59 protein-coding genes, 4 tRNA genes, 1 other RNA gene and 3 pseudogenes (2 of these 67 cut by a window edge) are annotated in these 55,152 nt (G+C 67.1%); 35 read left to right on the top strand and 32 right to left on the bottom strand.

From position 1 onward, the window contains the following. Positions 1–425: pseudogene (locus G6N44_RS19580) on the top strand (DUF559 domain-containing protein); it begins 471 nt to the left of the window's first position. 51 nt (positions 426–476) lie between these two features. Here G6N44_RS19580 and G6N44_RS19575 read toward each other — a convergent pair. Both G6N44_RS19575 and ffs read right to left on the bottom strand, forming a co-directional pair. Beyond that, the gene (locus tag G6N44_RS19575; RefSeq protein ID WP_163666734.1) at positions 477–1,757 is read right to left on the bottom strand and encodes an aspartate aminotransferase type Ic; all 1,281 of its coding nucleotides are present in this window, start codon (positions 1,755–1,757) and stop codon (positions 477–479) included. Between the two features lie 34 nt (positions 1,758–1,791). Beyond that, an RNA gene (gene ffs, locus G6N44_RS19570) (signal recognition particle sRNA small type) lies at positions 1,792–1,886 on the bottom strand. Between the two features lie 70 nt (positions 1,887–1,956). On the opposite strand from ffs, the gene G6N44_RS19565 reads away from it, so the two are divergent. The 7 genes from G6N44_RS19565 (at position 1,957) to G6N44_RS19535 (ending at position 7,959) form a co-directional block, all read left to right on the top strand. Further along, a tRNA-Ser gene (locus tag G6N44_RS19565) sits at positions 1,957–2,042 on the top strand. 84 nt (positions 2,043–2,126) lie between these two features. Further along, entirely contained in the window at positions 2,127–2,852 is a 726-nt protein-coding gene (locus G6N44_RS19560) for a lipid uptake coordinator LucA (RefSeq protein ID WP_163666732.1), read from the top strand. 50 nt (positions 2,853–2,902) lie between these two features. Beyond that, complete coding sequence (locus G6N44_RS19555) at positions 2,903–3,925, top strand: S1C family serine protease (protein ID WP_163666729.1); 1,023 nt, start codon at positions 2,903–2,905, stop codon at positions 3,923–3,925. A 3-nt stretch (positions 3,926–3,928) separates the two neighbouring features. Beyond that, complete coding sequence (locus G6N44_RS19550; RefSeq protein ID WP_163666728.1) at positions 3,929–5,494, top strand: PucR family transcriptional regulator; 1,566 nt, start codon at positions 3,929–3,931, stop codon at positions 5,492–5,494. A gap of 74 nt (positions 5,495–5,568) precedes the next feature. Further along, the gene (locus G6N44_RS19545; protein ID WP_163666726.1) at positions 5,569–6,819 is read left to right on the top strand and encodes an NAD(P)/FAD-dependent oxidoreductase; all 1,251 of its coding nucleotides are present in this window, start codon (positions 5,569–5,571) and stop codon (positions 6,817–6,819) included. Positions 6,820–6,914: 95 nt separating this feature from the next. Next, complete coding sequence (locus tag G6N44_RS19540; RefSeq protein WP_163666724.1) at positions 6,915–7,379, top strand: GreA/GreB family elongation factor; 465 nt, start codon at positions 6,915–6,917, stop codon at positions 7,377–7,379. A 16-nt stretch (positions 7,380–7,395) separates the two neighbouring features. Beyond that, on the top strand, positions 7,396–7,959 hold the full coding sequence (locus G6N44_RS19535) for a TetR/AcrR family transcriptional regulator (protein ID WP_163666722.1): 564 nt from the start codon (positions 7,396–7,398) through the stop codon (positions 7,957–7,959). 5 nt (positions 7,960–7,964) lie between these two features. Here G6N44_RS19535 and ligD read toward each other — a convergent pair whose 3' ends face one another. From ligD to G6N44_RS19510, 5 genes are all read right to left on the bottom strand, one after another. Next, positions 7,965–9,008 (bottom strand): non-homologous end-joining DNA ligase, encoded by a 1,044-nt coding sequence (gene ligD, locus G6N44_RS19530; RefSeq protein ID WP_163666720.1) that lies wholly within the window; start codon positions 9,006–9,008, stop codon positions 7,965–7,967. A 1-nt stretch (position 9,009) separates the two neighbouring features. Continuing rightward, entirely contained in the window at positions 9,010–10,068 is a 1,059-nt protein-coding gene (locus G6N44_RS19525; RefSeq protein WP_163666718.1) for an ATP-dependent DNA ligase, read from the bottom strand. Positions 10,069–10,146: 78 nt separating this feature from the next. Further along, complete coding sequence (locus tag G6N44_RS19520; protein WP_179964412.1) at positions 10,147–10,956, bottom strand: hypothetical protein; 810 nt, start codon at positions 10,954–10,956, stop codon at positions 10,147–10,149. 53 nt (positions 10,957–11,009) lie between these two features. Beyond that, positions 11,010–13,805: an AAA family ATPase gene (locus tag G6N44_RS19515; RefSeq protein WP_407666180.1), complete on the bottom strand. Its 2,796-nt coding sequence runs from the start codon at positions 13,803–13,805 to the stop codon at positions 11,010–11,012. A 3-nt stretch (positions 13,806–13,808) separates the two neighbouring features. Then, positions 13,809–15,110: a carboxylesterase family protein gene (locus tag G6N44_RS19510; protein WP_163666714.1), complete on the bottom strand. Its 1,302-nt coding sequence runs from the start codon at positions 15,108–15,110 to the stop codon at positions 13,809–13,811. Positions 15,111–15,139: 29 nt separating this feature from the next. Between G6N44_RS19510 and gluQRS the strand changes: the two genes are divergently transcribed. From gluQRS to G6N44_RS19495, 3 genes are read left to right on the top strand one after another with little or no spacing between them, the layout of a single operon-like run. Further along, positions 15,140–16,021 carry a tRNA glutamyl-Q(34) synthetase GluQRS gene (gene gluQRS, locus G6N44_RS19505; RefSeq protein ID WP_163666712.1) on the top strand — a complete coding sequence of 294 codons (882 nt, stop codon included), beginning with the start codon at positions 15,140–15,142 and terminating at the stop codon, positions 16,019–16,021. A gap of 44 nt (positions 16,022–16,065) precedes the next feature. Continuing rightward, on the top strand, positions 16,066–17,535 hold the full coding sequence (locus G6N44_RS19500; RefSeq protein ID WP_163666710.1) for an ABC transporter permease subunit: 1,470 nt from the start codon (positions 16,066–16,068) through the stop codon (positions 17,533–17,535). After that, positions 17,532–18,296, top strand: coding sequence for an amino acid ABC transporter ATP-binding protein (locus G6N44_RS19495; protein WP_163666708.1), 765 nt, complete (start codon positions 17,532–17,534; stop codon positions 18,294–18,296). The genes G6N44_RS19500 and G6N44_RS19495 overlap by 4 nt, the downstream gene beginning before the upstream one ends. Here the strand turns inward: G6N44_RS19495 and G6N44_RS19490 are convergent. Next, positions 18,293–19,606: an acetyl-CoA hydrolase/transferase family protein gene (locus tag G6N44_RS19490; RefSeq protein ID WP_163666706.1), complete on the bottom strand. Its 1,314-nt coding sequence runs from the start codon at positions 19,604–19,606 to the stop codon at positions 18,293–18,295. The two genes, G6N44_RS19495 and G6N44_RS19490, sit on opposite strands and share 4 nt — an antisense overlap. 73 nt (positions 19,607–19,679) lie before the next feature. Between G6N44_RS19490 and G6N44_RS19485 the strand changes: the two genes are divergently transcribed. Beyond that, a complete protein-coding gene (locus G6N44_RS19485; RefSeq protein WP_163666704.1) occupies positions 19,680–20,888 on the top strand; it encodes an MFS transporter in 1,209 nt (402 codons plus the stop codon). A 14-nt stretch (positions 20,889–20,902) separates the two neighbouring features. On the opposite strand, the gene tgt is transcribed toward G6N44_RS19485, so the two are convergent. Further along, positions 20,903–22,147 (bottom strand): tRNA guanosine(34) transglycosylase Tgt, encoded by a 1,245-nt coding sequence (gene tgt, locus G6N44_RS19480; protein ID WP_163666702.1) that lies wholly within the window; start codon positions 22,145–22,147, stop codon positions 20,903–20,905. A gap of 66 nt (positions 22,148–22,213) precedes the next feature. Here tgt and G6N44_RS19475 point away from each other — a divergent pair, with 66 nt between their 5' ends. Further along, positions 22,214–22,663 (top strand): lipoprotein LpqH, encoded by a 450-nt coding sequence (locus G6N44_RS19475; RefSeq protein WP_163666701.1) that lies wholly within the window; start codon positions 22,214–22,216, stop codon positions 22,661–22,663. A 30-nt stretch (positions 22,664–22,693) separates the two neighbouring features. Here G6N44_RS19475 and G6N44_RS29915 read toward each other — a convergent pair. Then, positions 22,694–22,892: pseudogene (locus G6N44_RS29915) on the bottom strand (haloalkane dehalogenase); the annotation flags it as partial. Positions 22,893–23,029: 137 nt separating this feature from the next. On the opposite strand from G6N44_RS29915, the gene G6N44_RS19470 reads away from it, so the two are divergent. Then, on the top strand, positions 23,030–23,527 hold the full coding sequence (locus G6N44_RS19470; protein ID WP_163666699.1) for a lipoprotein LpqH: 498 nt from the start codon (positions 23,030–23,032) through the stop codon (positions 23,525–23,527). 105 nt (positions 23,528–23,632) lie between these two features. Next, positions 23,633–24,928 (top strand): PE-PPE domain-containing protein, encoded by a 1,296-nt coding sequence (locus tag G6N44_RS19465; protein WP_163666697.1) that lies wholly within the window; start codon positions 23,633–23,635, stop codon positions 24,926–24,928. A gap of 8 nt (positions 24,929–24,936) precedes the next feature. Here G6N44_RS19465 and G6N44_RS19460 read toward each other — a convergent pair whose 3' ends face one another. Further along, the gene (locus tag G6N44_RS19460; protein ID WP_163666694.1) at positions 24,937–26,292 is read right to left on the bottom strand and encodes a WS/DGAT/MGAT family O-acyltransferase; all 1,356 of its coding nucleotides are present in this window, start codon (positions 26,290–26,292) and stop codon (positions 24,937–24,939) included. A 249-nt stretch (positions 26,293–26,541) separates the two neighbouring features. On the opposite strand from G6N44_RS19460, the gene G6N44_RS19455 reads away from it, so the two are divergent. Beyond that, positions 26,542–27,084: a nitroreductase family deazaflavin-dependent oxidoreductase gene (locus G6N44_RS19455; protein WP_163666693.1), complete on the top strand. Its 543-nt coding sequence runs from the start codon at positions 26,542–26,544 to the stop codon at positions 27,082–27,084. A 39-nt stretch (positions 27,085–27,123) separates the two neighbouring features. On the opposite strand, the gene G6N44_RS19450 is transcribed toward G6N44_RS19455, so the two are convergent. The 3 genes from G6N44_RS19450 to G6N44_RS19440 all read right to left on the bottom strand — a co-directional run bounded on the left by G6N44_RS19450 (position 27,124) and on the right by G6N44_RS19440 (position 28,221). Then, a tRNA-Ser gene (locus tag G6N44_RS19450) sits at positions 27,124–27,214 on the bottom strand. Between the two features lie 48 nt (positions 27,215–27,262). After that, on the bottom strand, positions 27,263–27,718 hold the full coding sequence (locus G6N44_RS19445) for a nucleoside deaminase (protein ID WP_163666691.1): 456 nt from the start codon (positions 27,716–27,718) through the stop codon (positions 27,263–27,265). Beyond that, positions 27,715–28,221: a tRNA adenosine deaminase-associated protein gene (locus G6N44_RS19440; RefSeq protein WP_163666689.1), complete on the bottom strand. Its 507-nt coding sequence runs from the start codon at positions 28,219–28,221 to the stop codon at positions 27,715–27,717. Before G6N44_RS19440 ends, G6N44_RS19445 begins: the two co-directional genes overlap by 4 nt. A gap of 137 nt (positions 28,222–28,358) precedes the next feature. On the opposite strand from G6N44_RS19440, the gene G6N44_RS19435 reads away from it, so the two are divergent. Next, positions 28,359–29,264 (top strand): prephenate dehydrogenase, encoded by a 906-nt coding sequence (locus G6N44_RS19435; protein WP_235683107.1) that lies wholly within the window; start codon positions 28,359–28,361, stop codon positions 29,262–29,264. Here G6N44_RS19435 and G6N44_RS19430 read toward each other — a convergent pair. From G6N44_RS19430 to G6N44_RS19410, 5 genes are read right to left on the bottom strand one after another with little or no spacing between them, the layout of a single operon-like run. Beyond that, entirely contained in the window at positions 29,227–29,814 is a 588-nt protein-coding gene (locus tag G6N44_RS19430; RefSeq protein ID WP_163666685.1) for a putative glycolipid-binding domain-containing protein, read from the bottom strand. The genes G6N44_RS19435 and G6N44_RS19430 overlap by 38 nt on opposite strands. Beyond that, on the bottom strand, positions 29,811–30,593 hold the full coding sequence (locus G6N44_RS19425) for an ABC transporter permease (protein WP_163666683.1): 783 nt from the start codon (positions 30,591–30,593) through the stop codon (positions 29,811–29,813). The genes G6N44_RS19430 and G6N44_RS19425 overlap by 4 nt, the downstream gene beginning before the upstream one ends. After that, positions 30,590–31,255 carry an ABC transporter permease gene (locus tag G6N44_RS19420; RefSeq protein ID WP_163666681.1) on the bottom strand — a complete coding sequence of 222 codons (666 nt, stop codon included), beginning with the start codon at positions 31,253–31,255 and terminating at the stop codon, positions 30,590–30,592. The genes G6N44_RS19425 and G6N44_RS19420 overlap by 4 nt, the downstream gene beginning before the upstream one ends. Positions 31,256–31,258: 3 nt before the next feature. Further along, complete coding sequence (locus tag G6N44_RS19415) at positions 31,259–32,365, bottom strand: ABC transporter ATP-binding protein (protein ID WP_163666679.1); 1,107 nt, start codon at positions 32,363–32,365, stop codon at positions 31,259–31,261. Beyond that, positions 32,362–33,294, bottom strand: a complete 933-nt coding sequence (locus tag G6N44_RS19410) for an ABC transporter substrate-binding protein (RefSeq protein ID WP_163666677.1) — start codon at positions 33,292–33,294, stop codon at positions 32,362–32,364. Before G6N44_RS19410 ends, G6N44_RS19415 begins: the two co-directional genes overlap by 4 nt. Before the next feature lie 115 nt (positions 33,295–33,409). Here G6N44_RS19410 and G6N44_RS19405 point away from each other — a divergent pair, with 115 nt between their 5' ends. Continuing rightward, on the top strand, positions 33,410–33,826 hold the full coding sequence (locus tag G6N44_RS19405; protein ID WP_163666675.1) for a LapA family protein: 417 nt from the start codon (positions 33,410–33,412) through the stop codon (positions 33,824–33,826). Between the two features lie 3 nt (positions 33,827–33,829). Here G6N44_RS19405 and G6N44_RS19400 read toward each other — a convergent pair whose 3' ends face one another. After that, positions 33,830–34,852, bottom strand: a complete 1,023-nt coding sequence (locus G6N44_RS19400; RefSeq protein WP_179964411.1) for a phosphotransferase family protein — start codon at positions 34,850–34,852, stop codon at positions 33,830–33,832. Positions 34,853–34,861: 9 nt separating this feature from the next. Next, positions 34,862–35,470 (bottom strand): histidine phosphatase family protein, encoded by a 609-nt coding sequence (locus G6N44_RS19395; protein WP_163666671.1) that lies wholly within the window; start codon positions 35,468–35,470, stop codon positions 34,862–34,864. Positions 35,471–35,518: 48 nt separating this feature from the next. Here G6N44_RS19395 and G6N44_RS19390 point away from each other — a divergent pair, with 48 nt between their 5' ends. Next, positions 35,519–36,274: an SDR family NAD(P)-dependent oxidoreductase gene (locus G6N44_RS19390; RefSeq protein ID WP_163666669.1), complete on the top strand. Its 756-nt coding sequence runs from the start codon at positions 35,519–35,521 to the stop codon at positions 36,272–36,274. Positions 36,275–36,301: 27 nt separating this feature from the next. Here the strand turns inward: G6N44_RS19390 and G6N44_RS19385 are convergent, their stop codons facing one another. Next, entirely contained in the window at positions 36,302–38,179 is a 1,878-nt protein-coding gene (locus tag G6N44_RS19385; RefSeq protein WP_163666667.1) for an alkyl/aryl-sulfatase, read from the bottom strand. Positions 38,180–38,279: 100 nt separating this feature from the next. Between G6N44_RS19385 and G6N44_RS29910 the strand changes: the two are divergent. The 4 genes and pseudogenes from G6N44_RS29910 to G6N44_RS29250 form a co-directional block, all read left to right on the top strand. Next, a pseudogene (locus G6N44_RS29910) lies at positions 38,280–38,540 on the top strand (transposase domain-containing protein); the annotation flags it as partial. A 110-nt stretch (positions 38,541–38,650) separates the two neighbouring features. Beyond that, entirely contained in the window at positions 38,651–38,860 is a 210-nt protein-coding gene (locus G6N44_RS29580) for a hypothetical protein (protein WP_197907525.1), read from the top strand. Next, complete coding sequence (locus G6N44_RS29575; RefSeq protein ID WP_235682818.1) at positions 38,854–39,045, top strand: hypothetical protein; 192 nt, start codon at positions 38,854–38,856, stop codon at positions 39,043–39,045. The genes G6N44_RS29580 and G6N44_RS29575 overlap by 7 nt, the downstream gene beginning before the upstream one ends. A gap of 20 nt (positions 39,046–39,065) precedes the next feature. Next, a complete protein-coding gene (locus G6N44_RS29250) occupies positions 39,066–39,692 on the top strand; it encodes a transposase (protein WP_197907470.1) in 627 nt (208 codons plus the stop codon). Positions 39,693–39,728: 36 nt separating this feature from the next. Here the strand turns inward: G6N44_RS29250 and G6N44_RS19375 are convergent, their stop codons facing one another. Continuing rightward, the gene (locus tag G6N44_RS19375; protein ID WP_163666665.1) at positions 39,729–40,226 is read right to left on the bottom strand and encodes a metallophosphoesterase family protein; all 498 of its coding nucleotides are present in this window, start codon (positions 40,224–40,226) and stop codon (positions 39,729–39,731) included. Between the two features lie 41 nt (positions 40,227–40,267). On the opposite strand from G6N44_RS19375, the gene G6N44_RS19370 reads away from it, so the two are divergent. Beyond that, a complete protein-coding gene (locus G6N44_RS19370; RefSeq protein ID WP_163666663.1) occupies positions 40,268–40,624 on the top strand; it encodes a Fe-S protein in 357 nt (118 codons plus the stop codon). A 101-nt stretch (positions 40,625–40,725) separates the two neighbouring features. Then, positions 40,726–41,139, top strand: a complete 414-nt coding sequence (locus G6N44_RS19365) for a hypothetical protein (RefSeq protein WP_235682817.1) — start codon at positions 40,726–40,728, stop codon at positions 41,137–41,139. 146 nt (positions 41,140–41,285) lie between these two features. Here the strand turns inward: G6N44_RS19365 and G6N44_RS19360 are convergent. Together G6N44_RS19360 and G6N44_RS19355 are read right to left on the bottom strand one after the other, a co-directional pair. Continuing rightward, positions 41,286–41,361: transfer RNA gene (locus G6N44_RS19360), tRNA-Arg, on the bottom strand. A gap of 37 nt (positions 41,362–41,398) precedes the next feature. Beyond that, a tRNA-Ser gene (locus G6N44_RS19355) sits at positions 41,399–41,490 on the bottom strand. An 88-nt stretch (positions 41,491–41,578) separates the two neighbouring features. Between G6N44_RS19355 and hisC the strand changes: the two genes are divergently transcribed. From hisC to G6N44_RS19340, 3 genes are read left to right on the top strand one after another with little or no spacing between them, the layout of a single operon-like run. Beyond that, a complete protein-coding gene (hisC, locus tag G6N44_RS19350; RefSeq protein ID WP_163666660.1) occupies positions 41,579–42,661 on the top strand; it encodes a histidinol-phosphate transaminase in 1,083 nt (360 codons plus the stop codon). After that, a complete protein-coding gene (locus G6N44_RS19345) occupies positions 42,658–43,119 on the top strand; it encodes a DUF4334 domain-containing protein (RefSeq protein ID WP_163666658.1) in 462 nt (153 codons plus the stop codon). Before hisC ends, G6N44_RS19345 begins: the two co-directional genes overlap by 4 nt. Before the next feature lie 10 nt (positions 43,120–43,129). Next, the gene (locus tag G6N44_RS19340) at positions 43,130–43,945 is read left to right on the top strand and encodes a crotonase/enoyl-CoA hydratase family protein (RefSeq protein ID WP_163666655.1); all 816 of its coding nucleotides are present in this window, start codon (positions 43,130–43,132) and stop codon (positions 43,943–43,945) included. Here the strand turns inward: G6N44_RS19340 and G6N44_RS19335 are convergent. Both G6N44_RS19335 and G6N44_RS19330 read right to left on the bottom strand, forming a co-directional pair. Further along, on the bottom strand, positions 43,932–44,840 hold the full coding sequence (locus tag G6N44_RS19335) for an NAD-dependent epimerase/dehydratase family protein (protein WP_163666653.1): 909 nt from the start codon (positions 44,838–44,840) through the stop codon (positions 43,932–43,934). The genes G6N44_RS19340 and G6N44_RS19335 overlap by 14 nt on opposite strands. Continuing rightward, complete coding sequence (locus G6N44_RS19330) at positions 44,841–45,260, bottom strand: hypothetical protein (RefSeq protein ID WP_163666651.1); 420 nt, start codon at positions 45,258–45,260, stop codon at positions 44,841–44,843. It abuts the gene before it with no gap. A 46-nt stretch (positions 45,261–45,306) separates the two neighbouring features. On the opposite strand from G6N44_RS19330, the gene pdxR reads away from it, so the two are divergent. Further along, on the top strand, positions 45,307–46,689 hold the full coding sequence (gene pdxR, locus G6N44_RS19325) for a MocR-like pyridoxine biosynthesis transcription factor PdxR (protein WP_163666649.1): 1,383 nt from the start codon (positions 45,307–45,309) through the stop codon (positions 46,687–46,689). 4 nt (positions 46,690–46,693) lie between these two features. On the opposite strand, the gene G6N44_RS19320 is transcribed toward pdxR, so the two are convergent. Continuing rightward, positions 46,694–47,611, bottom strand: coding sequence for an acyl-ACP desaturase (locus G6N44_RS19320; protein WP_163666647.1), 918 nt, complete (start codon positions 47,609–47,611; stop codon positions 46,694–46,696). Between the two features lie 119 nt (positions 47,612–47,730). Here G6N44_RS19320 and G6N44_RS19315 point away from each other — a divergent pair, with 119 nt between their 5' ends. Next, positions 47,731–48,765 carry a bile salt hydrolase gene (locus tag G6N44_RS19315; protein ID WP_163666645.1) on the top strand — a complete coding sequence of 345 codons (1,035 nt, stop codon included), beginning with the start codon at positions 47,731–47,733 and terminating at the stop codon, positions 48,763–48,765. Here G6N44_RS19315 and G6N44_RS19310 read toward each other — a convergent pair. The 3 genes from G6N44_RS19310 to G6N44_RS19300 form a co-directional block, all read right to left on the bottom strand. Then, the gene (locus tag G6N44_RS19310; RefSeq protein WP_163666643.1) at positions 48,747–49,580 is read right to left on the bottom strand and encodes a MerR family transcriptional regulator; all 834 of its coding nucleotides are present in this window, start codon (positions 49,578–49,580) and stop codon (positions 48,747–48,749) included. The genes G6N44_RS19315 and G6N44_RS19310 overlap by 19 nt on opposite strands. A gap of 130 nt (positions 49,581–49,710) precedes the next feature. After that, complete coding sequence (locus tag G6N44_RS19305) at positions 49,711–50,244, bottom strand: hypothetical protein (RefSeq protein ID WP_163666642.1); 534 nt, start codon at positions 50,242–50,244, stop codon at positions 49,711–49,713. Between the two features lie 23 nt (positions 50,245–50,267). Further along, positions 50,268–51,284, bottom strand: coding sequence for an AraC family transcriptional regulator (locus G6N44_RS19300; protein WP_163666640.1), 1,017 nt, complete (start codon positions 51,282–51,284; stop codon positions 50,268–50,270). A 179-nt stretch (positions 51,285–51,463) separates the two neighbouring features. Between G6N44_RS19300 and G6N44_RS19295 the strand changes: the two genes are divergently transcribed. The 5 genes from G6N44_RS19295 (at position 51,464) to G6N44_RS29905 (ending at position 53,605) form a co-directional block, all read left to right on the top strand. Further along, positions 51,464–51,721, top strand: a complete 258-nt coding sequence (locus G6N44_RS19295; RefSeq protein WP_163670162.1) for a hypothetical protein — start codon at positions 51,464–51,466, stop codon at positions 51,719–51,721. 97 nt (positions 51,722–51,818) lie between these two features. Further along, entirely contained in the window at positions 51,819–52,595 is a 777-nt protein-coding gene (locus G6N44_RS19290) for an SDR family oxidoreductase (RefSeq protein ID WP_163670161.1), read from the top strand. Next, positions 52,588–52,998 carry a GlcG/HbpS family heme-binding protein gene (locus tag G6N44_RS19285; protein WP_163666638.1) on the top strand — a complete coding sequence of 137 codons (411 nt, stop codon included), beginning with the start codon at positions 52,588–52,590 and terminating at the stop codon, positions 52,996–52,998. Before G6N44_RS19290 ends, G6N44_RS19285 begins: the two co-directional genes overlap by 8 nt. A 173-nt stretch (positions 52,999–53,171) precedes the next feature. After that, positions 53,172–53,447, top strand: coding sequence for a hypothetical protein (locus G6N44_RS29570; protein ID WP_235682816.1), 276 nt, complete (start codon positions 53,172–53,174; stop codon positions 53,445–53,447). An 8-nt stretch (positions 53,448–53,455) separates the two neighbouring features. Beyond that, positions 53,456–53,605 (top strand): helix-turn-helix transcriptional regulator, encoded by a 150-nt coding sequence (locus G6N44_RS29905; protein WP_372508092.1) that lies wholly within the window; start codon positions 53,456–53,458, stop codon positions 53,603–53,605. 355 nt (positions 53,606–53,960) lie between these two features. Here G6N44_RS29905 and G6N44_RS19275 read toward each other — a convergent pair whose 3' ends face one another. Beyond that, on the bottom strand, positions 53,961–55,152 hold the 3' portion of the coding sequence (locus G6N44_RS19275; protein WP_163666636.1) for an oxidoreductase. 35 nt of this gene lie beyond the right edge of the window; 1,192 of the gene's 1,227 nt are visible here — the last part of the coding sequence; the start codon falls outside the window, past its right edge; it ends in the stop codon at positions 53,961–53,963.

The following is a 55,152-nucleotide window of genomic DNA, read 5'->3' as shown; positions in this document are numbered from 1 at the left end:
CACGCCCGTGGCCTGCGACAACTCGAATGGGCGCTGGATCTATTCGACCCCGGCGGCCAGTCCCGAAAGAAACCTGGCTGCGGCTGATGCTCATCGACGCAGGTTTTCCGCGGCCGCAGACACAGATACCGGTGCTCGGGCCCGACGGCTACCCGAGGTACTTCCTCGACATGGGTTGGGAGGAACTGAAGCTGGCGGTCGAATACGAGGGCGTGCAGCACGCCGATCAGCTCGGCTATGACATCGTGCGTGCCGACTACATCACGCGAGCCGGCTGGACCCACGTGAGAGTGGCCGCGGGGCACCGACGGCCCGCCATCATCGCCCGGGTGGAACGCGAATGGGATCGACTTTGGCGACCAGAACTCGGGATCACGCCGCGCCGGACGCCGCTGGCCGGTCCCCCATTGGAACTCGGCTGCTGACTTTGATTCCACGCACACCGCTACTCGCACAAAAGCAGCGTCAGTTCTAAGTCAACGCAGAAGCTGCTCGGTCGCCGCGAGCAGGGCGCAGGTGGCCAGGCCGTCGATCGCATCGCGCACATCGGACGGCGACGGGAACGTCGGCGCGATGCGGATGTTCTTGTCCTCGGGGTCCTTGCGATACGGGAAGGACGCACCCGCCTCGGTCACCGCGATCCCGGCGTCCTTGGCCAACGCGACGGTGCGCTTGGCCGTGCCGGGCCACACGTCGAGGCTGACGAAGTAGCCGCCCTTGGGATCGGTCCACGACGCGATCTTCGACTCACCCAACCGGTCCTCGAGGATCTCGGCGACCAGGGCGAACTTGGGAGCGATCAGCTCGCGGTGACGCTGCATCTGCAACCGCACGCCGTCGGCGTCGCCGAAGAAGCGGCTGTGCCGCAGCTGGTTGATCTTGTCCGGACCGATCGTCTTCTTCCCCGCGTGCTGCAGGTACCAGGCGATGTTGCCCAACGAACCGCCCAGGAAGCTCACCCCGGCCCCGGCGAAGGTGATCTTGGAGGTCGAGGCGAACACCAGCGGACGGTTGGGGTTGCCGGCCGCCTCGGCCAGCCCCAGCACGTCGACCTGGCGGACGAACTCGCCGGTCAACGTGTGGACCGCATACGCGTTGTCCCACATCAACCGGAAATCATTTGCCGCCGTGCGCATTTGGACGAGACGCCGGACAACTTCCCAGGAATAGGTGACGCCGGTCGGGTTGCCGAACACCGGTACGCACCACATGCCCTTGATCGCCGGATCAGCCGCGACGAGTTCCTCGATCAGGTCGACGTCGGGCCCGTCCTCGCGCATCGGCACCGCGATCATCTCGATCCCGAAGGACTCGGTGATCGCGAAGTGGCGGTCGTATCCGGGCGAGGGGCACAGGAACTTGACCGTCCCCTCCGCCGCCCAGGGTCGCACCGAGTCCACCCCGCCGTGCAGCAGCGAGAAGACGATGACGTCGTGCATCATCTCCAGGCTCGCGTTGTTCCCCGCGATCAGGTTCTGCACCGGGATACCGAGCAGTTCGCCGAAGATCTCCCGGAGTTCGGGCAGCCCGTGCAGACCGCCGTAGTTACGGGTATCGGTACCCGTACGGTCGCGGAAGGAATCTTCTTCCGAGCCGGGCAGCGACAGCAGCGCGTTGGACAGATCCAACTGCTCGGGCGCCGGCTTGCCTCGGGTCAGATCCAGGCTCAGCTTCTTCGCCTGCAACTCCGCGTAGTTGCGCTGTTGGATTTCGTGCTGCGCGAGCAGCTCGTCGCGGCCAAGAGACTGGAACGACACCGCGCGCCTTTCACAGAAGCGGAATGAGCTGGACGTAAGGGGACCCCGCGCACCCGCCAGAGCCCGTTGACCCTTGCTGCCTTCCGGCCCTGGGGGAGTTCACAGGATGGACGCCGCGCGGGGTCCAAGGCGAGTGTAATACCCACCCCTGTCCCCGGCGTTTACGGGACTGGTTGGAACGTCAGTTAGGATCGTCGACGGAGGATTCGCCTAGTGGCCTATGGCGCTCGCCTGGAACGCGGGTTGGGTTAATAGCCCTCAGGGGTTCAAATCCCCTATCCTCCGCGCTCGGGTCCGGGGTGCGACCTGCTGAATCAACCTAGATCAGCATCTCGCACCCCGGCCCAATTTCAGTACCCGAGGAGGAGTATGGGCCGCACCGTCGCGGTGATCTGGCACGTGTCGTTTTCGATCGTGGCCGCTGGCCTCTACTTTTTCTTCGTCCTCCCACGATGGCCTGAGCTCATGGGTGACACCCCGCCGACGCTCGGGCTGGTCCTACGCATCGTCACCGGTGTGCTGATCGGCCTGGCCTCTCTGCCGGTCGTGTTCACGCTGCAGCGGACCAAGCGTCCGGAGCTGGCCACCCCCGAGTTGGCGCTCCGGTTGCGGACCGCGTCGATCGCCCTGCACGTGCTGGCGGCGGTACTGATCGTCGGCACCGCGGTCTCCGAGATCTGGCTGTCGCTGGACGGCTTCGGTCCGTGGCTGTTCGGGATCTACGGCGCCGCCGCCGCGATCGCGCTGCTCGGCATCTTCGCCTTCTATCTGGCGTTCGTCGCCGAACTGCCGCCCCCGCCGCCGAAGCCGGTCAAGACCCGGGAGAAGGCCCAGCGCCGCGGCCGCAAGAACGCGATCGCCGAGGCGGACGAACCGGAGACCGAAGAACCGGAAGAGACGGAAGACGCCGGCGAAACCGAGGCCGAGGCCGAAGACGCTGAAGAACCGGCGAAGGTGAACCTGACGAAAGAGCCTTCGGACGACGAGACCGACGACGGCGAGGGCAAGACCCTGCGCAACCGCCGGCCGTCAAGCAAGAACGGCACCAAGCGGCGCGGCCTGCGCACGCGTGGCGAAGTCACCACCGAGGACTGACACGCGTCACCCGCGTCGACATCGGGTGCTTATCCAGCGAAGATGGGTATATGGGCAAAGTGAGCTCACATCCGTTCAGAACGATCGTCGCGGTGGCAGTGGCCACCGCGGCCGCCGTTATCGCCCCGATTGCCCCTGCCGGTGCCGCACCCGGCGACCCGGAGATGGCGGCTGCGCAGGTCGAACCGTCGGTAGCCCGCATCGACACCGTCGTGGACTACCAACAGGCCTACGGCATCGGCACCGGCATCGTGCTGTCGCCGAGCGGTGAGGTGCTGACCAACTACCACGTCGTCCAGGGCGCCAACTCGATCAGTGCCACGGTCGGTGGTCAGCGATTCCCCGCGGACCTGGTCGGCTACGACCGCCAGAACGACATCGCGGTACTGCAACTGCACGGTGCGGCCGGCCTGCCACCGGCATCGATCGGCGATTCGGCCGCGCTGGCACCGGGCCATCCCGTCGTCGCGCTCGGCAATGCCGGGGGCACCGGTTCGCCCCTGACTCACGAGGTGGGCACCGTCAGCGCGTTCAACCGCACCGTCAACGCCGAAGACGAGCTGACCGGTACCAGTGATGAGATCGACGGCCTGTTCGAGTTCGCCGCACCGGTACGTGCCGGCGATTCCGGCGGTCCCGTGGTCAACGACGCCGGGCAGGTCGTGGGGATGACGACCGCCGCGTCGGTGAACTTCCGCATGGGCCCCGGTGGCAAGGGGTTCGCAATCCCGATCAACGACGCAATGGCCGTCGCCGGACAGATCCGCGCCCGCATCCCGTCGGCCTCGGTGCACATCGGGCCGCCGACCCTGCTCGGCGTCGGTGTCCGCACCGCGCAGCGGCGCAGCGGCGGCGTGATCGTCCAGGACGTCATTCCCGGCGGCCCGGCCGCCGCGGCCGGCCTGATCCCGGGCGACATACTCACCGGCATCGACAGCACCCCGCTGGATTCGGCGCGTACCCTCACGCTGATCCTCGATCAGCACTACCCGGGCGACGTGATCGGCCTGACCTGGTTGGACCAGGGCGGTCAGCAACACACCGGCAAGGCCACGCTGGCTGCCGGGCCGTAGTCCATGGTCACGCTGGACCGCCTGATCAACGTCCTGGGCGGCTACGGAGTGCGACTGCGCGCCCCACATGGAATCGGTCCGGCGACGCGCTCGACCGAGTTGCGCAGCGTGGTGATGCACGAACCCGGTCAGGTCGTCGGTGATGTCCTGCTGGCGGTCGGGGCCGCGTCGATAGCCGAGGCGATGCAGTGGGCGGAGGCAGCGCGCGCCGTGGTGGTTCTGGTCCGCGGCCCGCACAGCCCCGCCGACGACGACGAACTGGCGGCCGACAACCGCATTGCGGTGATGACGGTCGAGCCCGAAGTCTCCTGGAGCGAGCTGGCGGCCGTGATCTACGGCGTGGTGCTGGAGGGTCGAGAGACCGAATCCGGGCGCGGCCCAACCGATTTGTTCGCGCTGGCCGACAGCCTCGCCGATGCCGTGGGCGGCGCGGTCACCATCGAGGACCGGCGTAGCGCGGTGCTGGCGTACTCGCGGCTGCAGCAGCAAGCCGATCCGGCCCGCGCCGCGACGATCCTGAGCCGTGGGGCCCCTGAACCGTTACGCGCCCTGTTCGAGGCCCGCGGGGTGTTCCGGCACCTGGCCGCATCGGACGAGCCGATGTTCGTCGACGGCGATGGTGAGGTCGGTCTGACCGGGCGGATGGTGGTGGCCGCGCGGGCCGGGCGCGAACTGCTCGGTTCGATCTGGGTGGCCTGTACCGCTCCGTTGCCCGACGCGCGCCGCGCCGCGCTGGCCGACGGCGCTCGCATGGTCGCCCTGCATCTGTTGCGCTCCCGCGCCAGCGCCGACCTGGAACGCCAGGTGGAGTCGGAGCTGGTCATCCGTCTCCTCGAAGGCGCCGCCGATGCCACCACGGCTGCCAGTCGGCTCGGCTTGCCGCAGACCCCCCTGCGGGTGATCGCGTTGCGTGCCCGGACGGGCGACGAGCGGCATGCCCCGCTACTCCTGGCGTTCGAGCGGGCGACCGCGGGTTTCGGCTGGTCACGTCCCGGGCGCAGCGCCCTGGCCGGCAACACCGTCTACACCGTGTTGCCCGGTGCCGAAGCCGAGACCGCGAGCCGGTGGGTGGCGGGTCTGCGCGCCGCGTTGCCCGAGCCGGTGACCGTGCTGGCCGGCATCAGCGGCCCGGCCGCCGCCGCCGAGCTGGCGCTGGCCCGCAGTGAAGCCGACGAGTGCCTGGCCCTGCACGAAGTCCTGCACGAGGTGCCGCACGGAGACGCTGTGGACCCCGATGAGAACGTGCCGGTCTATGACGAGGCCTGGGATGAGATCCTGCTGCAGCGCCTGCGGATCGCAGCCCGCGCCGGTCGCGCGCCGCAACGCGGCCCGGTCGCCGAGCTACGGGCCCACGATCAGGCCAGCGGCACGCACTATGCGGTCACGCTGCGGGCCTGGTTGGAGGCCCAGGGCGATCTGGCCGGGGCCGGGCGGACGCTCGGTGTGCACGAGAACACCGTGCGCTACCGGATGCGCAAGATGGCCGAACTCACCCAGTTGGACCTGACCGACGCGCGCAAGCGCCTGGCGATGATGATCGAGCTGGCGGCGACCGAAGATCTGTCGTGACCCGACAATAACCCCCGTTCTTTTTGTCGAGATAGCGCAAACACAACGCGTGTGTTTTCCCTCACCATGGGTGCATGTATGGGGTCGAGCGCATTGACGGCGCACCGCGGTCGGCGGTCGTCGTGGGTGCAGGCATCGTCGGCCTGTCCACCGCATGGTTTCTCCAGGAGCACGGAGTCGAGGTCACCGTGGTCGACCGCACCGGGATCGGTGCAGGTGCGTCATGGGGTAACGCCGGCTGGGTTTCGCCGACGCTGACCATCCCACTCAACGACCCGGCCCTGTTGCGCTATGGCGTCCGGTCACTTTTCAACCCGGCCGCTCCCCTGCACATCCCCCTGACATCGGGTCCCCGGTTGCTGGCGTTTCTGGGCCGGTTTGCCATGAACTGCCGGCAGTCGACCTGGACCAGGGTCGCGAAAGCCAACGTGCCGCTCAACGAGGAGTGCCTCGAGGTCTACGACGTACTGACCTCCAACGGCGTGGCAGTGCCCACCACCGACGGGCCGATCACCGCGCTGTTCGAAACCACCCGGCAGGCCGAGCATCTGATGACCGAACTCCGCCGGATGGCCGGCATCGGACAGACGGTCACGGTCACCAGCCTGTCCGGTGAGATGCTGCGCGACCATGTGCCGCTGGCCTCGTCGGCGATCACGGCGGGCATCAGCGTGGAGGGCCAGCGCTTCGTGGACCCGGGCCGATTCGTTCACGCGCTCGGCGATGCCGTCATCGAACGGGGCGCGGAGCTGGTGATCGGCGAGGTCACCGATGTACGCGCCGCGGGCGCCAACGTCATCGTGGACCTGGCGGACCGTTCCCTGAGCGCCGAGACCGCGGTGATCGCCACGGGGGCGTGGCTGTCGAAGCTCGCAAAACCCTGGGTCCGGACGCCCGTGCAGGCCGGCCGCGGTTACTCGTTCACCGTGCCGGTGGACCGCCCGCTTCTCGGGCCCATCTACCTGCCCGACGCTCGCGTCGCCTGCACGCCGTATCACGGCAAGCTGCGGGTGGCCGGAACCATGGAGTTCCGTTCCCCCGACGATCCGCTGCAACCGCCGCGGGTCGACGCGATCATCTCCTCCGCCGCCCCGCTGCTCGACGGGGTGGACTGGGATGCCCGCACCGATGTGTGGGTGGGCCCGCGCCCGGTCAGCTCCGACGGCCGCCCGCTCATCGGTGAAGTGGCACAGGGCATCTACGTGGCCGGCGGTCACGGCATGTGGGGGCTGGCCCACGGACCCGTCACCGGCCGGTTGCTCGCCGAGTACATGACCACCGGAAAGCAACCCGAGGCACTGCGGGAATTCGATCCCCGGCGCTGAATTCACGACTTCGCCCTGACGGGCACACAAGGCCGTCAGGGGCGGCGTGCAACCCGCCCCTGACGGCATCTCCGCATCATCGGAAGGAAACCACAATGACTGTCAGCCAACGTATTTGGTTATCGCCACAGGCCTACGAGCGCCTGCAGGTCGAGTTGTCGACGCTGCGTGATCTGATCGCGACCGAAGCAGCGTCCGACTCCGACGAGAACGAGGTGGCCGTCCAGCGCGCCCGCCAGGCCCGCATCCAGCACATCCACGACATACTGCTGTACGCCGTGGTCGGCGAGAATCCGGCCGACGACGGGGTGGCCGAGCCGGGCATGGTGCTCACCGTGCGCTATGACCAGTCCGGCGAGATCGAGACCTTCCTGTTGGGGGTCCGCGGCGCCGAATACGGTGATCTGGAGGTCTATTCGGTGAACTCACCGTTGGGCGAGGCCATCGTCGGCGCGCGTCCCGGCGAGCACCGCAGCTACCCGGTGCCCAGCGGCGAGGCTGTGCCGGTCACCCTGATCAGCGCGGTGCCGTTCGGGATGCACGTGCCAACCGCGGGGTAAGCCCTACTCTGTTCGGATGGCCGAACGCAAGGGCACGCCCGGCAGCTTGACCGCAGACGACTGGGTGCAGGCCGGGTATGCCCTGCTGGCTTCCGACGGGATGCGGGCGCTGAAGATCGAGCGCCTCTGCGAGCAGATCGGCGCGACCCGGGGCAGCTTCTACTGGCACTTCACCGACATGAAGGGCTATCGGGCTGCCCTGGTCGCGTCGTGGAATGCGTTCCTGGAGCAGGACCGCCGCTCACTGGCCCAAGTCGAGCACCTGCCGCCGCGCGAGCGACTGTCGCAGATGATGCAGCAGCTGCTCAGCCCGCGGCACTGGACGTTGGAGCGGGCCATGCGGGAGTGGGCACGCTCCGACGACGTCGCCGCAGCCAATGTGCGTGCGGCCGACCATCGCGTTCAGGTCGCGGTCACCAAGGCGTATCTCGACTACGGGTTCAGCCCGGAGGACGCCGCGCTACGCGGCCAGGCCACCTTCGCAGCGGGCATCGGCATGCTTCACCTGATGGATTCTGCCGAGACCCTGACCACCGCCGACCGCTACGAGCGTTTTCTGGATCTGATGCTGGGGAGCTGAGGCAACTACTTCGGGTTGCCGTACTCGTCCCAGTTCTCCGCGACCTTCTTGCTGGGCTGCACCCGCGGCGGCTCACCCGGCATCTTGGGATAGTTGGGCGGATAGGGCAGGTCTCCGAGGCCACGTTCCTCGTCGGCGGCCACCAGATCCAGCAGTGGTTGCAGCGACTGCTTCTTCGAGTCGATGTCCGCCCACGGATCCTCCCGTCCGGCAAGGAAATCCGGCACGGTGACGATCGTGTAGTCGTCAGGGTTGGCGTCGCGCAGCTCCGCCCAGCTCAACGGCGTCGAGACGGTGGCAATCGGGGTTTTGCGCGCCGAATACGCCGAGGCGAACGTGCGGTCACGGGCGTTCTGGTTGTAGTCGATGAACAACCGCTCGCCCCGCTCTTCCTTCCACCACGACGTGGTCACCGCGTCGGGGGCACGGCGTTCGACTTCCCGGGCCAGCGCGATCCCGGCCCGGCGCACCGCGATGAAGTCCCAGTCGGTCGCGATCCGCAGAAAGATGTGCACACCGCGGCCCCCGGAGGTCTTGGGATAGCCGACCAGGCCGAGCTCGTCGAGCAGTGGCTTGAGCACATCGCAGGCCACCGCGGCAGCCTCGGCGAAACCCGTGCCCGGTTGCGGGTCCAGATCGATGCGCAGCTCATCGGGATGTTCGGTGTCCGGGCAGCGAACCTGCCAGGGATGCAACGTGATCGTGCCCATCTGCGCGGCCCATGCGATCGACGCCGGGTGGGTCACCTTGAGCGCGTCGGCGGTTCGGCCGGACGGGAAGGTGACGACGCAGGTCTCCAGGTAGTCGGGATGCTTCTGCGGTACCCGCTTCTGGTAGATCTCCTCACCCTCGATGCCGTCGGGGAAGCGCTGCAAATGTGTGGGCCGGTCCTTCAACAGCGTCACCATGCGATCGGCGACGTGCAGGTAGTACTCCATCAACTTGCCCTTGGTCCCGGCCGCGCCGAGCTTCGGGTAGTACACCTTGTCCGGGTTGGTGAAGCGGACCTTGATCCCGTCGACGTCGAGTTCGGTTGCGGGCGTTGGCATGTCAGCTGTCTCCCTCAAGGACGTCGTACAGGTCGTAGTTCAACGGCACGTCGAGCTGGTCGAACGTGCAGCTGTCCGGTTCCCGGTCCGGGCGCCAGCGCATGAACTTCACCGCATGCCGGAAGCGCTGACCCTGCACGGTGTTGCCCTCCATCTGGTCATACGCCACCTCACACACGAGCTCCGGGCGCACCGGGATCCAGCGCTTGTCGGCGGCCGAGTTCCAGCGGCTCGGGTCGCCGTCGCGGACTTCATCGCCCACGCGCAGCGGCTCCAGGTCGGCCAGCAGCTTGAGCCGGTCCTTCACGCTGAACGAGGCTGCACCACCCACCATCTGCAGCTCACCGTCGGGGCGGTAGAGGCCGAGCAGGATCGAGCCGATGCCCTCCCCGCTCTTGTGGATGCGGTAGCCGATGGCCACGCAGTCGGCATCGCGGTGGTGTTTGACCTTGACCATCTCCCGCTTGCCGGGCAGGTAGTGCCCGTCGAGCTTCTTGGCGATCACGCCGTCGAGCCCGGCCCCCTCGAAGGTCTGCAACCACTGGGCACCCAGTTGGGGATCGGTGGTGGTTCGCGTGACGTGGCACCACTGCGTGGCCTTGACGGCCTCGATCAGCGCCTCCCGACGCATCCGGAACGGCTCGGCGAGCAGCGACCGGTCACCGTCGGCCAGGGCATCGAATCCGATGAAGTGTGCCGGGGTCTGCTCGGCCAGCATCCGTACCCGCGACTCGGCAGGATGGATGCGCTGCGACAACGACTCCCAGTTCAGCCGGACCCGGCCGTCGATCTCGCGGGGCACCACCACTTCACCATCGAGGACGCAGCGGTCGGCGAGTTCGTCGCGCAGCGCAGCGAGCAGTTCGGGGAAGTAGCGCCCGAGTTCCTTTCCGCTGCGCGATTGCAGCGTCACCTCATCACCGTCGCGGAACACCAACGCCCGGAAGCCGTCCCATTTCGGTTCATACGACCAGACACCGGCCTCATCGGGCACTTTCACCTGGGCTTTGGCGAGCATCGGTTCGATCGGCGGCACTACGGGTAGGTCCACGGGCTCCATCCTGGTTCATCTGGGCGTCACGGATCTAGACTTCCGCGCCGCCCAGATGAACTAGGACGACATCGTCCCGGGCCTGGTTCACCTCTCGGGCTGATCCGGCGGCTGCAGCCAGGTGGCGATGTTGCGGACGTAATCCTTGAACACCGCCAGCCGCGACGGGTCGGCCTTGATCTGCGTCCCGGGTCGGTCGGTGACGAACGACGGCGCCCCACAGTCGAGATCCCAGTTGTAATCGGCGAAGTGGTGAAAGGTGGACTCGGCCACGGCCCGGCCCAGCGGCCTGCCGTCGCGGGTGCGTTCGCCGTCGAGAGCCACCGCGAGGTTGAACCGCCGGGTCGTCGCGGTGCTGCGCCCCTGCGCCACCACCCTGGCGAACGGGACCCTGGCCGAGACCGATCCCTCATGGGGGTGTGCCGGGAACCATTCGACGCAACCGCTGGCGGACCCAGTGGTGCGCAACAGCTCGTGCACCGGTTGCGCCGCCAGCACCGGCTGATAGTCGCCGTTGGCGCCGGAATTCGGCGCCGGGCCGAGGTCGGGAAACTCGTTGACCTGCGCCAACGACCCGAGCCCCCGCAGACAGCTGCCCAGGTGCTGGTGATCGCGCGCGGTCAGCATCCCGCCGCCGAGTGCCCGGAACCGCCCGATCGCCGCGCACTCCTCGGGAGTCAGCCCATTGCCCATGTCGACGGCCATCAGCCACACCTGGTCGAACCCGAGGTCGTCGACATGGCTGAGCACCGGATCCTGCCCGGCATGATCGACCCGGTTACGAGCCAGCACCTCGTGCCCGGCCGCGCCCAGTTCGGCGGCCAGCATCGAGAACCGGCTGACATCCCAGTCGTCGGGATTCGCCGGGATCGTCGTCTGCAACAGGATCGTCGCCATGCAATTCAGCGTGGCCGCCGCAACCTCATTCGGGACCCTTGAAAACCCGTGGTTCAGCCGGTCCAGGAAACTGACCGCAGCTGGCGACGGGACCGGACTCCGAGCTTGACGAACACCTTGCGCAGGTGCCATTCCACGGTGTGGGTGCTGATGAAGAGCTGTGCGCCGATCTCCTGATTGGTCAGTCCGTCGCGGGCCAGTTGAGCGATCTGAGCTTCCTGCGCCGTCAGCTCGTCGCCGGAGGTCAACCGCTGCTTGCGTACCTTCTCACCCGTCGCGGTCAGCTCACGCCGGGCACGTTCGGCGAAGGCCTGCGCCCCCATTTCGGTGAACATCTCGTAGGCCGTGCCGAGGTGTTCACGCGCGCTCGCGCGTTGTTTCTGGCGACGCAACCATTCCCCGTAGCGCAGATGGGTCCGCGCCAGCTGCACCCCGACCCGGGTGCGCCCCAGTCGCTCGATGGACTCGTTGTACAGCGCATCGGCCTCGGTACCGTCGGCCAGCATGGCCCGCGCGCCGGCGAATGTGCCCAGTCCCCAATCGGTTCCGCTGGCACCCGCGCCCGCCTCCAGCCGGCGCACGGCATCCTCGGCCACGTCCCGCTCACCGACGTGCGCAGCGGACTCGGTCAACTCGAGCAGACACCAACCGTAGAACCCGAGATCGTGGTATTCGCAAGCCTTCCGGGCTGCCGCCAACGCCTCCTCGTACCGGCCCAGACCGTTGTAGAGCACTGCGGCGGCATACCCGGAGACACCCAGCAACCGGCCCTCGCCCTTGGCCGTTCCCTCGGCCATACCGGCCTCGATCAGGTCGCTCGCTTCGGCCAGGTCGCCGCGCCAGGCGGCAAGTTCCACCTTGTGGTACTTCATCGGGTGGTGACCGATGGCCGCCGAGATCGCATCGGCCTCTTCCATAAGCCTTGCTGCCGTGACGAACTCGCCGTCCTGCACATGCACCCCGGCCTGGTAGGCGATCGCCGGCGGCAGCAGCGCCAGCGCACCGGTGGCGCGGGCGTAGCCGATCATGGCGGTGGCCAGACCTTCCATCAGGACGTCGTCCCACAGCTCGCCTGCGACGGATTCCTGCACGACGGGGAACGCCAATCCCAGCCAGTGCAACGCCGTGGCGTCACGGTGTCGGGCGTGCTCACACCACAGGTCGAGCGCAGCACGCAGGTGATCGACCGCGGCGGACAGTCCCTCGGTGACCAACTTCGTCACGCCGATGAGCAGGAAGTCGATGGGCCGCGACGGCTCCGCGACACCCGCCACCGCAGCACGCGCCGCCTCCGCGGCCTCCACCAGCGCCTCCGGCTGGTTGCGTGAAGCGAACACCGCGGCGGCCATCGCCTCGATGTAGGTCTCCCGGGCCAGCTCGTCGTCGAGATTCTCTAGTCGCTTGGCCGCCTCCAACAACAGCGCGGCGGCGTTCCGGACCGGAGGCGCGCCCGGCAGACCACCGCGGCTGCGGGTGAACTCCATCTGCGCGCGCAGCCGCTCCACCCGGGCGTGCTGCAGTTCGGTCAATGGGCTCAGTTCAGCCAGGGAGAGCAGCTCGTAGGCGGCCTCGGGCGCCGCCGCCTCACGTTTGGCCCCGGCGGCGGCGATCGCCCGGGAACCGCGCAGGGCCGGATCGGCGGACAGGATCGCCGACCGCTCGAGGAAGGTCGCCCCGGCGGCGATTCCACCTCGACCCTGGGCACGCCATGCCGAGGCTTCCAGTTCGGCGGCCACCGCATCGTCGGGACCGACCGCGGCGTTGGCGGCGTGCCAGGCCCGGCGATCCGGATCGAGCTCGGGATCGGTGACCGCAGCCAACGCTCGGTGCACCTCCCGGCGGTCGGCCGCGTCAGCTGCCCGGTAGGCAGCCGACCGAACCAGGGGGTGGTGAAAGCGCATGCGCACCCCGTACTCGATCACCCCGGCGGTCTCGGCCGGTGCCAGCGCGTCCACCTGTATCCCCAAATGCCCTGCCGCACGGGAGAACAGCATCGGGTCGCCGAGCGGGTCGGCCGCGGCGAGCAACACCAGCAGCCGGGTATCGTCCGGCAGCGACCGGATCCGGCGGACGAACCCTTCCTCGACCTGCCCCACCGACAGTCGCGCCGAGCCGAGCCAGAAACCCCCGGCCAGCTCTGCCGCAGGCACATTACGCGGCACCTCCAGCAGTGCCAGTGGGTTTCCGCGGGTTTCGGCGATCACGCGGTCGCGGACCCGTGCGTCGACCCGGCCCAGCATCACCGAATCCAACAGGTCCCTGGCGTCGCTGTCCGCGAGGCCCTCGACTTGCAGCTCGGGCAGGCCGGGCAGGACGTCGGCGCCATGGTGACCGTCGCGGACGGCGAACACCACAACCACCGGTTCGGCCAACAACCGCCGTGCGACGAAGCCGAGGGTCTGCACCGACACCTGATCGAGCCATTGCGCATCGTCGACCACACACAGCAGCGGCTTGTCATCGGCGGCGGAGGCCAGCAGACTCAGCACCGCAAGGCCGACCAGAAATCGGTCCGGCACCGGGCCGACGCCCCGGCCGAAGGCCACCGAGAGCGCGTCGCGCTGCGGCTCGGGCAGCTTGTCGAGGTGATCCAGGAGCGGTGCGCACAGCTGATGCAGCCCGGCGAACGCGAGTTCCATGTCGGACTCGACCCCGGCCACCTGGGTCACCCGGAACCCCGGTGCCTGTCCGATGAGGTAATCGAGCAGCGCCGTCTTACCGACACCCGCCTCACCGCGCACCACCAGCACCGCGCTGCCGCCCGACCGCCCACCGGATACCAGGGATCGAAGTGCCGCACATTCGCCGGCTCGGCCGCGTAGCGGTGAACCTGCGCCCATATCCGCGATCACCTAGCCGAGCCGCAGCGCCGGTGCGGGCAGCGAGTCGATGCCGTGATGGGCGAATTGTGCCCAGCGAGTGCGTATCTCGGTGGAGAGCTGGTTGTCGATCGCTCGCTGCGGGCCGAGCATCGGGGCATCGGCCCAGGCTCGGGGTGAGCCGAGCAGGAACGGCAGCTCCATGCAATGACAGGCGCCCAGCGGGGCATGGTCGGGTGCCCAGTCGAAACGAAAGGTGCCGACCCGGCCACCGTGGGTCCGCCAGGCTTCGGCCAGCCGCGCGGCGGGGCCACTGAAAGCCCGCCTGGTCAGCATCGACGAACCCGCCCGTACCGCGAGACGTCCGAGGACGGGCACCCGGTTGAGCCTGGCCCCCCTGCGGTCCATTGCCACGAACGGCGCGGCGTCGTCCTTGGTGTAGCCGATGAGCAGCTCGATACGACCTGCGGCGTCCGCGACGGCCGCCGAAACATCGGCCGGTGCCGGTAGCGGTGTGCGGCCGAGTCTCGGCGCGAACGCCAACGCGCCGAGCAGACCGAAGCCCTGCGCGGCAGCGACCGCGGCGCCTTCCGCGGCGAGCAACTGGTCCAGGCTCGCCTCGGCCGGATCCGCACCGGCCAGCGAGGTGGTCATCGCCACCCCCATGGCCTGCGCCATCTCGTCACGCCCGGCATCCAACTCGAGCGGAGCGCTCTGCAGGATCGCGCGGTGGAACAGCCCGACCGCGTCCCGGCACAACATGAGCGACATGACCGAATGCGCGCCCGCCGACTGCCCGAACGCAGTGACGTTGGCCGGATCGCCCCCGAATGCGGCGATGTTGTCGTGTACCCAGCGCAGCGCCAGGATCTGATCGCGCAGACCCAGGTTGTCCTCGCCCGCCCCGGGTGGCGCCAGATAACCGAAGATGCCGAGCCGGTAGCTCACGTTGACCACCACGACGTTGCCGGAGCGAGCCAGCGAGGCGGTGTCGTACTTGGCGGATTCACCACTGCCCGCCACGTAGGCGCCGCCGTGGAACCACACCATGACCGGCAGCCGGTGCGCATCGGCCGGAGCGGTGACCGACAACACCAGACAGTTCTCACTCGTCGACAGGCCGTCGAGCACGTCCCCGGTCACCCAGCCCAGCCGCGACGGCCGTTGCGGACAGGCCGGACCCGGCTGCGTCGCATCCCGAACCCCCGACCAGCCCGCGGCCGGTTCGGCGACGGCGAATCGTTTGGCGGTGCCGTACCGCACGCCTCGGGCACGCACCAGCCCGTCTTGGTTCTCGACCTGGATCGTGCCGCCGGTGATGTGTCGATCCCGCACCCGCCCAACGTACCGATAGATTGCGGGGCGTGAGCCTGACCCCCGCCGGGCGGTTCGCGCCGAGCCCGTCGGCCGACCTGCACATCGGCAACCTGCGCACCGCGGTGCTGGCGTGGTTGTTCGCCCGGTCCACCGGGCGGCGGTTCCTGCTGCGGGTCGAGGATCTGGACGACCGGACGTTTCCCGAGATCGGGCACCGTCAGGTGGCGGATCTGGCCGCGATCGGATTGACCTGGGATGAGCCGGCGCAGTGGCAGACGGGACACCAGGACCGCTACGACGCCGTGATCAGCGGGTTGTTCGAGCATGGACTCCTGTACGAATGCTATTGCAGCCGAAGAGATATCGCCCAGGCTCCGCGTGCCCCGCACGCCCCCGAAGGCGCGTACCCGGGCACCTGCCGGGGTCTCACCGACGCCGAACGCGACCAGCGGCGCGCCGAAACCGGCCGTCCACCCGCGTTGCGGCTGCGCACCGACACCTTCGTCGGCACCGTCACCGACCTACTGCACGGCAGCTACACCGGGATCATCGACGACTTCGTGGTGCGCCGCGGCGACGGCGTGCCCGCCTACAACCTGGCCGTGGTGGTCGATGACGCCGCCGGCGGTGTCGACCAGGTGGTTCGCGGGGACGACCTGCTGCCGTCCTCACCCCGTCAGGCCTATCTGGCCCGCCTGCTCGGCCACCCGGAGCCGATCTACGCCCACGTTCCGCTGGTGCTCAACCAAGACGGCGCCCGGCTCGCCAAACGCGACGGGGCGGTTACCCTGGCCGAAATCGGCGTCGACCGGGCACTGGAGCAGATCAGCGTGTCGTTGGGGTGGCCGCCGCTCAGCGTTGCCGGAATGCTGGACCGGTTCGATCCGGCACACCTGCCGCGCCGGCCGTGGATATATCAGCCGGGCTGAGCAGAAGCCTGCAGAACCTCTCGCGCCCCTGTTAGCGTCCGGCAGTGCGCTCCCGACGAATTCCACTGCTGGGGCTCCTGCTGATCGTCGCGGTGCTGCTGGCCGCGTGCGGGTCGAAGACCGGCAATACCGACGAACCGCTGAGTTCGGCCGGTGTGCTGCGGGTCGGCACCGAAGGTGTGTACTCCCCTTTCAGCTACCACGACCCCGCCACGGGCCAACTCGTCGGCTACGACGTCGACATCGCCCGCGCGGTCGGCGACAAACTCGGCGTCCGAGTCGAATTCGTCGAAACACCGTGGGATTCGATCTTCGCCGCACTCGAGGCCAACCAGTTCGACGTGGTGGCCAACGAGGTCACGATCACGCCCGAACGGCAAGCCAAATACGATCTCTCCCAGCCTTACTCGGTCGGCGAGGGGGTGATCGTCACCCGCGCTGGCGACACGTCCATCACGACACTCGCGGATCTGAAGGGCAAGGTCGCCGCCGAGAACGCCACCAGCAACTGGTCGGAGATCGCGCGGGCGGCTGGCGCCCGTGTCGAAGCGGTCGAGGGGTTCACCCAGGCGATCAAGCTCCTCAACCAGGGGCGGGTCGACGTCGTGGTCAACGACAGCATCGCCGTCTACGCCTATCTGGCCGAGACCGACGACACGTCGGTGAAGATCGCTGGCACGGTGGGCGAGAAGAGCGAACAGGGCTTCGCCGCGCGCAAGGACAGCGGCCTGCTGCCCGAACTGAACACCGCACTCGACGAGTTGCGGGCCGACGGCACACTGGCCGCCATCTCACAGAAATACCTCAAGACCAACGCGTCCGGGGCTCCCGCCGACCGTGCGGCCACCGCACGATCTACCTGGCAACTCATCGCCGACAACCTGTGGCCGTTGGCCAAAGCCGCACTGACCATGACCATTCCGCTGACGATCATCAGCTTCGCCATCGGGCTCGTGATCGCGCTGGGCGTAGCGCTGGCCAGGCTTTCGCCGAATGTGGTGCTGAGCAACATCGCCCGGTTCTACATCTCGGTCATCCGCGGTACACCGCTGCTGGTGCAGTTGTTCATCGTATTCTTCGCGCTGCCCGAGTTCGGGGTGAAGATCGACCCCTTCCCGGCCGCGGTGATCGCATTCAGCCTCAACGTCGGCGGTTATGCGGCCGAGATCATCCGTTCGGCGATCCAGAGCATCCCGAAGGGGCAGTGGGAGGCCGCCGAGACGATCGGACTGAATTACGCCGGCACGCTGCGGCGCATCATCCTGCCGCAGGCCGCCCGGGTCGCGGTGCCGCCGCTGTCGAACACCTTGATCTCACTGGTCAAAGACACGTCACTGGCCTCGACGATCCTGGTGACCGAACTGCTGCGACAGGCCCAGATCATCGCGGCGCCGACGTTCGAGTTCTTCGCTCTCTACGGCACCGCCGCGATCTACTACTGGGTGATCTGCCTGGTCCTGTCGTTCGGCCAGAGTCGCCTGGAACGCCGACTGGAAAGGCATGTCGCGCGATGACCACAGAACGCGAAGACCGGATCGTCGCCACCGATGTGCACAAGGCCTTCGGCGACTTCGAGGTACTCAAGGGTGTCTCGTTCACCGTTGCGCAGGGCACCGCGACAACCGTCATCGGCCCGTCGGGATCCGGGAAGACCACCCTGCTGCGCACGCTGAACGCCCTCGATGTCGCCGACGCGGGGGTGATCCGGGTCGGCGACACCCAACTGGATTTCTCCAAGCCCGCACCCAAGGACCAGCTGCGCCGCTACCGCGCGCAGAGTGGCTTTGTGTTCCAGTCCCACAACCTGTTTCCACACAAGACCGTGTTGCAGAACGTCACCGAGGGCCCGCTGGTGGTACAGAAGCGACCCCGTGACGAGGTGCTGGCCGAGGCTTCCGAGCTTCTGGGTCAGGTCGGGCTGGCCGACCAACAGGCCAAGTATCCGTACCAGCTCTCCGGTGGCCAGCAGCAGCGGGTCGGGATCGCACGAGCGCTCGCGTTGAAACCGAAAGTGGTGCTGTTCGACGAGCCGACCTCGGCACTCGATCCGGAACTGGTCGGCGAGGTGCTCGCGGTGATCCGGGACCTGGCTGTCGAAGGCTGGACCCTGGTGATCGTCACGCACGAAATCCAGTTCGCCAAACAGGTTTCCGATCAGGTGCTGTTCACCGACCGCGGGGTGATCCTGGAACAGGGGCCGCCCGCCGCGGTGATCGGCGACCCGAAAGAAGAGCGCACCCGTCAGTTCCTGCAGCGGATCCTCAACCCGCTCTAAGCGACCGGCGAGCGCCCCTGCGCCGCACGCTGTGCCGCCGCCAGCAGCTCGTCGCGGAACTGCGGATGCGCGATCGCGGCCAGTGCCTCGCCGCGCTCACGGACCGTCCGCCCCTCCAATTCGGCTGCGCCGTACTCGGTGACGATCACATCGACCTGGTGCCGTGGCGTCGTGATCACCGCGCCGGGACCGAACCACGGCACGATCCGCGACTGAACCACGCCGTCCTTCTCGAACGTCGAGGGCAGGCAGATCAACGAGCGGTCCGACAGCTCCAGCCCGACGCCGGCGACGAAGTCCTCGGCCCCGCCGATCCCGCTGAACTGGTCGCCGGCGATCGTGTCGGCGACGACCTGGCCGTGGACGTCGACCCCGAGCGCGCCGTTGATCGTCACCATGTCGTTGTTGGCGCCGATCACCTCCGGAGCGTTGACGATCTCGACCGGCAGGAACGCGACGTCGGCGTTGCCGTCCAGCCACGCATAGAGCTCGGCCGAGCCGAACGCGAAGGTCGTCACGCTCACCCCGTCGTACAGACCTTTCCCGACGTTGGTGACCTTGCCTGCACGGTGCAGCTGCATACACCCATCGGTGAACATCTCGCTGTGCAGCCCGTAATCGCCCCCGTCACTCTCGGCGAGCAGGGTGGCGATCTGGCTGGGAATCGAGCCGATGCCCGTCTGCAGTGTCGCGCCGGACGGGATGAACCCGACGGCGTGCTTCGCGATCGCCCGGTCGACGTCGGTGGGCGACGCTGACGGCAGCGCGAGCGGCGCGTCGGTCGAATGCACGAGGACGTCGATCTCGTCGACGTGCAGAGCATGCCGATACCCGTCGAGCCCGAACGTACGCGGATACGCATCGGATACCTCGACGACAAGCAACCGCTGCTGATCGGCGCCGGCGCGGCGCAATTCGCCCGCCGTGGCACCGGCATGCAAGGACAGGGAGCACCAACCGTCGGCGTCCGGCGGCGCCGCAACGGTCGTCATCACGCGCGGTGCCTGACGTTCGAGCAGCGGCGCGAACCGACGGAAATCCGCGGGCGCGAATTCCACGTCGGCGCCCATCTCCCGCAACATCCGCTCGAAGGGCCCGAAGAAACCGGACAGGTAACGAACCCCGGGCCGGGTGAACAGTTCGGTCCCCACCCCGAGCAATGCGCCGTAGACGCGCAGGTCCGTCCAGTCCGTGCGCTCCCCGAGCGCACGGAGAAACGCCGGCGGCTGGCCTGGCCCCAGCGGTATCCCGAGCGTGTCAGCGGTCGCCAGGCGCGCAGCGGCCTGTTCAGCGGTGAGCTCTTCGGGCATGGCGTCACTCTTCCACACCGCACGGTCCGATTTCCGCCAGCACCTCGGCGCGGGCACTCATAACGTCTCCGGCATGACACCGCAGCCAGAAATAGACCGAATCACCGTGTGGTTCATTGCGATTGCCGCAGCGCTTGGCACGGCAGCGATCTATCCACTCCAACCGGCGATATCCGATGTCGCTGACAGTCTTGACATCTCGGTTGCCCACGTCGGAATCGCGCTGGCGTCCGGTCCGGTCGGCTACCTGTTGGGGCTCGCGATACTGGTACCGCTCGTCGACCGATTTCCGCCAAGTCATGTCCTCGCAACGCAGTTCGGCGCGTTGGCCGTGGTCCTGGCGGCCAATGCCGCCGCCGGCTCCCTGTGGGTCCTGGGGCTCACCGTCGGAGTGATCGGCGCCTGTTCCACCGTCGGCGCGCAGTTGAGTTCGATCATCGCGCGCTTCGTCCCGGAGGGCCACCGGGCAACCGCGCTGGGAATTGTGACAGCGGGCATTTCGGCCGGGATCATCGGCGGCCGGATCGCCGGTGGCTGGCTGACGGACGTGGCGGGATGGCGGGGCGGCCTGCTCGCCTTCGCCCTCGCGTGCGTCATCGCCGCACTCGTCTCGCGGCGGACCCTGCCCGCCACGGCCGGTTCCGCCACGGGCAGCTATCTGGCGACCCTTCGCGGTCTGCCCGGCCTGTACCTGCGATTCCCGACGTTACGCATCGCCGCGGTCCGCGGCGCGCTCTGGTTCTTCGCGTTCTGCGCGGTATGGGCCGGCCTCGCCGTCGCCCTGGCGCAGCCTCCGTACTCCTATTCAGCCGAACGGATCGGTCTGTACGCCCTCGCCGGGCTACTGGGCATCGTCGCCACCCGCATCGCAGGGGTGTGGACCGACCGCGTGGGCGCACGACGAGTCATCATGATCGGCCTGGTCGTCGCGGCCTTCGGCGCGGTCACCCTCGGCGGGAGTCTGTCGAATCCCGCGGCCACCCTCGTCTTCCTGGCCGTGTTCGACGCCGGACTGTTCGCCGCCCAAGTGGCCAACCAGAGCACAATTCTGGCCATCGAACCGGCCGCGCCGGCACGGTTCAACAGCGCCTACATGGTCGTGTACTTCGTGGGCGGCAGCCTGGGCACCGCATTCGGCGCGGCCGCCGTCGGGTGGCTGGGCTGGCCGGCGACCGCGGGTGTCACCGCCGCGGCGATCGCTCTCGCGATACTCCTCACCGCCACCGACCGTCACGCTAGCGCAGCTGCCGTCGCCGAGTGCCACGCCAGCGTGACGAAGTGAGGCACGAGCGCCGCTCAGCGCACGGAGGCACCGTAATACCGTCCCAACACATGCGACCGGAGCTCATCGAACTCACCGGCGAGGATCGATGCCCTGATCTGGTCGACGAGCCGGATCACGAACCGCTCGTTGTGGATCGTGCACAGCGTCGCCGACAGCATCTCCTTGGCCTTGAACAGGTGCCGGATATAGGCGCGCGAATAGTTGGCGCAGGTGTAGCAATCACATTCGGCGTCGATCGGGGTGAAGTCCCGCTTGTACCGGGCCCCGGTGATGTTGAACCGCCCGGTTGCCGAGTACACCGCCGCATTGCGGGCCACCCGCGACGGGGACACACAGTCGAAGGTGTCTGCCCCGGCGGCCACCGCGTCGAACAGGTCGTCGGGCTCGCTGATCCCCAGCAGGTGCCGGGGTTTGTCCGCGGGCAGTTCACTGCTGACCCAGCCGACGATGGTGGCCAGGTTCTGTTTCTCCAACGCGCCACCGATGCCGTAGCCGTCGAAGCTCAGCCCCTCGGCGGCGCCGTCTTCCTGCCCGATCGAGGCCAGCCCACGCGCGGCCTGCCGACGCAGATCCTCGTACTGAGCACCCTGCACCACCCCGAACAGCGCCTGCCGCGGCCGCTCCGGCGCCAGGGCCTGCAACCGGTGATGCTCGGCCAGGCATCGCACCGCCCACGCATGGGTGCGCTGCACCGAGCTTTCCTGGTAGGCGCGGGTGTTGACGAGCGTGGTGAGCTCGTCGAACGCGAAGATGATGTCGGCGCCGAGCTGGTTCTGGATGCCGATCGAGACCTCCGGGGTCAACCGGTGTTTCGAGCCGTCCAGATGCGAGCGGAACGTGACACCGTCGTCGTCGACGTGCGCCAACCGTTCCTTGCCCTTGGCGATGATGTCGTCGGCCTGCAGCCGCTCGGTGTCCATCGCCAGAACCTTCTTGAACCCGACACCCAGCGACATCACCTGGAAGCCGCCGCTGTCGGTGAACGTCGGGCCGGGCCAGTTCATGAACGCCCCGAGCCCGCCGGCCTCGGCCACGACATCCGGGCCCGGTTGCAGGTAGAGGTGGTAGGCATTGGCCAGGATCGCTTGGGCACCAAGCTGTTTCATGGTCTCGGGGAGCACCGATTTGACGGTGGCCGCAGTCCCTACCGCGATGAACGCCGGAGTGCGGATATCGCCGTGCGGAGTGTGAATGGTCCCGACCCGGCCGAGTCGGCCGGGCAACTCGGCCTCCACGGTGAAATACGGCTGGTCCACACCTGGTATTCAACCGGATGCGCGTCCGATTTCCGTCATGGGGGCGGACGCGGCCATACTGCGGGCGTGAACTTGGTCAAGAACCGCGGAATCGTCGTCGCCACCGGATGTGCTGTGTTTCTGGCCGCAGTCGCCGGATGCTCCTCTCAGGACTCGCAGTCTTCGGGGAATACCGGCCAGGGCCGGGTCACCTTTGGCCCCAACGACGCCGGTCCCGTCACCAGCGTCGATTGTGAGAGCCAGAACGGGTTGACCACGATCGGCATCAAGGGCAAGATGCCGGCCTCCGTGGTGCTGACCGACGGCGAGGCCCCGGTGGTCCAATCGGTCAACATCGGCGACGTGAACGGCGAGGGAGCATCGCTGACCTACCTGTCCGGCCTGTCCGGTGCTCCGGTGGTTGCCGCACGCGACGGTAAGGGCTACACGATCACCGGTACCGGCATGGGCATCGATCCCAACCAGCCGGGCTCACCGGTGGACATGCCGTTCGACATTGCCGTCACCTGTCCCTGAGGAAAGTTCACGATCGCCGCGTCCTCGATGCGGGATCATCCACCGATGGTGAAACCACCAAGATGGTTCCCCATGCAACAACATGATCGGATCGGCGTCTGGCGGACCGGCCTGCACCCAGCCACCCGCAAGCGGCCACCGTCTCGTCATCGATCTCGGAATACTCTGGCGGGTAAGGAAATTCGGGCAGCTCACCGAAGCAGGCATCGGGAGTGCGCAATATCCGCACGGCGCTGAACTTACGGCCGCCCGCGGCCACTATGAACAATTCGTCCAAATCCACGCCCACGACCTGCACAAACCCGAATACTTCTGCCTGACAGTCCGCCACTGGAGACGGGCTGCACAACCGTGAGGAGAGCAGTTGTGAAGCGTGAGTTCCTGGTAGCCGTCGGTGGCGCTGCGATCGTTGTCGCAGGCTTGTCCGGCTGTTCTTCGGGCGACAAGAAAGACAGCGCCGAAACGACGTCCCCCGCAACGGCGTCGACGACAGCCTCGGTCGAGGCCGGCGACGCCACTGCGACAACCGGCACGGGCACGGCCCGGGTCACCATCGACGGCAAGGAGCACCAGCTCGAGGGCACAGTCGTATGCGCCACGGTCGCAGGCAACGTGAGCCTCACTGTCGGGCAGGGCACATCCGGAGTCAGCGCCACACTCAGTGAGGGCGACCAGCCGTCAGTGACCGCTCTGGCGCTGGGCAACATCGACGGCGTCAGCCTCGGATACACGCCCGGTGTGCCCGGCGGAAGCGCCGCAGCCACCAAGGACGGCAACAAGTACATGATCAAGGGCGACGCGACCGGTGTGGACGGAATGAACCCGGTGACCAAGCCTTTCGAGCTCGAAGTGGCCTGCCCGTAACCGAAATCTCATATCTAGCAAATATCTGACATAGGGTGGGCCCGGACTGATCCCGGGCCCACGCTCTGTTCTCAGCCGTCTTGCCCATTCGATCCGAGGAGCACCGTGGCCGATCACCGGACCCGCCGGCCTTCATCCGCTGTCGCGCTGGCCGGTGCCACCGCGGGCATGACCGCGGTGCTCGCCTTCGGCCACGTCGCCGACGCGTTCGCGGCCACTCTGCCCGGCAACGCTGCCGTGGTCGGTGTGGGCGGGAAGGACAATCCGACCAGCGACCGGGTCCAGAAGAAGTTCGACGGTCAGTACGTCCCGTACAACGGCGGGTACGCCGGACCGGCCGACGATCGCTTCTATGGCGTCAACTATCCGGCCACGTTGCCGATCGATGAGAGTGTGGCCGAGGGACGCCAGCCGTTGATCGACACAGTCGCCGAAGCCCGGACGGCGGTCGGCGCCGACGGCACGATCTACATCGTCAGTTACTCCGAGGGAACCATCGTCGCCGAGAAGTACAAACGCGAACTCAATGCAGACCCCGTCGACCCCGGCGGAAACATCGAATTCGTGTTCATCGCGTCGCCCACGGTTCCCAACGGCGGCATCTATGCCCGCTTCCCGAACCTGGGTCCGCTCAGCCTCCTCGGATTCACCAGCACCGGAGCGTCCGCGCCGACGTCGTACGACCAGACCTTCCTCACCATCGAGTACGACCCCGTCGGTGACTTCCCGGCCTACGCCAACCCGCTCTCGCTGGCCAACGCCGCGGCCGGGTTCTTGTATCTGCACGGTGACCCGACCCCCGATGCCGCCGACCTCAACGATCCGGACGCGGTCATCGTGAAGCCCGTCACGAAGCCCGGGGGCGGCACCGACACCTACGTCCTGGTCAAGACCGAACATCTGCCGCTGCTGCAGCCGATCCGCGACGTGTCGACCACCCTCAACGCCACGGCCTTCACCGAACCGGTACTCGGCGCGATCGAGCCGACGCTCAAGCTGGGCGTCGACATGGGCTACACCGACCGGGACTACTCCGATCCCGCGACACCGACCCGCTTCTCGTTGATCACCCCGCCGAAACGCATCGTCGACACCGTGACCGCCCTCCCGGGTGCCATCCAGGAAGGTGCCGACAACTTCAAGGGCGGATTGTCTTCCACCACATCGCCTTCGGTGACCCCGCCGTCGGTGACTTCGGCAACCACCGACCGCATCGCGGCCAAGAACGAAGCCCCGAAAAAGCCCGTCAAGCGCACCCCCACCCAACGGCGCGACGATGTGCGCAACGCCATGTCGGACGTCGCGAAGAACGTCAGGGACGCCGTCAAACCGAAGCCCAAGTCCGAACCGAAGCACCTGGCCAAGCTGCAACGGGCGTCAGACACCGACAAGGCTGCCTAGGTCAACCTTCAGGCGCCCGACGCGACCTCCAGTGCCTTGAGCGAGTCCTCCAGATGGCTGAGCATCCGCTGCAGATGAGGCACACTGCGCCGGCAACCGACCAGACCGAAATCCAGGTTGTCGGCATTGTTGGCCAGGGTGATGTTCATCGCCTGCCCGTCCAGTGCGATCGACAGCGGATAGTTGCCGTCCAGCTGAGCACCCTTCCAGTACAACGGATTTCGCGGCCCGGGCACGTTGGAGATCACCAGGTTGAACGGCGGCGCCGTGGCCCTGACGAAACCGGGAACCGCGGCCAGGCCGAGCGGGGCGATCATCATCGCCGACAGCGCCAGGGCCTGAACCCGCGGTAACTCGGAGAACACCTTCTTGTTGCCCCGCATCGACTCACCGATCACACCGAGCCGGTCCACCGGGTCTTCCAGATCCGTGGCCAAATTGCACAGCACCGTGCCGACCAGATTGCCCCCGGCGTCGGCCTCGTGTTCGTCGCGCAGACTCACGGGAACCATCGCGATCAACGGGCGGTCGGGCAGTGCATTCCGCTCTACCAGGTAGGCGCGCAATGCTCCGGCGCAGACCGCGAGCACCACGTCGTTGACGGTGAACCCGGCCGCCCGCGAGATCCGCTGGAACCGCTCCAACGGCCATGACTGTGCCGCGACCCGACGAGCACCACCGATCTTCACGTTGAACATCGTCTTGGGTGCCGCGAACGGAAGGGTGAGCTGCTGTTCGAGCAGCGCCGAACGGGCCAGCTTGACCGTCGACGGCCCCAGCCCGGCAACCGAGCCGACGGTGTCGGTGACTGTCCGCCTCATCGACGCGCTCTGGTGCGGCCGCTTACGGCGCGGCAGCGACCACGGCACCCGCACCTCGGTGTCGTCGGGATCCTCCGACAGCGTGCGCATCAACAGCTTGATCGCCGAAACCCCGTCGATCAGCGAATGGTGCATCTTCGTGTACACCGCGAACCGCCCGTCGGCCAGCCCCTCGATCAGCTGGGCCTCCCACAGCGGACGGTGCCGGTCGAGCAGGGTGCCGTGCAGGCGCGAGGTCAGCTCCAGCAGATCACGCACCCGACCCGGGGCCGGCAGACCCGAGCGGCGGAGGTGGTAGTCCAGGTCGACGTCGTCGTCATAGCTCCAGGCGACATTCGCGATGCCGCCCAGAATCGTCGCCGGGTGCTTACGGAACAGCGGTTCAAACACTGTGTGGGCGACCATCTCGTCGTACAACTCGCGCACGAATTCGGGGCCCGCACCCGCCGGTGGCCGGTAGAGCGCGAGGCCGCCGACGTGGAACGGGTGCTCCCGCGTCTCGGCGATCAGAAACATCGAATCGGTCGGCGACATCAGCTCCATGAACCCATTCAACGCGGAGAAGGCAGGCCCCGGCGAAAGTCGGCAAAACAAGTAGCCGACTACTCATGCACCGGTCCCCGCGAACATCCAGGATCGAGACATGCCGAAGCGAACGCGCAGACGAACACGCGCTCGATCTGGTCGCCACCGTCATCCTGCGGTCCCGGGAACGAAGGGTCCGCGCTACAACGACTTGCTGCGTCACCATCCCGCGTTCGCCCCGTGGACGCGGATCTGAAAGGCCACACCATGTCCGCCACGCTCAACGGCATCCCCCGAGTCGATCTGGAAGCTCGCCCATTGTGGAAGCGCGAGCTGGCCTGGTTGGCCGGGGGCAAGCTGTTCACCACCGAGCGCGCCGCGGCGTTCTGGCGCCGGTTCGTCGTACCGCGCGAAGCCCCGGTGATGCGCGCAACCCACGGGCGGATCCGGTTGAGTCAGGGCATCCCGGTGCTCGTCCTGACCTCGACCGGCGCGCGCAGCGGCAAGCAGTACGAGAGCCCGCTGGCCTACTTCACCGACGGTGACGACGTGGTGTTGATCGCCTCCAACTACGGGCTCGAACGTCACCCCGGCTGGTACCACAACCTGCTCGCGCATCCCGAATGCGAGCTGCACATCGGACCGCGCGGTGGACGGTTCGTGGCCCGTCAGGCCACCGGGGCAGATCGCGACCGGCTCTACGCCCTGGCCGCCGAGCGGCTCAACAAGGGCTGGCACACCTATGAGCAGCGCACCGACGGGGTCAGGACCATCCCGGTGCTGCGGTTGTCAGCCGATGGGCGGGCATAAAAAAACTCCCCACCTGGACAACCGGATGGGGAGATTTTGTGGCGGTGGCGGAGGGATTTGAACCCTCGGACGGGGGTTACCCGTCACACGCTTTCGAGGCGTGCTCCTTAGGCCGCTCGGACACGCCACCGTGTGGCAGCTTACCGGGCGAGCGCCGCAGGCCCTAATCGTGCCGGTCTCACCGTTGGGCCGCGAAGAACTCCTCGAGCAGACCCGCGCACTCGTCGGCCAGAACCCCGCCGAGGACCTCGGGCCGGTGATTGAGCCGGCGATCGCGCACCACGTCCCACAGCGAGCCGACCGCCCCGGTCTTGGGTTCCCACGCCCCGAACACCACCCGGGCCACCCGGGCCAGCACCAGCGCACCCGCGCACATCGTGCACGGCTCGACGGTCACGGCCAGCGTCGCACCTTCCAGTCGCCACCCGTCGCCGAGCACCCGGGCCGCCTCGCGCATCGCGACGATCTCGGCATGCCCGGCCGGGTCCCCGGTGGCCTCGCGGACGTTGGCAGCACGGGCCAACTCGGTGCCGTCCGCGGCAAACACCACCGCGCCGATCGGCACGTCGCGCGGACCGGCCGTCCGGGCAGCATCGAGCGCAGCGCGGATCAGCTGTTCGTCGGAAGAACTCACCGTCCGAGCCGGTCGAGCACCGCCGACAACTCATCGGCGAAGCCCATCTCGCGGGCGATCCGCCCGATCTGCTCGTCGGCGTACAGATCGGTTTCGGACAGGATCACGCCGAGCACGTCCTCGTGCAGACCGATATCGGACAACACCGACAGGTCACCCTCCTCGAACGGGTCCGTGTCCTCAAGGTCCTCGGCTTCGAGGTCAGCGTCCAGAGTCTCCAGCGCCTCGGCAGCGATGTCGTAGTCCAGGGCCGCGGTCGCGTCCGACAGCAGCAACCGGGTACCCGCGGGGGCGGGCCGCACGATCACGAAAAACTCGTCGTCCACATCGAGCAGCCCGAAGACCGCCCCGGCGCTGCGCAACTCACGAAGCTCGGTCTCGGCCGCGGTCAGACTCTTCAACGATGAGGAGCGCATGGGCGCACATCGCCACTTGCCGTCCTCCCGGACAACGGCCACCCCGAAGCCATCGGGCTGGTCTGCCGGCGCACGCTGTGCTCCCATGCCCGCCTACGGTAGTCGCCGACCAGCAATTTTGACAGGGATCGCCCTCGGCCCCGGCCGGGTCGGTATGCCAACCTTGATGCGTGACGAACACACCCGTCTGCGTGGTGGGCCTCGGCCTGATCGGTGGCTCGCTGATGCGCGCCGCCGCGGGGGCCGGCCGTGAGGTCTTCGGCTACAACCGGTCGATGGAGGCCGTCGCGGCCGCCAAGGTCGACGGGTTCGACGCCACCGAGAACCTTGACGAGGCCCTGCGCCGGGCCGCGGACCGCGACGCGCTGATCGTGCTCGCGGTGCCGATGCCGGCCCTGCCGCAGATGCTCGACCATATCCGCAACTCCGCACCCCGGTGCCCGCTGACCGACGTCACCAGCGTCAAGGGCGCGGTGCTCGCCGAGGTGCAGCGGGCCGGCCTCGTGCAGAACTTCGTGGGCGGGCATCCGATGGCCGGTACGGCGCATTCCGGCTGGTCTGCGGGGGACGCCGCCCTGTTCACCGGGGCTGCGTGGGTGGTCAGTGTGGACGACCACGTCGACCCGCAGATCTGGTCCCAGGTGGCCCAACTGGCCCTGGACTGCCGCGCCGTCGTGGTGCCGGCCCGCTCCGATGAGCACGACGCCGCCGCGGCCACGATCTCGCACCTACCGCACCTGTTCGCCGAAACCCTGGCAGTGATCGCCGGTGAGGTTCCGCTGGCCTTCGCCCTGGCCGCCGGATCGTTCCGCGACGGCACCCGGGTGGCGGCCACGGCACCGGACCTGGTGCGGGCCATGTGCGAGGCCAACGCCGAACAACTGCTGCCCGCGCTCGAGCACGGCATCGAACTGCTGAGCCGTGCCAAGGAAACCCTGGCGGCCACGGGATCAGCGGCAGAACTGGTCGAGACGGGCCACGCCGCGCGGATGCGCTACGACAGCTTCGCCCGCCCGGAGATCATCACCACGGTGGTGGGCACGGGCAACTGGCGGGCCGAGCTCGCCGCGGCCGGACGTGCCGGCGGGGTGATCAGATCCGCTCTGCCAGTCCTGGGTAGTCAAGGATGAAGCCCTCGGAATCCACCGTGATGGTGGTGTCGGCGACCGGTGAGCGCAGCTTCACCGGGGACCCGGGGCCGGAACTGGTGTAGCTGATGTTGGCGGTCTCCACCGAGAAGTCCGGCAACCGTACGTAGACCACCGGCAAGGTCACCGCCTCGGCCCGCTGATGCAGGCCGGTCCGCCGGATCGGCAGAGCATTGAAGAACGGGCTGAACACCACGTCGACATCGAGCGCGCCGCCGAAGTCCGAGCGCTTGGTCTGTGTGTGGTCCTGCACCAACCACATGTTCTCTTCGTCGCGGGCGATGGAGAGCTGGCGTTCCCGCTCGGCGAGGGTGACCGTGAGAGACAACCGCTTGGTGGCGCCGGTCTCGTCGGTGACCAGGTCATAAGAGGCCGAGAACGCCGGGTGAGACTCGGTGCTGGCGGCCACGATCCGGCCGTAGGCCTTGATCCGGTTGCCCGACACTTGAACCCGAGCCGACTCCATCCGGGGTTCGTCGTGCGCCCGCCACGTCAACACTGCTGGCCAGGCACCGTCCTTCTGGTCACTCACCCGTCTACCGTATGCGACGACGCTCGGCCTTCGTAGCCGAGTCCGGAACTGGCCGCCGAGCGTGACTCGAGCGCCACCTCGTCACCGAGCAACGGCTGCGGGATCCGGCGCCGACCGCCCAACCGGCCACTACCGGGTACCGAAAGCCACACGGCGAACGCCAGCGCGGCATCGAGGATCAGCGCCAGCGCGGTGACCATCAGCGCACCCACCAATGCGATGTGGAACTGCCGCACCTTGATGCCGTCGATCAGATACCGACCCAGCCCGCCGAGGCTCGCGTACGCGGCCACCGTCGCCGTGGCCACGATCTGCAGCGTCGCGGTGCGCAGACCGCCCACGATCAACGGCAACGCGTTGGGCACCTCGACCCGCAACAGCACCCGCCGCTCGGTCATGCCCATCGACCGGGCCGCGTCCACCACGGCGGGATCGACGTTCGCGATCCCGGCATAGGTGCCCGCCAACAGCGGCGGGATCCCCAGCAGCATCAGGGCGACCGTCGGTGGCACCAACCCCAGTCCCCACAACAGCACGCCGAGTAGCAGCACGCCGAGCGTGGGCAGGGCCCGCAGCGCGTTGACCCCGGTGACGACGAGGAAGGTGCCGCGTCCGGTGTGCCCGATCAGCAGGCCGATCGGGATCGCGATCACCGCAGAGGCCACCACCGCGATGACGGTGTACTCCATGTGCTCGACGGTGCGGGCGGTCAGGCCGGCGGGCCCGGCCCAGTTGGCGGCGGTGAAAATGAAGTCCAGTGCCTGCTGCAGGAAATTCATCCGGCCGCCTTCACTCGGCGGGACGTGCGGGAGGCCCTGGTCCAGGGGGTGATGGCCTTGCCGGCCAGCAGGATCAGGGTGTCGATGACGACGGCCAGCACGAAGATCGCGATGATCCCGGCAATGATCTGGTCACTCTTGTTGGACTGATAGCCCTCGGTGAACCAGGTGCCAAGACCGCCGATGCCGATCACCGAACCCACCGACACCATCGAGATATTGGTGACCGCGACGACCCGCAGCCCCGCCACCAACACCGGGATGGCCAGCGGAAGTTCCACCTTGAGCATCCGCACCAGCGGCCGGTACCCGATCGCCGTCGCCGCGTCACGCACCTGCCCGGGCACCGCATCGAGCGCCTCAGGCACCGCCCGCACCAACAGCGCTGTGGTGTAAAGCGTCAGCGCCACAATGACATTGGCCTCATCCAGGATGCGGGTCGGGATGATCAGCGGCAGCACCACGAACAGCGCGAGCGACGGGATGGTGAAAATGATGCTCGCCGTGAGAGTCGTCAGCCGCCGCAGTGCGGTGGTGCGTTGAACCGCCGCACCCAACGGAACGGCGATCAACAACCCCAGCACGATCGGCACCAACGACAACCGCAGGTGCACGACGGTCAGCACCCACAGGTCGTCGAGATGGTTCTGCAGATAGCGCATGAGCTATCCCAGCTCCGGAACGCGACGCTGCTCCTTGAGTGCCTCGAGTACGTCGTCGGCGCGCACACCCCCGACCAGCTTCCCATCCTCGCCGACCGCCACCCCGAGCCCGCTCGGCGACGACAGCGCCGAGTCCAGCGCCTGCCGTAGGTTGCCGTCCGGCGGAAAGAACGAACCACCACCGATGGTGCTGTCATAGAGCGCTTTTCCTCTGCGATGCACCTCGACACCCTCGGCGTTGATCCACGCGAACGGCGAGCCGGATGCGATGACCAGCCGCCACTCTCCCGGCGCCAGATTCAGCGCGTCGATGTCGTCCTCGTCGACATGCTTGATCTCGTGCAGGGGCAGCCCGCTCGCATGCAGGAACTGCAGCCCGCGGTATCCCCGGTCGGCCCCGACGAACTCCGAGACGAGTCCGTCGGCCGGATTCGACAGGACAAAGGCCGGATCGGCGTATTGCAGTAGCGCCCCGCCGCGGCCGAACACCGCGACCAGGTCGGCGAGCTTGACCGCCTCGTCGATGTCGTGCGTGACGAAGACGATGGTCTTACGCAATTCGCTTTGCAAGCGCAGGATTTCGGCCTGCAGGTCCTCGCGCACTACCGGGTCGACGGCACTGAACGGCTCATCCATCAGCAGGATCGGCGGGTCGGCGGCCAACGCGCGGGCCACCCCGACCCGCTGCTGCTGCCCACCCGACAGCTGTGCCGGATAACGGTCGGCCAGTTTCGGGTCGAGCCCCACCCGTTCCATCACCCCGATCGCGGCCTTGCGGGCGCTGCGCCGGGACTCCCCGCGCAACACCGGAACGGTCGCGACGTTGTCGACGACCCGTAGATGCGGCATCAGCCCGGCACTCTGGATGACGTACCCGATACCGAGCCGCAGCTTGACCGGATCGACCTTGCTGACGTCCTCCCCGTTGACGGTGAGAGTGCCCGAGGTGGGGTCGATCATCCGGTTGATCATCCGCATCGAGGTGGTCTTGCCGCAGCCCGACGGGCCGACGAACACCGTCAGCGTGCCCTCTGGCACTTCCAGATTGAGATTGTCGACGGCGACCGTGCCGTCGGGGTACTGCTTGGTGACGTTCTCGAAGGTGATCATTTGGTCACCCGCTTGTCGAATCCGTTGTCCCTGATCCACTTTCCGGCGGCCTCGTCCGGGTCGACACCGGCATTGCCCTCTACCGCCGTGTTCAACTCGATCAGGGCCTCGGTGGTGAGCTTGGCCGACACCGCGTCGAGCACGGTCTTGAGTTCATTCGACATCTTCTGCGAAGCCACCAGCGGAACGACATTGGCGGCCAGGAAGACGTTCTCGGGATCCTCCAGCGGCACCAGGTGGTACTGCTCGATCGCCGGTGAGGTGCTGAAGATGTTCGCGGCGGTGACGGCACCGCTGTTGAGGGCCTGAACGGTGGCCGGCCCGCCACCGTCGCTGATCGCGACGAAATTGACCGGCGCAATGTCCAGCCCATAGCGGGACTTCAGACCCACCAGCCCGGTCTGCCTGGTCTGAAACTCCGACGGTCCACCGACTTTCACCTCTGCCGAATGCACGGCCAGATCCGCGATGGTCTTGAGGTTCCAACGTCGGGCGGTCTCGGCGGCGACGGCGAGGGTGTCCTTGTCCTCGGCCGGAGAGGGATACAGGATCGACAGGTCACCCGGCATGGCCTTCAGCAGCGCGATCAATACCTCATCCGGGGTGGTGGCAGTCGCCTCCGCGTCGAAATACTGCAAGAGGTTTCCGGTGTACTCGGGGATCAGATCGATCGAATGATCCTGCACCGCAGGTACATACGTTTCACGGCTACCGATACCGAACTGCCTCCTGATCTGAAAGCCATTGACCTCCAGCACCTGGGCATAGATCTCGGCGAGAATCTTGGACTCCGGGAAGTCAGCCGATCCGACGGTGATCGACTTCAGGTCGCCCGAGACCGGTCCGCCACCCAGCGGGTTGGCACTACCGCAGGCAGACAACAACAGCGCAAGCAATATGGCCAGTACGGCCGGGGTTTTGCGCTGCATCCGCACGTCCTTTCGACGCGTTCAGCCTGCCCCGACCCTAATGGCAGAGCCGACATGCCGCCGCGATTTACCCCATGGTGTTTGCTTTGACGGCTCAACGGGCAAAGATGTCAGCATGACCAGCGATCCGTCTGCATCGCCCGACGTGCCTGAGCCGACGCCGAATGTGCCGGTGCCGCCGTCGCCCGACCCAGGCAATGCCAGCGATGCCGGCAAGGCCCCTGCCAAGGCGGACAAGTCCGGCACCAAACCAGACAAGGCCACCGAGCCCAAGCTCACCCGCGCCGGGGCGCTCTGGTCAGCATTGATCCTGGGTTTTCTGGTGTTGATCGTGCTGCTGATCTTCATCGCACAGAACACCGAACCGGTACCGATGACGTTCCTGGCCTGGCACTGGTCCTTGCCGACGGGCGTGGCCATCCTGGGCGCCGCGGTGGCCGGCGGATTGCTGACCGTCGCTGCCGGATCGGCGCGGATCTTCCAGTTGCGCCGCGCGGCCAAGAAGAACTACAAGGCCGCTCAACGCGACTGACGGTCAGCTCAAGGCGCGCAGACCCGAGGCAATCGCCGGGGCCACCGCGGCGCCGACACTCGAGCCACCCGGCGACTCAGAGCCCTGGCGGGCACGGAAGTCGATACCCGCGGCGATGATCGCTGCCTTGAAGTAGGCCAGCGCCATGTAGAAGTCCCAGTGCGCCAGGTCCTGGCCGGACTGCAACGAATAGCGGTTGGCCAACTCGTCGGCCGAAGGCATCTGCGGTGAGCTCCACGCCGCTTCCATGCTCAGGATCAGGTTGAACATCGGGTCGCGGTACACACACATCAGCGCGGCATCGCTCAGCGGGTCTCCCAGCGTCGAGAGTTCCCAGTCCAGCACCGCGAGGACCTTCGTCGGATCCTGCGCGTCCAGGATCGTGTTGTCGATGCGGTAGTCACCGTGGACGATCGAGTTGCGGCTCTGGGCCGGAACCGAATCCGCGAGGGCCTGGTGCAGACGCTTGACGTCGTCGTCGCGGGGATCGTCGGGCAGGCGGACCAGGTCCCACTGCGAACCCCAGCGGCGCACCTGACGTTCCAGATAGCCCGCGGGCTTGCCGAAGTCGCCGAGTCCGACCGCCTCGTAATCGACCGCGTGCAGGTCGGCCAGCACCCGGATCAGCGCGTCGACGCTGTCGCTGATCACCTGCTCGTCGCCGATCGCAGCCAACTCGTCAGCGCTGCGCACCACCTGGCCCGTGACGTTCTCGACCATCTGGAACGGCGCGCCCAGCACGGAGTCGTCGTTGCTCATCGTGACCGCCCGGGCGACGGGCACCGCGGTGCCGGCCAGCGCGGCCACCACCTTGTACTCGCGGGCCATGTCGTGCGCGGACGGGGTCAGACCGTGCAGCGGCGGGCGGCGCAGTACCCATGCCGAAGCGTCGTCGCAGACCCGGAAAGTCAGGTTGGAGCGGCCACCGGCGATCAGCTCGGCGCGGAGCTCACCGCTGCGGGCGATGCCCTCCGAACGCAGATGCCGGTCCAGGGCGGTCAGATCGAGACCCTCCAGATTTGTCACCGTCACTGTTTACCACCGGACATTTCGCGGCAGCAGGTCCCATACATGTTCGGTGCCGTTGACCGAGGCGACGGCCAGCTTGCCCGAACGGGACGACAGCAACCGGGTGACCGAGGCGTAGTCGACATGAAAGGACAGCAGCCGCTGGGTCTGCAGGATCTGGTGCAGCAGCACGTTGATCACCCCGCCGTGGCTGAACACCACGACGGTGCCGTCATGGTCACCGGCCGCCACCAGGTCCTCGACCGCGGCGCTGATCCGCGCCATGAACGCGTCCTCGTCCACGCTGCTGGGCAGGTGACCGCTCACCAGCCGCGCCAGCTCCTCGGGGTTCTCCTTGGCGATCTCCTCGATCGGCACGTAGTGCGACATGTCACGGTCGTACTCGGCGAGCCGCTCGTCGACGTCGACCTGCAGACCCAGCTCCTTGGCGACCGGTCCCGCGGTCTGGATCGCGCGCCGCTGAGGGCTGCTGACGAGCCGGCGGACGGGGAACCGGGACAGGGCGGCCGGCAGCCGCTCCGCCTGGGCAATGCCCTCGGCGGACAGGTCGGGATCAGACCCTTGACCGGGCTCGCTACGCAGCGGTAAAGCATGTCGGACCAGAAGCAGTTGCACCGTGCCACCATAGGGCCGCGGTGTCCGAGGGCCGGAGAGGGTCATCACATGGGATATGCCGACGAGTTGTTCGACCTCACCGACCGGGTGGTGCTGGTCACCGGCGGCAGCCGCGGGCTGGGCCGCGAGATCGCGATGGGAGCGGCACGGTGTGGGGCCGACGTGGTGATCGCCAGCCGCAACCTGGACTCCTGCGTGGCCGCCGCCGACGAGATCTCCGCGGCCACCGGCCGTGCCGCCCTGCCCTATCAGGTGCACGTGGGCCGGTGGGATCAGCTCGACGGTCTGGTCGACGCGACCTACGAGCGGTTCGGCAAGGTCGATGTGTTGGTCAACAACGCCGGTATGTCACCGCTGTACGAATCGCTGGGCTCGGTCACCGAGAAACTGTTCGACTCGGTCTTCAACCTGAATCTCAAAGGTCCGTTCCGGCTTTCGGCCCTGCTCGGTGAGCGCATGGCGGCCGACGGCGGCGGCACGATCGTCAACGTCAGCTCATCCGGATCGCTGCGGCCGGACCAGTACATGCTGCCCTACGCCGCGGCCAAGGCCGGGCTCAACGCGATGACGGAAGGACTGGCGAAGGCGTTCGGGCCGACCGTGCGGGTCAACACCCTGATGGCCGGGCCCTTTCTCACCGATGTCAGCAAGGCCTGGGACATGGCCGGCGACCCGTTCGGCCACCTGGCCCTGCAGCGGGCCGGCAACCCGCCCGAGATCGTCGGCGCCGCACTGTTTCTGATGTCGGATGCGTCGAGCTTCACCACCGGATCCATCGTGCGGGTCGATGGCGGGCTGCCCTGAGGCAGGCACGCCCATGCCCCGTCCACCTCACGGTGTGACGATGTTGAATCCGGGATCGGGCCGATCCAGCGCCGCCACCAGTGACGGCAACGCGTCGGCGTCACCGGTGACCTCCAGGCCGGGTGAGGTCGCATCGCCCGCCGCGAAGGCCAGCAGCCGCAGCTTGTTCGCAAGCTTCACGGTGGCCTGCGCGCTCGCCGCATCGGCATCGGCCTTGCGGTAGACCAGCACCCCGTTACGCAGGGTGAGCCGGTAGTTGACCGCCGCATCGAGGAAGGTCACATCCACAGCCAGGTCCAGATCCCAGGCCCGCGGCCCGTTCACGTTGATCGCGAAGGTGTCGAAGATCTGCTCGGGAGTGAGCTGCCCGAGCAGCGACGGGGATGCCGAGGTGGTCGGGGTTCCGAAGTTTCCGTCCCGCAGTTCGGTGGCACCGCTCAGGAAGAAATTGCGCCACGTGGCGTTCTCCGCACCGTAGGCCAGCTGCTCGAGCACGTCGGCGTACAGTTCGCGGGCCCGCGCGTGGTTTTCATCGGTGAAGATCACGTGGTCGAGAAGCGTTGCCGCCCAGCGGAAATCTCCGTCAACAAAGGCTTTGCTGGCCAGCTCGACGACCCGGTCGGCACCGCCCATGGCCTCCACGTAGCGGGGGCCGAGCGCCTCGGGCGGATGCGGCCACAGCCGGCCTGGATTGCCGTCGAACCAACCCATGTACCGCTGATAGACCGCCTTGACGTTGTGGCTCACCGAACCGTAGTAACCGTGGGCGTGCCAGGCCGTCTCCAGGGCCGGCGGCAACTGGAACTGCTCGGCGATCTCGATCCCCGTATGGCCCTGGTTGAGCTGGCGCAGCGTCTGATCATGCAGGTAGGCGTACAGATCCCGTTGCAGCGAGAGGAATTCGACGATCCGCTCGCGACCCCAGGTGGGCCAGTGGTGGGAGGCGAACACCACGTCGGCGCGGTCGGAGAAGGTGTCGATGGCCTCGGTCAGATAGCCCGCCCAGCCGTGCGGATCACGCACCAGCGCACCACGAAGGGTCAGCAGGTTGTGCAGATTGTGGGTGGCGTTCTCGGCCATGCACAGTGCGCGGAACTTCGGGAAGTAGAAGTGCATCTCGGCGGGCGCCTCGGTGCCCGGCGCCATCTGGAATTCGATCTCGATGCCGTCGATGGTGTGGGTCTCCCCGGTTTCGCGGATATCGAGGGTCGGGACGATCAGCGCCACCTCCCCCGTCGAGCCGACCTGACCCAGCCCGCAACCGACCTGACCCTGCGGGCCGCGGGCCAGCGCCGCGCCGTACATGTAGCCGGCCCTCCGCGCCATCGCGGTGCCCGCGTAGACGTTCTCCTGCACCGCGTGCTCGGTGAAGTGTTCCGGCGCGATGACGGCGACCTTGCCCGCATCGACATCGGCCTGATTCGTCACCCCCAGCACACCGCCGAAATGGTCGGCGTGGCTGTGGGTATAAATAACGGCGCTGACCGCACGGTTTCCCCGGTGCGCCCGGTACAACGCCATCGCGGCGGCAGCGGTCTCGGTGGAGATCAGCGGATCGATCACGATGACGCCGGTATCGCCCTCGATGAAGCTGATGTTCGACAGGTCCAGGCCGCGCACCTGGTAGATGCCCTCGACCACCTCATAGAGGCCCTGTTTGGCGCACAGCTGCGATTGGCGCCACAGGCTGGGATGCACCGACGTCGGCGCATCTCCCTCGAGGAACGCATAGGCGTCGTTGTCCCAGACGACCCTTCCGTCGGCGGCCTTCACCACACACGGTTCGAGCGCGGCGATGAAGCCGCGGTCGGCGTCCTCGAAATCTCGGGTGTCCGCCAACGGCAGGTTCGTCAGGTGTGTGCGGTGGGCGGCCTCGATGACGGCGGCGGGCGGCTTTTGCTCCATGTTGACGAGCCTGCCACTTCAACGGGGATCGGGAGCCCTAACGGCAATGCCGCGCAGTTAAGCGTGTGACTGGTGTGGCAATTGTGACACGCCGTGTGGGATGCCGGTAGGACAGCGGAACTCCCGGTATCGATGGATTGTCCGTCCAAAGACACCATCTCACCAGGGAGTTCCGCTGTCTGTTCAGTCTGTCATCTGTCCTGGGCCACCGGGTCGTCAGGGCCGGTTCGCGCCGGGCCATCTGGGCGAGTTGACCCGGATCGTGTCCGCCGATCTTGTAGATGCCGCCTTGGAGAACACCGGCCGCGTACAGCGCCGTGTTCGGGTGCTGCCCTCGCGGGTCGTGGTCTACCTGCTGCTGGCCGGGGCGTTGTTCGCCGAGATCGGATACCAGCAGGTCTGGGCGCGGCTGGTCGCCGCCTGGATCCGGTCACCGTGGCCGCACCGGGTTCTTCGGCACTGTCACAAGCATTGCGACGTGTCGGAGTTGCCCCGCTGCGCGAATTGTTCACCCTGGTACGCGGCCCGGCTGTCGGCGCGACGCGCTGGCATGGGCTGTTGGTCTGCGCGATCGACGGCACCTCGATGTTCGTGCCCAACAGTGCAGCCAACGCCGCAGCGTTCGGCCGCCAAACCGGCCGCCCCGACGCCGAGTCCGGTATCCGATGCTGCGCATGCTGACGGTCGTGGCGTGTGGCACCCGCACCGTCGTCGATGCCGTGTTCGGCGCCTACGGAGTAGGCGAAACCACCTATGCACCAACGCTGCTGCGGTGCCTGAAACCAGACATGCTGCTGTTGGCTGACCGCAACTTCGCCGTCACAGCTCTCGTGGAAAGATCGCCTCGACCCATGCCGAGTTGCTGATCCGCTGCAAAGACGCCCGTGTGCTGCCCCCGATCAAGACGCTGGCGGACCGGACGTGGCTGGCACGGATGGGCGCGGTGACCGTGCGGGTGATCGACGCCCGCATCAGCGTGCGGCTCGACGGGGCGACCCGCTACGGTCACTACCGCCTGGTCACCACCCTGCTAGACGAAAAGCAATATCCCGCAGACGAACTGGTCGAGCTCTACCATCAACGGTGGGAGATTGAAACCAGCTACCTGGAATTGAAATCGACCATTCTGGGCGGACGAGTGCTGCGCGCGGGTACCCCCGCCGGCATCACCCAAGAGGTCTACGCACTGCTGATCACCTACCAGGCCCTGCGCACCGCCCTGGCCGATACCGCACTGGCCCGTCCCGACATCGGCCCCGACCGGCTGAGCCTCACCGTCGCCCTGAACACCGCCCGCGACCAAGTCATTCACGCCGCCGCAACGATCGCCGACGCCACCATCGACCTGATCGGCTGCATCGGAGCCGCCGCCCTCAACCAGCCGCTACCAGCGCGGCGATCACGCTCGAGTCCCCGAGTGGTCAAACGCGCCATTTCCAAGCACCGGGCTAAAGGCGCCATCGACCGCACCAACTACACAACCGCCATCACCATCGAAATCCTCGACGGTTGACAACAGGGCGCGGACCTTAACTGCGCGGCATTGGCCCTAACGGTCCAGCGTGTGCAGGCTGACGTCGGACAGCACCCCGGTGGTGATGCGCGCCGTCATATACGTGCAGTACGGCTGGCGCCGGCGGTCCGTCGGCGAGCCCGGATTCAACAGGCGCAGCCCGGTTTTCGCGGTGGTGTCCCACGGGATGTGGCTGTGCCCGAAGACCAGGACGTCGGTGCCGGGATAGTCCCGCGCCATCCGGGCCTCCCGACCCGTGGCCGCGCCGGTCTCGTGTAGGACGGTGAGGCGCAGACCGTCCAGGGTCACGTCGGCGCGCTCGGGCAGCCGCCTGCGCAGCTCGGCCCCGTCGTTGTTGCCCCAGCACCCGATCAGATGGGCAGCACGCGAGCTGAGCACATCCAGCAGTGCGGAATCGACCCAATCACCGGCGTGGACAACGACATCCGCCCGGTCCACCTCGTCCCACACCTGGGCCGGCAGATCCTTGGCGCGCTTGGGTACATGGGTATCGGCGATCAGCAGCAGCCGCATGTCAGCCGAGCCTACGTCAGGGGAGCCATTACACTCCGGCCATGGAGCTACTACGCAGCGTAGTCGTTTACGCACATCTGATCGGTTTCGCGGTGATGGTCGGCGCCTGGATCGCCGAGGCCGCGGCACGGCGCTTTCTCATCACCCCCGTGATGACCTACGGCATGGTGCTGTCGCTGGTCACCGGAATCGCCCTGGCCGCCCCCTGGCCGGCCGGCATCGTCCTGAACTACCCCAAGATCGGCACCAAGCTGGTCATCCTGGTGGCGCTCGGAGCGGTGCTCGGAATCGGTACGGCCCGCCAGCGTCGCGCGGGTGGGCAACCAGTCATGGGTCTGTTCATCGCCGCCGGCATACTGCCCCTGCTCGCGTCGGCGATCGCAGTGCTCTGGAACTGACGCTCGGGATGAATCTGAGCTGAACCTGAGAAGTTCCCGTAAAGTTAACTGGCAAACCACAATTGTCGGCAGGTACGGGAACGATGGGTCACAGACACGCCATGGCAACAGCCAGGGTCATGCGCACGGCGGCATTCACCGGATGCGCTTCACCACACGGTGAATACCGGGTCCGAACCCGTCCGCGTCCTTCGGATCCCACACGTCAAGCCCACCACGGCGCGTTCGAGCAGCCGCGGCAACGCCGCTACATCGGGCAGCTGAAAACATCGACATCCACGGTGGCCGACCGGTCACCGTGGATGAAAGATCGCGTCACCGTACTTCGCGGCTTCCTCGCCGACCTGCACGGGCTGCAGCTTCCGCCGGAGCTGGCCCGGGTCCAGGTGGCCGGCCACATCGAACTCCTGGTCTGCGTGCTTCGGCTGGACCGTCAGGCCGCCCGTCAGTTCGTCACCGACGACGTACTGCGCGAAATAGCCGTCGACATCGCGGCCGCCGTCGCCTCCGAGTAGCGGCCTGCACGCCCGTCGCCCGTCGCCCGTCGCCGAAATCGACACCATGGTTGTTGTTTCGCAGAATCACAGCCCTGGCGTCGATCTCGACGAGCAAATCGACAACAAAAGCGAGGCGCGGTCCGTAGACCGCGCCTCGCTTATTGTGGTGCGCCCGAAGGGATTCGAACCCCTAACCTTCTGATCCGTAGTCAGATGCTCTATCCGTTGAGCTACGGGCGCTTGCCGTTATCCAGTTGTGCGGTTGACAAGTCAACCGTGGCGGAGGCGAGAGGATTTGAACCTCCGGTCCCCTGTAAGGGGGACAACTCATTAGCAGTGAGTCCCATTCGGCCGCTCTGGCACGCCTCCCTTGAACTTCTGTGAGGGTACCGGACTCCGTCCTGTCGTCCGAAACCGCCGAGGGCACACAGTACACAAGCTCACCTATGCTGACCAAATGAGTATCCGCTTGCGCCCGGAGATGGCCGAACTTCCGGCCTACACAGCAGGCAAAACTGTCCTGGGCGCAATCAAGATCGCGAGCAACGAAACCGTGGATCCGCCGTTGCCCAGCGTGCTCAAGGCGATCGCCAAAGCAGCCGAGACCGTCAATCGGTACCCCGACAACAACTATCTTGACCTGCGTGAACATCTGGCCAAGCACGTCGGATTCGCGCCCGAGAACATCGCCGTCGGTTGCGGTTCGGTCAGCCTGTGCCAGCAACTGATACAGATCACGTCCTCGGTCGGCGACGAAGTGGTCATCGGTTGGCGCAGTTTCGAGATCTACCCGATGCAGGTGCGCACCGCCGGGGCGACCTGTATCCAGGTCCCGCTTCGTGACCAGACTCACGATCTCGACGCCATGCTCGCAGCGATCACCGACCGCACCCGGCTGATCTTCGTCTGCAACCCGAACAACCCGACTTCCACCGTGGTCGACCCCGAGGCACTGGCCCGGTTCGTGACGGCGGTGCCCCCGCACATCGTCATCGTGCTCGACGAGGCGTACGTGGAGTACATCCGCGACGGGCTCGCACCCGACAGCCTCGGGCTGGCCCGCTCGCACCGCAATGTGGTGGTGCTGCGGACCTTCTCGAAGGCCTACGGACTGGCCGGCATGCGCATCGGCTACGCGGTCGCCGACCCGGAGATCGTCACCGCGCTGGGCAAGGTCTACGTGCCGTTCAGCGCGACCACCGTGTCCCAGGCCGCGGCCATCGCCAGCCTGGAAGCCGCCGACGAACTGATGGCCCGCACCGACGCCGTCGTCGCCGAACGCACCCGTGTCAGCGCCGCGCTGCTCGAGGCGGGCTACGAATTACCACCGTCGCAGGCCAACTTCGTCTGGCTGCCACTGGCCGAACGAACCCGGGACTTCGTGGCCAGGGCCGCCGACAACCGCATCATCGTGCGCCCGTACGGTGAGGACGGCGTGCGGGTCACCATCGGGGCGCCGCACGAAAACGACGCCTTCCTGGAGTTCGCCCGGCGCTGGATCGCGGGTGACGCCGGGCCTCGGACAGGAGAGACCAAGTGAACGGTGCACGCGGCACGTTCGACGGATTCGTCAGCCGCGAGGGGCAGATCCCCGATGCCGAACTCGACGCGTTCTGGGCGCTGCTGCGGCCCGCAGGCATCGACTTCATGCTCGGTGAGTGGAAGGGCGGCGAATTCCAGACCGGGCACAAGGCCAACGGGTTCATGAACCGGCTCAACTGGTTCGGCAAGACGTTCCACTCGGCCGCCGAGGCCCAGCCGCTCGTGTGCCTGGACGCCGACGGCAACAAGTTCTCCAACACCGAGGCCATGAACGGCGAGGCCAGCCTGTGGCTGGAGGAGTTCCGCGGCGAGGTGACCGCGACCATGGTCTACGACGGCCGCCCCGTGCACGACCACTTCAAGGTGGTCGACGACAACACCGTCATGGGCATCATGAACGGCAAGGGCGCGGTGGCTGACGGCCGTTACCTGTACTTCTATCTGCAGCGCGTCTAGGGAGAGCCCAATGGCTGACACATACGAATCCGTTTCGGTCGAGACCAAGGACCACGTCGCCCAGGTGACGCTGCTGGGTCCCGGCAAGGGCAACGCGATGGGCCCCGCGTTCTGGGCCGAGCTGCCCGGGGTGTTCGGCACCCTCGATGCCGACCCTGAGGTTCGCGCGATCGTGCTGACCGGCTCGGGCAAGAACTTCAGCTACGGCCTCGACCTGCCGGCCATGGGCGCGACGCTGCCCGGCCTGGATGCCGGCGCGAAGGCCAGGGCCGACTTCCACACCACGCTGCGGGGCATGCAGGGCGCCATCACCGCGGTCGCCGACTGCCGCACCCCCACCATCGCCTCGATCCACGGCTGGTGCATCGGCGGCGGCGTCGACCTGATCAGTGCGGTGGACATCCGTTACGCCAGCACCGACGCCAAGTTCTCGGTACGCGAGACCAAGCTGGCCATCGTCGCCGACGTGGGCAGCCTGGCCCGGCTGCCGCTGATCCTGTCTGACGGGCACCTGCGGGAGCTGGTCCTGACCGGAAAGGACATCGACGCATCACGCGCCGAGAAGATCGGTCTGGTCAACGACGTGTACGCCGACGCCGACGCATCACTGGCAGCCGCGCACGCCACGGCAGCTGAGATTGCGGCCAACCCGCCGCTGACCGTCGCCGGCGTGAAGGACGTTCTCGACCAGCAGCGCACCGCCAGGGTCGCCGAGAGCCTGCGCTACGTAGCGGCGTGGAATTCGGCCTTCCTGCCGTCGAAGGATCTGGCCGAGGCAGTCACCGCGATGTTCCAGAAGCGCCCGCCCCAGTTCACCGGGGAATAGGCGTCCAGCCGAGCTCGGCTTTGGCCTTGGCATTCGACAGCGGAAGCCAAGCCTGCCCGAAGGCGGTCGCCGGATACGAGGCCAGCAGTCCGACCAGCCGATGCGAGATCGGCACCGGTCGCGGCCGGTGCAGCTTTCGACTCAGCTCTCTGACGTAATCGCCGAAGGACTGCGGCCGGTCGTCGACGATGTTGTAGATCTGCCCACCCCGGCCTTTGTCGAGTGCGTCGGCCGTGGCCCGGGCGACGTCATCGATATGCACCCAGGACAGAATTCCGGGGCCGGTTATCGCGGGCAGCGCCCACCATTTCGCGAGCCGGGTGAACAATTCGTCATGGATCACACCGGGACCGTAGAAGACCCCGTAGCGCAACACGATTCCCTCGGTATCGCTGTGTTCACCGGAGTTCAGCACGGTGCGTTCCATACCCCGCATTGCCTCCAGGAAGTCGGCCCCGTGCGGAGGTGGCGGTCCGGGGTAGGGATCACTCTCGTCGATCCGCTCCGGTCCGCTCGCACCGTAGCCGTAGGCGAAGACGACGGATTCCGCCACCACCCGTCGCACACCGGCGCGTTGGGCCGCTGCCACCAGGTTGGGGGCCCCGCGGCTCCACAGCTGTGTGGCGGGACGAAAGTCCTTGGGCCGCTTGGGTCCCCATTTGGGCAACGTCGTCAGTAGGCTGACCACCGCATCAGGTGCGAATTCAGCCATCACGGAGTCGATCTGGCCCCTGTCGAGGACGTCGGCCACCACGGGCTTGGCCCCGGCCGCCGAGATCTGGGCGGTCTTGCCCGGTGAACGCGTCACCCCGATAACGTAGTGGCCGCGCCGGTTGAGCTCATGCAGCAGCGGGATTCCGGGGACACTGGTTGCTCCGGCCACCAGGACACGCATCTATGGTTCTCCTACCTTGTTGTCGGACATGCTGATCCGCAATGCAATTGCCAACAGGACCGTGGTCACCACCAGGCCCCCGGCTTCCAGCCAGCCGATCCAGTTGCCCGCCGCGTGGTGGGTATCGACCAGATGGCTCAGCGCGTGAAGGGCCCAATGCACAGTGGCAAAGGCCAGGGTGGGCACCCGCCAATGCGGCCATTTGAGGGCGGCCAACATCATCAACCCGAGCGGTAACTCGAAGGACGCGTTGTCGAAGATGTAGTGATCGTTGCGCGGGCCGAATGCGCCGATCGTGTCGTGGAACGCGCCCGGCGCCAGCAGCATGAACAGACCGAGCGTCACCGAGTAGACACCGAATACGACCAGGACGACGTCGGGGTAGCGCCGGGTCTGCGTCACCGGACCCGCAGCATTCATGTCTTCACGCTAACGCCGCAGTGGTCTCCGAGTAGGCTCCAATTTCATGGCAGATTCGGGTACCAGTTCCGGTCCGGAGCTGCTGGTCGAACTGGACCGGAACAGCAAGCAGCCGCTGCATCGTCAACTCGCCGACGGACTGCGCGACGCCATCCGGTCCGGACGGATCACCCCTGGTTCCCGCATGCCGTCCACCCGCGTACTGTCCGCCGACCTCGAGGTGTCGCGCCGACTCGTGGTCGAGGCCTACGGGCAACTCACGGCCGAGGGGTTCCTGCACAGCAGCCAGGGCACCAGTACCCGTGTCGCGGCCGTCGACCCCGTCCCCTCGGGCAACTCCGACTCTGTTCGCGCCCGCCCCCGCTTCGACATCGACTTCGCCCCGGGCTCACCGGATCTCGCAAGCTTCCCGCGTCAGGCCTGGCTCCGGGCCATGCGTCAGGGCCTGGCCGAGATCGAATCCAGCGCCTTCGGTTACGCGGCACCGCACGGACTGCCGGCTGCCCGGACCGCGGTGGCCGACTATCTGCGGCGCACCCGCGGTGTCGTCGCCGATCCACGTCTCATCGTGTTGTGTTCGGGCGCAACGCAAGCCATCGCGCTGCTGGCCCGGTGTCTGGACGGCCCGGTGGCCATGGAGGATCCGGGTTTCTGGTTACACCGTATGGTCCTGCGGCACAACGGTATCGATCCGCAGCCGATCCCGGTGGATGACAATGGCGTCGACGTCGCTGCGCTCGCCGACAGTGACGCGGCCGCAGTGCTGACCACCCCGGCGCACCAATCGCCGACCGGGGTGGTGCTTTCGGCTGCCCGGCGCACCGAACTACTGGAATGGGCCCAACCCGGACGGTTGATCATCGAGGACGACTACGACGCCGAGTACCGCTACGACCGGGCTCCGGTGGGCGCGCTGCAAGGGGTCGCGCCGGATCGGGTGGTGTACCTCGGCTCGACCAGCAAGACGCTGGCACCGGGACTGCGGATCGGCTGGATGGTGGTGCCCGCGCACCTGGTCGAGCCGGTCCGGACCGCGAAAAGCCTAGCCGACACCGGGAGTTCGGTAATGGATCAGATCGCGTTCAGCCAGTTCCTGACCTCCGGGGGCTACGACCGACACCTACGGCAGATGCGTCGGCGCTACCCGACCCGGCGCACGGCCCTGCTGGCCGCGCTCTCGCGTCATCTGCCGCAGGCCGAGGTTCTGGGTGCAGCCGCAGGCGTACACCTGACCGTGCGGTTCCCGGCCGGCTTCCCCATAGCCGAGCTGACCCGCCGGGCCGCCGAGTTACGCATCCGGCTGGAGCCGTTGGCACCGTGTTACGCCGATGCCGACACCGCTCCGCCCGGGCTGATTCTGGGCTACGCCAATCTGACCGAGTCGCAGATCGCCACCGGCGTGCAGCTACTCGGCGAGATTGCGCGCTGAGTCGCTACGAGGCCGCCCCGACTCTCTGGCGCTCGCGCTTCTCCTCGTAGAACCGGGCCCGTTCGTCGACCACCTCGAGGAACTGGGCCAGCTCCTCGCGAGCCTTCTCCCCTTCGGGCCCGAAATCGGTTCGATCGAAGATCCGCCAGAAGCGGAGCACCGGTTGCACCACGTCGTCGTGATGGACACGCAGGTCGTAGATCCCGGCCTTGGCGATGATGATCGCGTTCTGCGCGAAGTCGGCCATCCCGAGACCAGGCATCGCGAAGTTCACCACCTCATCGCGGATGGCCTTCATCGAATCGTCGGGCGCGATGTCCAGTGCCGCGGCCATGAGATTGCGGTAGAACACCATGTGCAGGTTCTCGTCGGCCGCGATCCGCGCGAGCATCTGATCGGCGATCGGGCAACCGGATGCCCGCCCGGTGTTGCGGTGCGACACCCGCGTGGCGAGTTCCTGGAACGACACATACGCCATCGCAGCCAGCGGCGTCTTGTCCCCCGAGTCGTACCCGGCGACCGTGTGCCGCATTCGAAGACGTTCCAACTCAACGGGATCCACTCCGCGCGTGACGACGAGGTAGTCACGAAGGGCAATGCTGTGGCGGCCTTCCTCGGCCGTCCACTGCCCGACCCAGGTGCCCCACGCGCCGTCGCGGGAGAACCGCGTGGCGATCTCGCGGTGATAGGAGGGCAGGTTGTCCTCGGTGAGCAGGTTGACCGTCATGGCCACCTTGGCGACGGGGTCCAACGGCGAATCCTCCGGCCGCCAGTCCTCACCGCCCAGGAAGGCGAAGTCGCGTCCGCGGCTCCACGGAACGTAGTCGTGTGGAAACCACTCCCGCGCCATCGAAAGATGCCGGTCAAGGTTGGTCGCGACAACCGGCTCCAGTTCGTGGAGCACTCCGCTCTGGGCGTCCATTCCCATCCTCCCAACGTGTGTGGCGGCGCGTCGGTGTCAGTGCGACGGCCACAACCTACGGTACCGTAAGTTACGGTACCGTAGGTTACTTTTGGGTGAAATAACCTAAGCTCGCTCGCATGTGCACACGAGTCATCTGGCCCGACGCGGGCGATGCGGTTCTGGTCGGCAGGAACATGGACTTCCACAAGGACCTGATGACGAACCTGTGGAAGCAGCCGCGCGGAGTCGAGCGTGACGACGCGGTGTCGGGCAAGCTCACCTGGACCTCGAAGTACGGCAGCGTGGTCGCGACCGCCTTCGATCTCACCTCGGTGGACGGTATGAACGAGGCCGGTCTGGCGGGGCACATCCTGTGGCTGGCCGAGTCGACCTACGGTGAGCCCGACGACTCGCGCACCCAACTCGGCCAGGGGATCTGGCTGCAGTACTTCCTGGACAACTTCGCCACTGTCGCCGAGGCAGTCGCCTGGATCGCGCAGACCGATGTGCAGGTGGTGCAGATGGACGATCCCACCGGCGGGGTCCGCCCCGGACTACACCTGGCCCTCGACGACGCGACCGGGGACTCGGCGATCGTCGAGTATGTCGACGGCAAGGCCCGGGTCTACCACTCGAAGGACTACACGGTGATGACCAATTCACCGACCTACGATCAGCAGCTGGAGTTGGTGAAGTCGTTCACCGGTCTCGGTGGCGACCAGCCGATCCCGGGCTCCACCCTGGCCAGTGACCGTTTCGCCCGCGCCTCCTACTACGCCGGCCGACTGCCCAAGCCGTCCAGCCAGGTCGAGGCCATCGCGAGCATGTTCTCGGTGATCCGCAACGCCGCGCAGCCCTTCCGCATCCCCGACCCGGGCAAACCCGATGCCTCGCAGACCATCTGGCAGTCGGTGCTCGACCTCACCAACAAGCGCTACGTCTACGAGTCGACGACCCGCCCCAACATCGTCTGGGTCGACCTCGCGGATCTCGACTTCTCCGAGGGCAGTCCGCAGCTCAAGCTCGACCTGATCGGCGAGCTCGCGGTGCAGGGCGGAATCGCCGGCAACGTGGCCGACAAGTTCGAGGACAAGGGCCCCATGACCTTTCTGTCCATGAAGATCATGGCGGCCCTGGAGGCAGCCGAGAAGGGTCAGGCCACCGGCATGTAGACCTTCGTCCGCAGCCGGTCCTCGGGCACCTCACGCGGGTCGTCGAGGTACACGTTGAAGTGGTGCGTCGTGACATCGTCGACGGTGCGCGTCAGGGTCAGCCCGCGCTCGGTCACGTAGGCGCCGATGAGTTCGTGCGCCCGCGGGATCGCCTCGGCGTAAGGGCCGGTGACGGTGGCCACCACGGCCCGTCGAGCAGGCGCGACGAGCACTCCGAGCGGAGCCCGGGCGGTGCAGTCGGCGGGAACCTCGAGGAACACCGACTCGTCGACATCGGATTCGCGGAACTCGTCATCGTGTTCGATGCAGCCGCCGAACTGCCCGGGCGTGATGCCCTGCTCCTGCAGGGCGGGCATGAACCGCTCCCACAGCTGCCCCTCGGCGGCGTAATTCGGCATGGTGTCGCGCAGGTAGACGGCGGTCAGGGCGGGGACAGTCTCTTCGGTGACAGTGTCAGTCATGGTGAGCTCCTTCTCGGCAAGTAGGTGGTCGATGAGCTGGAGCCGCGCGTTCGCCTCTTCCGCCGCCGCGATGAGCTCGATGCGTTGGGCCGCGAGGGCTGCATCGAACGCCGGGGTGCCTCGGACAGCGAGCAGGGCTCCGATGGCGGACACGCCGAATCCGATGTCGCGAAGCCGCCGGATCGCGGCGGCGTCGGCCAGCTGCGCCGCGGCGTACCTGCGGTAGCCGCTGGCCGCGTCCACCCGCGCGGGCACCAGGACACCGTGCTTGTCGTAGTGGCGCAGCATGCGAACGGAGATACGGCTCAGCGAGGAGAACCTGCCGATCGATATCAGGGACGGGGTGTCGGTCACGGACAAGAGCCTGCCGTCTAACACGGTGTGAGAGTCAAACCCCGCGATCTGCCGCACACCGCGGGCTGACCTGCCTTGTGTCCGTTTGGGGAAGAAAGTGCCGGTGCGGCAACATGTTTCGTCCGTCTCCTCAGCACCAGAAGCCGCCGAACACCGAGGTGTGTTCGTCGGTCTCGATCGATTCCTCACGCACCGCCGTGGAGCCGCTCCGCGGATCGAAGTGCAACACCGAGCTCACCGGGTCGGGCCGGATCCACACGGCCACCGACAACGGATGCCCCTGCTCGATCTCGTAGGAGACCAGTTCGATTTCACCGGGCTTCCCGAGGCCACGCACATCGGAGACCACCGCCCGTACCCGCTGCCCCGACAGATCCGCCGCGGTGAACGCCGTCTCGCCCGTGTGCAGGTCGGCAATCGAGTCCATGTCCTCCACCTCGCCGTCGCGCACCCAGTAGTCGTGCAGCTGACCGTCGGCGGAGACTGCCTCGACCGAGACCAGATTGGAGGTCACCATCACGCGTCGTAACGCCAGGTCGCCGAGCCGCGTGCGCACCAAGTCCAGTTCCGAGTCCAGCCGCTGCGAGGAGAACAGGTCCCCGCGCGCGACGCCGCCCACAGCACGAATGACCCGGCCGGGCACATCGCCGACGACCACGACCACCGCGGGGTTGTGTCAGAACTGTGTCAACCCTCCGATGCGGCGGCCGCCTTCGTGCCGAGGCGGGTTGCGTCGGGTGTGGTACCGGTCCATCCGCGGTAGGCGCGGTAGAAGGAGCTGGTGTCCTTGTAGCCGAGCAGCAGGGCGATCTGGGCGACGCTGGTGTCTCCGGTGGTCAGGTAATGACGGGCGAGGCTTTCCCGGGTGCGGCTCAGTGCGGCTTGGAAGCTGGCGCCCTCTGCTTGAAGTTGGCGCTGCAGCGTGCGTGGACTCACCGCCAGCCTGCGGGACACGCTGTCGATGTCTGCCTGCCCGGCCGGCAGGGCTTCGAGGAGCACCGTGCGCACGCGTTGGGCCATCGACGAGGACCGGGGTAGCTCGGATAGCCGGGCGTGCAGTTGCGGCGAGAAGTAGGACCACATCTGAGCGTTCTCGGTGACGAATGGAAGGTCGGCGTCCTCGTTGCTGAACACGACCGCATCGGTTGGGCCGGCCTCGATGTCCACACCGAGGTAGCCGCGAATCGTCGCGCTCGACGGTGGGGGTTGAGTGGCCTGAACCCGCAGCGGTTCCACGGGTCGGCGGGTGCCCAGCCGGGTCAGAGCTACCCAGAACAGCAACTCGACGGCGGTAAGCACGGCTGGGGGCTTCGTCTCCGTCTGCCACGTGTAGCTCACCGCCGTGCCGTCACCAGTTCGGCCGACAGTGATGGCGATCGGGCCGATCAGGGGTTTGAACTGCGCGATGCGCTGGGCGGCGGTCATCAGGTTCGGGCTACACAGGGCGGCGAAGATCGGCGGGTCGAAGCTCTCGGCGCTCAACGCCCCCGCCACGGCCACAGGTAGCGCATCCCGGTCGCTCTCCCGTTCGAGGGCACTCCAGAAGGCGAAGTACTGTGCGCTGCTGAGTTGTCCGGTTCCGCGGGAGAAGAAATCGGTCGGGAGTTGGGCGCGCCGCAGGACCGCATCGACCGAGACATCTAGGTCGGTCAGCAGTGACCGCACCGCCGGGGTCAACACGAACATGCCCGAACTGGCTTCCATCCCGGCGAGTGTACGAGAGGTCTCACCGCTTCGATATGGCGTGATCAGCTACCGATTTGACGTGTTCTGTTAGTGACGGTCCCCCGGGAGCGCGCCTAGCATTTCGACCGGTCGGATACCGCTGGACCGGGTCCATCACTCGCTTGGAAGAGGGCTTCGTGAGCAAACGCTCGGCGCGCATCGTTGGGGTTGTCATATTCGGTTCCGCGCTCACCTATGGCATCGGTGTGGCAGACGCCGATGACGTCGTCGTCCGAGACACCAACGGCGTCCCGTGGAGCTGGCCGACCGAAGCGTCCTGCATCAAGGACGGACCCGACCAGCACCTCCAGAACAGCGATGACGACTCCTTCCTCAAGTACTGGTACTGCCTGAAGCACGATGACGGCCTGCGGTACCTGCACAACACGGACAGCTCGACCGAACGGGTCGGGTAACGCTGATCAAGCGCAGTTCCGTTCGTGCGCAGGCAGGTTCGGCGCACGAACGCCCGCAACAACCACACGCGTCCACTACCAACACCTTTAGGAAATGATGTCGAAGAAGATTCTGATCACCGGGGCAAGTTCGGGATTCGGTCGCGGAGCGGCGATCGAACTCGCCCGCCGCGGCCACGAAGTCGTCGCGACCGCCGAGGCATGGCCACTGGTCCGTAGCCTTCGGGCCGATGCTGCCGCCGCCGGGGTTGAGCTTGAGGTGATCAAGCTCAACCTGCTCGATGAGACCGACATCGAGCACGCAGGCACCTTGGATCCCGACGTGCTCGTCCTCAACGCCGGGGTGATGGAAAGTGGATCGGTCGTCGACATTCCGCTGCAGCGGGTACGGGAGTCGTTCGAGATCAACGTCTTCGGGCACATCGCGCTGGCGCAGAAGATCGTGCCAAAGATGGTCGCGCGCAGGTCCGGCAAGGTGGTGTGGACCTCATCGATGGGCGGGATCCTGGTGATCCCCTTCGTCGGGGTGTACTGCGCCACCAAGCACGCCGTCGAGGGGATCGCCGGTTCCATGCGTGCGGAGTTGGCGCCCCACGGCGTCAAGGTGGCCACGGTCAACCCCGGGGTGTTCGGCACCGGGTTCAACGACACCGGCGCCGAAAGTCACGTGCAGTGGTACGACCCTGAGAAGGCCGTGGTTCCGATACCGGACTTCAGTGACAGTCTCGCCGACCAGTACGACCCGCAGGAAATGATCGACGCGATGGTCGAGATCATCCCCGCCGAGGACCACCTGTACCGCACCATGCGTCCACTGGCCACGATCGACACCGCGAAGCACTGGCAGGAGTCGGAGTGGACCCAGAATGCCTGAGCTCACACTCGAATATGCGCATCGACTCATCGCCCGGGGCGGCAGCGCCGCGCAGTCCGAAGGCATGCAGGCGGTGTTCGCCGTCCTCGACAAGGGAGCGAACCTGGTGGCCTTCTCCCGGATGGACGGCGCGTGGCTGGCGTCCAACGAGCTGGCCATCGCCAAGGCACGTACCGCGGTGATGTTCCAGGCACCCACCGACACCCTCAACGCCCCACTGCAACTCGGAGTGCCGCATCTGCACTTCGACCATATCCACCACGGAGGGCTGCTGCTGGTCGGCGGCGGTGTACCTCTGTTTGACGGGACCGGCGAACTGATCGGCGGGCTGGGTGTCTCCGGCGGCGCACCGGAGCAAGACGCCGCCCTGGCCCTCACGACCGCGGACGGCGCAACCCCATGAAGCAGCCCCGGCCTGGGGGGTCCGGGGCTGCCCACCGACGTCTTCCGTCGGGAAGGCGTCCTCACCACATCCGCGCTCGGGCCACCGATTTCGAAGCGCGGGATCACTCGGCTCAGACCAGACTTCGTGAACCCACCTTCTGCTTCACCTGCCCCACAACGAGGTGAGGGTCGATGCGCTCGAGCCCTAAAGCAGCGCGACTGCTCACCGAGTCGCTGGCCGAAACGGTGCGTCTGCACCTCGTCGATCAGTTCGGCGATGGCGCTGCCCGCGCCCCGCGTAGCCGCGGCTTCGGCAGGCTCACCCGTGCCAAGTTGATGGAATACCTGGAGCACAGCCTCGATTCGGACATCTCCCTTGCCCTCGCCAGCCTCACCGAGATGACTATTGCCGAGTTTTCGGCCGCCTTCACCGCTACTTTGGCACCACGGCGTATCAGTTCGTCCTAGACCGCCGAATACACCGTGCGAAGAAACTACTGGCCACAACGGCGATGTCGATTACGGATATCGGCATGAACGTAGGATTCTCCACACCCAGCCACTTCGCCACGACCTTCAAGAACCGCGTCGGTATGTCATCGAGCGCCTACCGCCGCCACGAATGACCGCGCGACGCGAAGTGGTCGGCTCAGACACGGGCTGATCGCCGGTGAGGTGACCAATGCCGGCGGCGAGCAAGGCGATGACGACCAGCGGCAGTGCGGCAGCCAAACCACAGTGTCGATGTCGCGCTTCGGGTCGGACTACTGCCACTGAGCGGCGAGTAGCTGGACGCGACGGTCACATCGATTGGCGAAGCCAGAGCGCAGTAGTCGGCGCAACTTGCAGTGGTGCCGGGAGACCGGCCCCGTCACCGACGTCCATCCCGCCACGCGCCCGGCCCCGGACCCCGCTCCGGGACAAGCGGCCAGGCCCGCCCCGTAGGTCAGTGTTACCGCCCGGCTAGCGAGAGCCCCAAGGTCAGCGGGGAATGACCGCCTGCTTTCCAGCTGCGATGGAGATGCGCGTGATGGCGCGGCCGATGGTGTGCAGGCCGGGGGTGCGTTGGGGTGTCTTGCCCGCGGCGATTCGGTGCAATTGGTTGTTGTGCCAGGCGAGTTCGAGGTACCCGTCGGCAGGGCGGTATCTGAGGCGTGGCGCGCTCTTGGGCAACGTGGGGGTGTGCCCGGCGAGGATCTGCCGCGGGTAGTCCGGCACGAAAGTCAGCGGGCGCCCGATCCCGATCACGTCAACGGTGCCGTCCTCGACGATCGTTTCCATCGCGCGGGGTGCACGCAATCCTCCGGTGAGCATGAGCGGAACGGTGGAGTGTGCGCGGATCTGGCGGGCGAAGTCGATGAAGTAGCCGTGGCCCGACTGGTCGGAGTCTTGACCTGCGGCGACGCCGGTCATGGCGGGCTGTTCGTAGCCACCGCCGCTGATCTCGAGCAGGTCGATTCCGGCAGCGGCGAGGGCCAGGGCGACGTTGAGTGCCTGCTCGTTGGTGAATCCACCACGCAGGAAGTCCGTGGAATTCAGTTTGACAGCGACGGGGACCTCGTCGCCGACGGTCTCACGGACCGCCGCGACCGTCTCGAGCAGGAACTTCATTCGCCGTTGTTCGTCGCCTCCCCATTCGTCGTCGCGGAGGTTTGACAGCGGCGAGAGGAACTGCGAGAGAAGGTATCCGTGCGCGGCGTGAACCTGAACCCCGTCGAAGCCGCCGGCGACGGCGAGTCCTGCGGTGCGCGCGAACTTGAGGATCAGCCGGTCGATGTCGGCGCCGCTCAACTCGCGTGGTTTGCGGATGTTGTAGCCGGGCACAGGGCTACGGCGTGCCGACGGCGCCACCGGTCGACGGTTGAACGGTGAGACCGCGACCTTGCCGGGATGATTGATCTGCGCCCACATCTTGGCGTCAGTACCCGCCGTCGCACCGGTCCAGGCGCGGATGGCGTCGAGGCCGCGGGCGTCGTCGAGGATCACGTTGCCGGGCTCGGTGAGGGCGTCCCGGTCGATCATCACGTTGCCCGACAGCAGCAGCCCAGCTCCGCCGCTGGCCCACACCGCGTAGAGGCGGCGGAGTTTGTCGCTGGCGGTGCCGTCGCGGTATGCGAGCTGTTCGCTCATCGCGGCCTTGGCGATCCGGTTGGGCAGGATCTGGCCGCAGGGC

The organism is Mycolicibacterium alvei, from assembly GCF_010727325.1.
GTDB lineage: Bacteria > Actinomycetota > Actinomycetes > Mycobacteriales > Mycobacteriaceae > Mycobacterium > Mycobacterium alvei.
The sequence above is the reverse complement of the archived record's forward strand: the minus strand, read 5'-3'. Positions and strand labels throughout refer to the sequence as shown.

Coding starts and splice junctions, on each gene's coding strand:
- G6N44_RS19560 (WP_163666732.1), top strand. CDS start 2,127: ATGGGCCGCACCGTCGCGGTGATCTGGCACGTGTCGTTTTCGATCGTG.
- G6N44_RS19555 (WP_163666729.1), top strand. CDS start 2,903: ATGGGCAAAGTGAGCTCACATCCGTTCAGAACGATCGTCGCGGTGGCA.
- G6N44_RS19550 (WP_163666728.1), top strand. CDS start 3,929: ATGGTCACGCTGGACCGCCTGATCAACGTCCTGGGCGGCTACGGAGTG.
- G6N44_RS19545 (WP_163666726.1), top strand. CDS start 5,569: ATGTATGGGGTCGAGCGCATTGACGGCGCACCGCGGTCGGCGGTCGTC.
- G6N44_RS19540 (WP_163666724.1), top strand. CDS start 6,915: ATGACTGTCAGCCAACGTATTTGGTTATCGCCACAGGCCTACGAGCGC.
- G6N44_RS19535 (WP_163666722.1), top strand. CDS start 7,396: ATGGCCGAACGCAAGGGCACGCCCGGCAGCTTGACCGCAGACGACTGG.
- ligD (WP_163666720.1), bottom strand. CDS start 9,008: ATGCCAACGCCCGCAACCGAACTCGACGTCGACGGGATCAAGGTCCGC.
- G6N44_RS19525 (WP_163666718.1), bottom strand. CDS start 10,068: ATGGAGCCCGTGGACCTACCCGTAGTGCCGCCGATCGAACCGATGCTC.
- G6N44_RS19520 (WP_179964412.1), bottom strand. CDS start 10,956: ATGGCGACGATCCTGTTGCAGACGACGATCCCGGCGAATCCCGACGAC.
- G6N44_RS19495 (WP_163666708.1), top strand. CDS start 17,532: ATGACCACAGAACGCGAAGACCGGATCGTCGCCACCGATGTGCACAAG.
- G6N44_RS19490 (WP_163666706.1), bottom strand. CDS start 19,606: ATGCCCGAAGAGCTCACCGCTGAACAGGCCGCTGCGCGCCTGGCGACC.
- G6N44_RS19485 (WP_163666704.1), top strand. CDS start 19,680: ATGACACCGCAGCCAGAAATAGACCGAATCACCGTGTGGTTCATTGCG.
- G6N44_RS19460 (WP_163666694.1), bottom strand. CDS start 26,292: ATGGAGCTGATGTCGCCGACCGATTCGATGTTTCTGATCGCCGAGACG.
- G6N44_RS19455 (WP_163666693.1), top strand. CDS start 26,542: ATGTCCGCCACGCTCAACGGCATCCCCCGAGTCGATCTGGAAGCTCGC.
- G6N44_RS19440 (WP_163666689.1), bottom strand. CDS start 28,221: ATGGGAGCACAGCGTGCGCCGGCAGACCAGCCCGATGGCTTCGGGGTG.
- G6N44_RS19435 (WP_235683107.1), top strand. CDS start 28,359: ATGCGCGCCGCCGCGGGGGCCGGCCGTGAGGTCTTCGGCTACAACCGG.
- G6N44_RS19425 (WP_163666683.1), bottom strand. CDS start 30,593: ATGAATTTCCTGCAGCAGGCACTGGACTTCATTTTCACCGCCGCCAAC.
- G6N44_RS19420 (WP_163666681.1), bottom strand. CDS start 31,255: ATGCGCTATCTGCAGAACCATCTCGACGACCTGTGGGTGCTGACCGTC.
- G6N44_RS19415 (WP_163666679.1), bottom strand. CDS start 32,365: ATGATCACCTTCGAGAACGTCACCAAGCAGTACCCCGACGGCACGGTC.
- G6N44_RS19410 (WP_163666677.1), bottom strand. CDS start 33,294: ATGCAGCGCAAAACCCCGGCCGTACTGGCCATATTGCTTGCGCTGTTG.
- G6N44_RS19405 (WP_163666675.1), top strand. CDS start 33,410: ATGACCAGCGATCCGTCTGCATCGCCCGACGTGCCTGAGCCGACGCCG.
- G6N44_RS19390 (WP_163666669.1), top strand. CDS start 35,519: ATGGGATATGCCGACGAGTTGTTCGACCTCACCGACCGGGTGGTGCTG.
- G6N44_RS19385 (WP_163666667.1), bottom strand. CDS start 38,179: ATGGAGCAAAAGCCGCCCGCCGCCGTCATCGAGGCCGCCCACCGCACA.
- G6N44_RS29575 (WP_235682818.1), top strand. CDS start 38,854: ATGCTGACGGTCGTGGCGTGTGGCACCCGCACCGTCGTCGATGCCGTG.
- G6N44_RS19375 (WP_163666665.1), bottom strand. CDS start 40,226: ATGCGGCTGCTGCTGATCGCCGATACCCATGTACCCAAGCGCGCCAAG.
- G6N44_RS19370 (WP_163666663.1), top strand. CDS start 40,268: ATGGAGCTACTACGCAGCGTAGTCGTTTACGCACATCTGATCGGTTTC.
- G6N44_RS19365 (WP_235682817.1), top strand. CDS start 40,726: ATGGCAACAGCCAGGGTCATGCGCACGGCGGCATTCACCGGATGCGCT.
- hisC (WP_163666660.1), top strand. CDS start 41,579: ATGAGTATCCGCTTGCGCCCGGAGATGGCCGAACTTCCGGCCTACACA.
- G6N44_RS19340 (WP_163666655.1), top strand. CDS start 43,130: ATGGCTGACACATACGAATCCGTTTCGGTCGAGACCAAGGACCACGTC.
- G6N44_RS19335 (WP_163666653.1), bottom strand. CDS start 44,840: ATGCGTGTCCTGGTGGCCGGAGCAACCAGTGTCCCCGGAATCCCGCTG.
- G6N44_RS19330 (WP_163666651.1), bottom strand. CDS start 45,260: ATGAATGCTGCGGGTCCGGTGACGCAGACCCGGCGCTACCCCGACGTC.
- pdxR (WP_163666649.1), top strand. CDS start 45,307: ATGGCAGATTCGGGTACCAGTTCCGGTCCGGAGCTGCTGGTCGAACTG.
- G6N44_RS19320 (WP_163666647.1), bottom strand. CDS start 47,611: ATGGACGCCCAGAGCGGAGTGCTCCACGAACTGGAGCCGGTTGTCGCG.
- G6N44_RS19315 (WP_163666645.1), top strand. CDS start 47,731: ATGTGCACACGAGTCATCTGGCCCGACGCGGGCGATGCGGTTCTGGTC.
- G6N44_RS19300 (WP_163666640.1), bottom strand. CDS start 51,284: ATGGAAGCCAGTTCGGGCATGTTCGTGTTGACCCCGGCGGTGCGGTCA.
- G6N44_RS19290 (WP_163670161.1), top strand. CDS start 51,819: ATGTCGAAGAAGATTCTGATCACCGGGGCAAGTTCGGGATTCGGTCGC.
- G6N44_RS19285 (WP_163666638.1), top strand. CDS start 52,588: ATGCCTGAGCTCACACTCGAATATGCGCATCGACTCATCGCCCGGGGC.
- G6N44_RS29570 (WP_235682816.1), top strand. CDS start 53,172: ATGCGCTCGAGCCCTAAAGCAGCGCGACTGCTCACCGAGTCGCTGGCC.